Consider the following 42741-nt stretch of genomic DNA (forward strand, 5'->3'; position numbering starts at 1 on the left):
TTTCTATCTATTGCGGGCGTTAGAAGTTTGAGAGGGGCTGACCTTAGTACGAGAGGACCGGGTTGGGTAAACCTCTGGTGTATCAGTTGTGACGTCAGTTGCACTGCTGAGTAGCTACGTTTATAAGAGATAAGTGCTGAAAGCATCTAAGCACGAAACTCGCCTCAAGATGAGACTTCAATAAGGGTGGTTAAAGATGATGACCTTGATAGGTTGCAGGTGTAAAGCCAGAAATGGCAAAGCTGAGCAATACTAATTACCCGAATGTTTCTTGTTTTTCTTCTTGATTTTGCTTTTACAGTAGTCAATTACTTTTTCAAAGTATTAGATAACTAATAAATAATATAATGCTTTATTAGAAATTAAAAATAAAGGTGACGAAAGCGCTGGTGTGCACCTCTTCCCATTCCGAACAGAGCAGTTAAGCCCAGCAGCGCCGATGGTACTTCGGTAATACGCGGGAGAGTAGGTAGTTGCCATCTTTTATTTTTTTGTGCTGTGCAGTATTTATTAGCTGCATAGCACTTTTTTTATATATACACTTGGAAATTAATTGATAAAATGTTTATCTCCAGGATGTTTTACCGCTGCTGTATAACCCCCATAATAGCTAAGACTTTTATAGCATCATAGTTTTTTTCTTATTACACGTGCATCCCTTTTTTGCTTGTATCCGTCGGTATATTCAAGCGCTTTGTTTATTCACAAAAGTTTTATACTATAAATTATAGATATCGTGGTTACTACTAATACTTACTATAATAGCGCACTATTTGTTGTGCTCGAAAAGATTCATTAAAGCGGTAAATCAATGCGTTGGTAGGAAAACCAATCAAAGAGTAATGTTTATATAAATTAACAATCATATAATTATGTATAAAAAACATATACAACGCATTTTATTTTCCAAATTAATCACCCGATTACATTTGCTCTTATTTTTAGTATGTATCATTAGTTGTGCCAAATTGACCAGTAGATATAGTATGAATGGGCATCAAATAAATGAAACAGTAAGTTTTGAAGATCTTGTCGCATTAATACTAAATCCAAACGGTACAGCGCTTTCTTTTAAGGAAAATCCATTATTAATAGAAAGTGATCAAGGGCGTACTATGCTTCATTACGCTGCAAAAAATGGCCACCTAGGAGTAGTTGAACTTTTACTAGGGGTTCCAGGTATTGAGGTTAATGTAAAAGCTAATAACGCAATTACACCCCTTCATTGGGCTGCACAAAAGGGGCATATAAAAATAGTTGAATCATTACTAGGGGTTCCAGGTATTGAGGTTAATACAGAAAATAAGCACCATTATAGCCCTCTCGATTGGGCACTATTATTCGATCATGTAGACGTAGTTAAAAAGTTACTAAATCAGCCTGGTATTTTAGTCAATGGACGAGGTCATTATCATAATACCCCATTTTATTTGGCAGTACAAAAGCGTAATATGGAATTAATTAATCTTTTATGTAACCATCCAGATTTTGATGTAAATCGACAAGATGAAAACGGGTTTACGCCATCTCGTTGGGCAGCAAAAGAAGGTTATATAGAGGTAGTTAACCTCTTGCTCGGCATTAGAGGTTGACATACATAATAAAGAGTAGTGGTGGCGGTACTTTGCTTCATATGGTAGCACATAAAGGTTATATAAAGCTCCTTAACACCTTACTGACGATTCAAGGTATTCGTCTCAATGAAAAAGATGATTATGGCCGTACCCCGTTTCACTCGGCAGTAATGAGCGGGAAAATAGATGTAGTTAAAGTCTTACAGAACACTAAAGGTACGGGTCTCAATGATCAAGATGATAAAGGTCGTACAGCGCTTCATTGGGCAGCAATAGATGGTGATATAGAAATAGTTAAAGCCTTAGTGGATATTAGAGGCATTCGTGTTAATGAACAAGATCACAATGGTCTTACTCCGCTTGATTGGGCAAAAAACAGGGCCATACAGAAGTGATTAATATGTTGCGTATTTAAAGTACTCGTGCCTTTGTAAAAAATTATAATCCCTTGACTCCGTTTCATTAGGCAAAGTACATAATTTTATAGCAATCTTTACCTTTTTGCTGTAGTATTTTGGTATATGGCTCAATGTAAAAAATAGATATAGCAAGATAGGTATTCGTTCAGGGACTTGTTAATGTTGTCTCTCAAGAAGCTTGATGTTTTATCACTCAAACAAAAAATACTCTTTTATTACTTTTATTATTAGTTGTTCTACATATACGCACAAACAGGTTTATCTAAATGGGTCGCTCTAAATGGGTCGCTAAACCTAAAAGTAGATATAATTGTCTCAACCCTTATGTGGACTTGAAGGGATTCGAACCCCTAACCGCTGCATCCGTAGTGCAGTGCTCTATCCAGTTGAGCTACAAGTCCATCTTGCTAGCTGCTATGCAAATTTAATAAACAAAAATTTATTTCAAAGTAATGTTTTGACATATTTAAAAAAAAAAGTACCTTTGTTAGGTAATATTTATACACTATAATGTCATTAATTTACATGAAAAAAAAATTTCTTCCTTGGTTATTTCTTCTTGTTGCTTTACATTTTCCCTATGCAGCTTCTGCAGGTAATGCAGCCCTTACGCCTATAGATACTGAAAATTGTCAGCCAGAGGCCTCTGTGAGTGATGCAACCTCTACTGCTATAAATACTGAAGTCTCTCAACCAAATACTTCTGAAAGTGATTCAATTTTTACGCCTATAGATAGTGAAATCTCTCAACCAGCTACCTCTTCAGGTGACCCAGCTGTTGCTTCTATAGATACTGAGGTCGATCAATCAGATACCTATCTGTCACTAGTAGAAAATTATTTTAGCTTTCTATACGAACCCTTAAAAATGGATTACTTATATGATGTGAACTCCAAAAATTCGTTAAAATTTCCCTCTGTGAAAAAGATAGACTGGTCTGCTTTTTTCCGTAACAATGGCGCGTTTCTCTATGGTATTCGTATCAACCAATCTCGTTTTGCTTTGTGTGTAGGGCTTGGTTGGAGTAGTTTGTATTATTCTTTTATTGGTGAAAAACATGGCGGTGATACAATCTATAAAGAGCTGAAAAGAGTTTCAGATTCTGATGCAAGCTTTCAGGATCTACCTAATATTCCAGGTAGAAAAGTCTTCTGTTCTACTCTTAATATCCCCTTCTTTGATGTTTTGCTTAGGCTTCGATTCAATAGTGTCTTGGAAGCGCCTAAAGAAGGGTTTCATGGTTGGTTGGGTCTTAAGTTTGGTCTGCGTCAGCGTGCTGCTATGAAGTATTATTATGAAGAATATAATGATTCAGGTGCTTCTTTGGTTACAAATGGTAATTTTAACCTTCTGCCATATGCTTGTGTTCTCCAAGCTGGAATGGGATATCATCGCTTTGGTTTCACAGGAGGAATTCATTTGACTCCTCTCTTCCAGAAGAATAAAGGTCCTGATGGTTCTGATTCGCGTAGGCTTTTTTCTCTTGGTATTTATGTAGATCTAATGTAACGTATAGATCCGTACTGTATACCTACTTGCTTTTACTGTTAAAAAATTTATAGATTCTTTTATCTCTTTTTTTTGTAACGAAAAAATATTTTTTGTAGATTTGGTTGATCTATTTATTTGGTATACTATATACTGATTTTGTGCTTATTTGTTTGGGGGAGATGCCAGAGCGGCCAATTGGGGCGGACTGTAAATCCGTTGCGTAAGCTTCGAAGGTTCGAATCCTTCTCTCCCCACTAGTTGGCAGTAACCGTATGTAAAGCGGGAGTAGCTCAGTTGGTAGAGCGGCAGCCTTCCAAGCTTCAGGTCGCGAGTTCGATCCTCGTCTCCCGCTCTTTTTACTATAGGGCCGGTGTAGCTCAGTGGTAGAGTGCTTCCTTGGTAAGGAAGAGGTCACGGGTTCAAATCCCGTCATTGGCTCCATGTTAGAATAGATCTGAGGAAGTTGATTGTAGCGTAGATCCAAAAAATTGTATTGGATAAGTTATTTATTTTATTGAAAATCTTAAAAAGTTATAAGCTATGGCAAAAGAAACATTTAAACGATCAAAGCCACATGTCAATATTGGTACAATTGGCCACGTTGACCATGGCAAAACGACATTAACAGCTGCTATTACTACTGTTTTGGCTAAAGCCGGGTTGGCAGAAAAAAAAGAGTTTTCAGCTATTGATGCTGCTCCAGAAGAAAAAGAACGGGGTATTACCATTAATACTGCGCACGTCGAATACCAAACGCAAAACAGGCATTATGCCCATGTAGATTGTCCAGGTCACCGGGATTATGTTAAAAATATGATTACCGGTGCGGCTCAGATGGATGGTGCAATTCTTCTCGTGGCGGCCACGGATGGTGCCATGCCTCAAACTAGGGAGCATATCCTTTTGGCTAGCCAGATTGGCGTGCCTGGTATCGTGGTTTTTTTAAATAAAGTAGATCTAGTAGATGATCCTGAAATGATCGAGTTAGTAGAACTTGAAATTAGGGAGCTTTTGAATGCCTATAATTTTGATGGAGACAATGCACCTATTATTCGTGGTTCTGCTTTAGGTGCTTTGAATGGCGAGTCAGTGTGGGAAACAAAAGTTGAAGAGCTGATGGCTGCAGTAGACAGTTATATTCCACTCCCTGTACGGTTAGTAGATAAAGATTTTTTAATGCCTGTAGAAGGGGTATGTACAATTACAGGTCGCGGAACAGTTGTAACTGGTAGAATTGAAAAAGGTGTGATTACCACCGGTAGTACGGTTGATATTATTGGTATGGGGGCTGAAAAATTGACTTCTACGGTTACAGGTGTTGAAATGTTTCGAAAAAACTTAGATAGAGGCGAGGCAGGTGATAATGTAGGTCTCTTGTTGCGTGGTATTGATAAAACCTCTATTCAACGTGGTATGGTCGTCTGTAAACCGGGGAGTGTTAAACCGCATAGTAAGTTTAAAGCTGAAGTTTATGTTTTAACCAAACAAGAAGGGGGGCGTCATACTCCATTCTTTAACAAATATAGACCACAGTGCTACTTTAGAACAACAGATGTGACAGGTGAAGTAAAACTTCCCGAGGGTGTGGAAATGGTTATGCCAGGTGATAATGTCAATTTAGAAATTACGCTTATCCATAGTATTGCTATGGAAGTAGGATTGCGTTTTGCCATTCGTGAAGGAGGAAGAACAGTTGGTGCTGGAAGGGTTACTGAAATTCTTGATTGTTAGTTTCGTAGAGTTGGCTTGCATGGTATAGTTAAGGGGCTAGTTAAATAAATAAAGCAGCTACTAGACTATTGAACTATCTTATTTAAGATAAAAAACTTTCTATGCAAGTTCATAACTCTCTATTTTTCAATGGTTTGTAAAACATGCGTTTCGGTTCGATCAGTTTGCTTATAAAATAGAGCTTATGCTAAGCAGTATAATCTTTACCTAATTGTTAAGTGTTAATACAATAAATACGGGTGTAGCTCAACTGGTAGAGTGGTGGTCTCCAAAACCATAGGCTGGGAGTTCGAGTCTCTCCACCCGTGCATAAAATAATATGTCAAAAGCAAAGCTATTTATATACAATCTAGTACAAGAAGTAAGGTATAAAATTACTTGGCCTTCTTACCATGGGCTGCAAAGTAGTTCCCTGCTTGTACTGCTGGTTTCTTATATGTTTGCGCTTCTTATTGGGCTTATGGATTGGTCTTTGAAAAAAGCTTTTGTTTGGTTTTATAATGCTTTTTAAAAAATGGACGAGTTGAATGAATGCATTACATTGGTATGTGCTTAAAGTAGTCACTAAGCAAGAAGAAAAAATAAAAGCCAATCTACAAGTAGAGCTTGTAAAAAGTAATTTACAGCATATTGTTGGCGAAATGTTAATACCTTACGAAAAAGTATATGAAGTTCGTTCGGGGAAAAAGCATGTAAAAAACAGGAACTTATTTCCTGGTTATATATTTTTACAGGCAGATCTTACAAATGGCTTGTTGGTACAGTTATTAAAAAGTATAACAGGTGCTTTGGGGTTTTTAGGTGTGAAAGGGTGGCGTGGTGCTCCTGTTCCATTGAGTCAAACAGAGGTAAATAGAATTATAGGTAAAACCAATAGTTTTGAATCTAGTGATTTAAAATTAAATGCTATTTTTGCTTTAGGGGAAGTTGTTGAAATTATAGATGGACCTTTTGCAAGTTTTTCTGGAAAAGTTCAAGAGATTTTTGAAGAAAAGAAAACACTTAATGTAGTGGTTAAAATTTTTGATGAGCGCAGTACACCTGTAGAGTTAAGTTATACGCAGGTTAAAAAGCTTTTCTAATGCTTTGTAAATATGCCTGTAAAGCATTTGTAAAATTTATATAATATGTCTAAGCCAGTTTTAGGTTATGTAAAGTTAAGGGTTAAGGGAGGTTCCGCCAATCCTTCTCCACCAGTAGGTCCTGCATTAGGTAGTAAGGGCATCAATATTATGGAATTTTGTAAGCAGTTTAATGCTAGAACAAAAGATCAGCAAGGAGAAATTGTACCTGTAATCATTACAGTTTATCAAGATAAATCTTTTGACTTCATCATTAAAACATCCCCTACTGTTGTTGCCATTATGAAGCTTGTAGAAATTGCAAAAGGTTCTCCTGAGTCGAATAGGCGTAAAGTGGCCAGTATTAGTTGGGAGCAGATTCAACAAATTGCAGTAGAAAAGCTTCGCGATTTAAACACCTTAGATATACATGCAGCGATGCGTATGGTAGCTGGAACAGCGAGAAGTATGGGTGTTACGGTACAAGGTATTGCCCCTTGGGTTAAATAAAAGAGATAAAAATGGCGATTCAAAAAAAGAATAAGCATAGTGCAACAGATAATGCTAAGGAAGCCTATACTCTAACCGAGGCTGTTCAGTTTGTGCAAAAAAGTACTTCTACAAAGTTTGACGCTTCCATGGATGTTGCAGTTCGTTTGGGTGTAGATCCTAAAAAGTCTGACCAAATGGTAAGGGGAACAGTCTCTTTACCACATGGAACAGGTAAGTCTTGTAGAATCTTAGTACTCTGTACAGCTGATAAAGAACAAGAAGCCAAGCAAGCTGGTGCAGATTACGTAGGGTTAGACGACTTTATTGAAAAAATAGCAGCTGGGTGGACAGATATAGATGTCATTATCACGATGCCAACCGTTATGGTTAAATTGGGTAGATTGGGTAAAGTGTTAGGGCCTCGTGGCCTTATGCCTAATCCTAAGGTAGGTACTGTCACCATGGATGTGGCTAAAATGGTTAAAGAGGTAAAGGGTGGAAAGTTAAGCTTTAAGGTAGATAAATATGGTATTGTACATAGTAGTGTAGGTCGTGTATCTTTTCCCCAGGAAAAAATAGTAGAAAATGTGATGGAGCTGTTAAAAGCGATTGTTAAATTAAAGCCTGCCTCTTCAAAAGGGCTTTACGTAAATAGTATTAGTCTTTCTAGCACGATGAGTAGAGGCGTTTTTGTAGATAGGAGCATTGCCCTTGGGCTTTAGAAAAATGAAACGAGAAGAAAAATTACAAGTTATAGAAGGTCTAGTAGAAAAGTTTTCTGCTTTCGACTGCTTTTATGTAGTAGACGCTATGGGGCTTACTGTAGAGCAAGTAAATAAATTTAGAAAAAGTTGTGCAGAACAAAATATAGTCTATCAGGTAGCTAAAAATACCCTAATACAAAAAGCCCTAGAGCAATCCGAAAAATGTATCCCTCATGCGGCTGCTTTTTCAAGCGTATTAAAAGGATTTTCAGGTATTTTATTTAGCCGTGACAGTGGCCGTGCGCCTGGAAAAATATTAAAAGATTTTTTGGAAACGGAAAAGTTAAACTTACCTGTTTTGAAAGCTGCTTCTATTTATGGTGATGTATTTATTGGGGCAGAACACTTGGATAGGTTAACAACCTTAAAATCAAAAGAAGAGATTTTGGGAGATATTATCACGCTTTTGAAAGCCCCTATTTTAAATGTCCTGGCTGCAATGCAATCTGGCGAAAAACGTTTGATGGGAATGATGGAAACTTTTTTGAAAGCATCAACTTAATAAAAAAGTCTCTTTTTTATATTTATCTAAATTTTATAAACCTTTACAAATTATGATCGACTTAAACGATTTAGCAAAAACGCTTGTTAACTTAACGGTTAAGCAGGTAAGTGATTTGGCTGATATTTTGAAGCATGAACATGGCATTGAACCAGTTGCTGCAGCTCCTATGATGATGGCTGCTGCAGCTCCAGTTTCTGTTGAAAACGTACCAGAAAAAACTACATTTGATGTTATTTTAAAATCAGGTGGTGCAGCTAAGTTAGCAGTTGTAAAACTGGTAAAAGAAATAACAGGTTTAACATTGAAAGAAGCCAAAGAGTTTGTAGATGGTGTACCGGATACGATGAAACAAGGTCTTCCTAAGGAAGAAGCAGAGACTATTAAAAGGAAATTAGAAGAAGCTGGTGCAGAGGTTGAGTTGAAATAGTCAATGGGCGCTTATATGATTATATAATATAATTTTTGCTGCGTTAAAGGTTACCTATTTAGGTCTGAGTGCATATCTATTTGTAATGTACTCCCCTTTAGCGCTTGCTTTGCTTCATGTTAATGTAGCTAAAACCGCATTCTAGTTTTGCTTTCTATAAGTTATAAACATGTAGCACCTTCGTAAAGAAAACACAATCTAGTAAACAAAATTGCCATATGCCTTCTGTTGATGCTCCCGCAAACTACACTGATTTGCTTGAAATCCAGTTGCAATCTTTTAGAGACTTTTTTCAACTCGGTATTAGTCCAGAAAATAGAATAAGTGAAGGCCTTTATAAGGTTTTTATGGAGCATTTTCCCATTGAAGATTCTAAGCGAAACTATATTCTAGAGTTTATTGACTACAATTTAGAACTTCCCCAATATACGCCTCGGGAGTGTATTGAACGGGGTTTGACCTATGATGTACCTTTGAAAGCAAAATTACGCTTGTTGCAAAATGACGAACATACTGGGAAATATGAAGGCGTTGAACAAGAGGTTTTTTTAGGTAATATACCTTATATGACCGATCAAGGTTCTTTTATTTTAAGTGGTGTAGAGCGTGTGGTGGTTTCTCAAGTGCATAAGTCTTCTGGTATTTTCTTTTTTCAAAATAAACACATTAGTGGTTCGAATGTTTACGCTGCTAAGGTAGTTCCTGCTAAGGGTGTTTGGATTGAATTTTCTGTTGATATTAATTCAGTCATGTATATCTATTTAGATAGGAAAAAGAAAATACCAATTACTACTATGTTGCGTGCTATTGGATATAGTAGTGATAAAGATATTTTAGCCATATTTGGTCTTGCCGATGAAGTAGAAGCAAGTGGTGCAGTATTGGAAAAATATATAGGCTGTAAATTAGCGGCTCGGGTTTTAAAAAGTACGGTAGAGCATTTTGTAGATGAAGAAACTGGCGAAGAATATGTTTCTACCAAACATGAAGTTCTTGTAGAGCGCAATACAGTATTAGATGAAGCAGCTATAGAAGTTATTTTATCTTCTGGTGTTCCCTCTGTTATTTTGCATCATTCAGAAGGAGCTCCTGCAGACTACCATCTTATATACAACACCTTTGGAAAAGATAGTACCAATGATACTAAGGAAGCAATAGAGCAAATTTACCGCCAGTTGCGTAATGCAGAGGCGCCTGATGAGCAGACGGCCCGTGAAACGGTAGAAAGCCTTTTTTTCAGTAGTAAGCGCTATACATTGGGTGAAGTAGGTCGTTATCGAATCAATAAAAAATTAAATCTGGATGTTCCAGTAGAGTCTTCTGTTTTGACCCAAGAAGATATTATACAAATTATTCATTATCTCATCAAGGTAGTCAATGGTAAAGCAGAAGTAGATGATATTGATCATTTAAGTAATCGCCGGGTACGTTCTGTTGGGGAGCAACTTTTTACCCAATTTGGTGTAGGGCTTTCTCGTTTGGCTAGAACCATTCGTGAACGCATTAACATTAGAGACAATGAGCTATTTAAACCTGCAGACTTAATTAATGCACGTACCCTTTCTTCAGTTATTAGTTCTTTCTTTGGCATCAATCCACTTTCTCAGTTAATTGATCAAGTCAACCCATTGGCAGAAATTACCCATAAGCGTCGCGTATCCGCATTAGGACCTGGCGGGCTTTCTAGAGATCGTGCTGGTTTTGAGGTTCGTGACGTCCATTATTCTCATTATGGTAGGTTGTGTACCATTGAGACACCGGAAGGTATGAATATTGGTTTGATTTCTTCACTTTGCATGTATGCACGTGTCAATAATATGGGCTTTATCGAAACACCTTATAGGCGGGTAGAGCATGGTAAAGTTGACCTTAGTGGTGCCATTTGTTACCTTAGTGCTGCAGAAGAAGAGCATGCTAATTTTGCTCCAGCTAATGTACAGTTAGATGCAAATGGTCTCATCTTAGATAACCGAGTCAAAGTCCGAAATGGAGATGAGTATCCTTTGGTAAAACCAGAACAGGTTAATTATATGGATATTTCCAGCAGTCAGATTGCTTCGGTTGCTGCTTCTTTGATTCCCTTTTTGGAGCACAATGATGCCAGTCGTGCCTTGATGGGATCTAACATGCAGCGTCAGGCTGTTCCTTTGGTAAGGCCAGATGTGCCTATTGTTTGTACAGGTGTAGAAAAAAGAGTTGCTAAAGAGTTTAGGGGGTTACCTACTGCAGAAGGTAGTGGTTTGGTTACTTATGTAGATGGTAGGAAAGTTGTGGTTCGGTATGATCGTTCTGAAGAAGAAGCACTTGTTGCCTTTGATGAAGCCTCTGTAACCTATTCCATGGATAAATTTAGAGGTACCAATCGCAGTACTTGTATTAACCTATCGCCTATTGTTTCTAAAGGCAGTCGTGTAGAAAAAGGCCAGGTGCTTTGTGAAGGGTATGCTACTAAAAATGCAGAGTTGGCCTTAGGTAAAAATTTAAAAGTAGCTTTCTTATCTTGGAAAGGATATACCTTTGAAGATGGTATTGTAATTTCTGAACGTATTGTACGGGATGGTGTTTTTACTTCTATTCATATCAAGGAATTTATTCTGGAAGTCAAGGATACAAAATTTGGTGCAGAAGAGTTGACCAATGAAATTCCAAATGTTAGTGAAGAAGCCATTGCCAAGTTAGGTATTGATGGTATTGTTAAAGTAGGTACAGAAGTTAAAGAAGGTGATATTTTAATTGGTAAAATTACCCCAAAGGGAGAGATAGATGTTACACCAGAAGCAAGGCTTTTGAAGGCTATTTTTGGTGATAAAGCAGGCGATGTAAAGAATACTTCTTTAAAGGTGCCATCTGGTATGGAAGGTATTGTAATCGATACTAAAATATTTTCTAGTCCTGAAAGAAATAAAGAAAGTAAGCAAAAAGTTAAAAAAGAGCTAGAATTATTAAAAAAAGCACATGCTAAGAATTTATTAAAATTGCGTGATATAGCTATTCAAAAGTTATCTTTGGTTTTAGATGGAGTGGTTACCAATGGTATTTATCACCAATTTGGTGATGAAATTATTCCAGAAGGTACGAAGCTTACAACTCCACTCATTGCTGAAAAGCTCTTTCCTCCTAAAAATATTTACCGTGATGAATCGCTTTATAACATTCCAGCAGAAGCCAATTTAGTTGGAGACCTTGTACTTAGTAATTGGACCCCTGATCCATCTAAAAATAATCTAGTGCAGCGTATTTTAGGCAACTATATTAAAAAATGTACCACTTCTATTGTACGTTTTAAGCGTGAAAGGTTTACACTAGAAGCAGGAGATGGGTTACCCAAAGGGGTTGTAAAAGTAGCTAAAGTCTATATTGCGGAAAAAAGAAAGCTTAAGGTGGGTGATAAAATGTCTGGAAGGCATGGTAATAAAGGTATTGTTTGTAAGATTGTACCCCAAGAAGATATGCCATTCTTAGCAGATGGTACACCAGTAGATGTTGTATTGAGTCCACTCGGATTGCCTTCTCGTATGAATTTAGGCCAGTTATATGAAACTGTCCTAGGATGGGCTGGTGAGCAATTGGGTAAACGGTATCTCAATCCTATTTTTGAGGGTATGACTTTAGATCAGATTTCCAATGAGTTGCACCAAGCTGGCTTACCTGCTTTTGGTAAAACAACCGTTTATGATGGAGGAACGGGTATGCCATTTAATCAAAGCGTTACAGTTGGCGTAGTTTATTTGCTCAAGCTTGCTCATTTGGTAGATGATAAAATGCATGCCCGTTCTACCGGTCCTTATTCTTTAATTACGCAGCAACCATTAGGTGGTAAAGCCCAATTTGGTGGACAACGATTTGGTGAAATGGAAGTATGGGCATTGGAAGCCTATGGAGCTGCTTATACATTACAAGAAATGCTCAATACCAAATCAGATGATGTGGTTGGTAGATCTAAAGCTTATGAAGCAATCGTTAAAGGTAATAATATTCCAAAGCCTAATTTATCAGAATCCTTTAATGTGTTGATGCATGAATTAAGGGGACTAGGTCTTGAAATTACGCTTGTATAGCAAATAGTCAGTTTGACATTCCATATTTCACGTCGCTTACCAAGTTTAACCGTATGAAGTTTAAAAGAAATAGGGCACAATCCACTCAATTTTCTGGTATCATTGCCAGTCTTTCTTCTCCAGAAGTGATTTTATCTCGTTCTTCAGGAGAAGTCACTCTGCCAGAAACCATTAATTATAGAACCCATAAGCCTGAAACCAAAGGATTGTTTTGTGAGCGTATATTTGGTCCTGTAAAAGATTGGGAATGTCATTGTGGTAAGTACAAAGGCATTCGTTATAAAGGTATTGTATGTGATAGATGTGGTGTTGAGATTACAGAAAAAAAACAACGTAGAGAACGCGTTGGCCATATCGAGTTGGTTGTTCCAGTGACCCATATTTGGTACTTTAGGGTGCTCCCTAGTAAAATTAGTTATTTGCTCGGTATACCTACTAAAAAAGTTGAGCAAATTGTATACTATGAGCGTTATGTGGTCATTCAACCTGGTATTAAGAAAGAAGATGGCATAGCCCCTATGGATCTGCTATCTGAAGATGAGTATTTAGCTATTTTAGATGAATTGCCTCCAGATAATCCATTATTGAGCCATTCAGATCCTAATAAATTTATCGCCCTTATTGGTTCAGAAGCTATTGAGTCTATTCTAAAAAATATTGATTTAGAAAAACTTTCAATTGATTTACGTGAGCAGTTGCTGACTGATGCTTCTCAACAACGCCGTTTGGAGATTGTCAAAAGACTAAAAATTGTAGAAGGATTTAGAGATGTCCATAAAAAAGTAGAAAACCGGCCAGAATGGATGGTGATGCGTATATTGCCTGTTATTCCCCCTGAGTTACGTCCTCTTTTCTCACTTGGTGGTGGTAAATTTGCTACTTCTGATTTAAATGACCTTTATAGAAGAGTTATTATTAGAAACAATAGACTCAAGAGATTATTAGATATTAAGGCACCACAGATCATCATACGCAATGAAATGCGTATGCTGCAAGAAGCTGTAGATTCTTTATTTGATAATTCTCGTAAAGTAAATTCTGTTGCTTCAGAGGGCATTCGACCATTAAAATCCCTTTCAGATATGTTGAAAGGAAAGCAGGGCCGTTTTAGGCAGAATTTGCTTGGCAAGCGTGTAGATTATTCTGGTCGGTCTGTTATTGTGGTAGGGCCTGAGTTACAGTTGCATGAGTGCGGGTTACCTAAAGAAATGGCAGTGGAACTATTTATGCCTTTTATCATACGTAGGCTGATAGAGCGTGGTGTAGCAGAAACTGTAAAAGTAGCTAAAAGATTAATAGAAGAAAAAGCCCCTGTTATCTGGGATGTATTAGAGAATGTATTGAAAGGTCATCCTGTACTACTCAACCGAGCACCAACCTTGCACCGATTGGGTATACAAGCCTTTCAGCCTAAATTGATTGAAGGCAAAGCCATTCAATTGCATCCTTTGGTATGTACTGCCTTCAATGCTGACTTTGATGGGGATCAAATGGCCGTTCATATTCCCCTTGGTCAAGAAGCCATTGCAGAAGCTTCATTGCTTATGTTGGCATCCTATAATGTGTTGAATCCCTCAAACGGTATTCCTATTACTATTCCATCGCGTGATATGATTTTGGGATTGCATTATCTAACCAAAGGAAGGCGTAGTACTCCAGAAAATCTAGTATTAGGAGAGGGAATGTCTTTTTATGCACCTGAGGAAGTATTGATTGCATTGGCCCATGAAAAAGTCTCTAAGCATGCTTATATCAAGCTTCGTTTGCCTGTCATCCAGTCAGATGGAGTTTATACATCAATAGAGACTACGGTTGGTAGGGTAGTATTCAATGAGTATTGTCCAGATGGGATGGAATTTGTTAATGAAACGTTGAATGTAAGAAACATGCAGCGTATTGTAACAGATATGTACAGTAAGTTTGGTACAGTCGTTACTGTTGAGTTCTTAGATAATATTAAAGCTTTAGGATTTAATAGTGCATTTCACGCAGGAATGACCATTGGGTTAGATGATGTAAAGATACCAGCTAACAAGCATGAATTAATTGACCAAGCTACTGCAGAGGTGGAGTCAATTTGGGGTAATTATATGTTGGGTTTGATAACCGATAATGAAAGATACAATCAGGTTATTGATGTTTGGACTAGAACCAATACCCGTATTACCAATCAACTCATGGAACAGCTGGAGCGTGATCAGGAGACCTTTAACTCTGTTTACATGATGATGATTTCTGGTGCAAGGGGATCTCGTGAACAGGTGCGTCAGTTGGGTGGTATGAAAGGATTAATTGGCAGACCTCAAAAAAGTACACAAGGATCGGTAGGAGAAATTATTGAACATCCTATTATTTCTAATTTCCAAGAAGGATTGAATGTGATTGAGTATTTTATTGCTACCCATGGTGCTAGAAAAGGGTTGGCTGATACAGCTTTAAAAACAGCAGATGCTGGATATCTCACTAGAAGGTTGGTAGATGTAGCGCAAGATTTAACCGTTATTGAAGAAGATTGTGGCTCTCTTAAGGGTATTACTGTAACTGCTGTAAAAGTTGAAAATAAAGTAGTTGAATCCCTTGCAGAACGTATTCTAGGGCGTGTGGTGGTAGAAGATGTGTTGGATCCACAAACAGGTGTCTTGTTAATTGCACGTGGCAATGGAATTGATGAGCAAATTGCTGCCAGCATAGAGAAAGCGGGCTTAGAAGAGGTGTTTGTACGTTCTGTTTTAACCTGTGATTTATCACAAGGTGTTTGTGTAAAATGTTATGGACGAAACTTAGCCACCGGTAATATGGTATCTGTTGGTGAAGCAGTTGGGGTGATTGCTGCCCAATCTATTGGACAGCCTGGTACACAGCTTACTATGAGAACCTTCCATGTTGGAGGTACTGCCTCTAATGTTACCGTTGATGCTAAAGTTAAAGCAAAATATGCAGGTATAGTAAATTTTGAAGACTTGATGGTTACAAGTTATGTAGATGCAAATGGACAGGCAGTAGAAGTTGTTATGAGCCGTTCTGCTGAATTACAAATTTTAGATGCAGATACAAGAAAAGTATTAACCAGTACCCATTTGCCATATGGTGCCCATCTTAAGGTAGCAAGTGATCAAATGGTAAGTTACGATCAAGAACTCTACCATTGGGATCCTTACAATGTTGTATTGTTGGCTACTCAGAATGGGGTAGTCAGTTTCCTAGGTCTTAAAGAAGGCGTTACCTATCAAGAAGAATTTGATGAGCAAACTGGTCGTAAAGCAAAGGTAATGATTGAGTCCAGGGATAAGACCAAACATCCAAGTATCATCTTATCTGATGATGCTGGTGTAACGATTGCCTCCTACACCCTTCCTGTTAAAGCACAGCTGGTGGTAGAAGCAGGTGATAAGATACGTAAAGGAGCAATATTGGCTAGGGTCCCTCGTATTATTAATCAATCTAGAGATATTACAGGTGGGTTGCCTCGTGTGGTAGAGCTTTTTGAAGCTAGAAAACCTGCCAATACTGCTTTTATCACTGAATTAAGTGGTGTCGTAACCTATGGAGGCATTAAAAGAGGCAATAGAGAAGTTTTTATTGAATCCAAAGAAGGTATCCAGGTTAAGTATATGATACCGTTGTCTAAGCATATCTTGGTTCAAGATAACGATTATGTTAAAGTAGGAGAGGTAATCACAGATGGTGCCGTAGCTGCTGCTGACCTTTTGGTTACAAAAGGTCCATTGGTTACCCAAGAATATATCATGAATGAGTTGCAAAGCGTATACCGTTTACAGGGTGAAAAAATTAACAATAAGCATATTGAAATTATTATTAAGCAGATGATGCGTAAGGTAGAAGTATTGGATCCAGGAGATACTATGCTGTTGCATGGACAAATTATTGATAAAGTTAAATTTTTTGAAGAGAATGATAGAATCCGTGATAAAGTTATTGTGCTCACACTTGGTGATTCTAAATTATTCAAGCAGGGACAATTTGTTTCCGCTAGCAGATTGTTACAAGAGAATGATAAACTTACTCAGCAAGGGCTGGTTCCTGTTGAAGCTAGGCCAGCAGAATTGGCTGTTGCCCAGCCAAAGTTGCAGGGTATTACACAAATTTCCTTGGCTACTGAAAGTTTCTTATCTGCAGCTTCTTTCCAAGAAACAGCTAAAGTATTGAGCGATGCGGGTATTAGTGCCAAGTATGATAAATTAAAAGGATTGAAAGAGAATATTATTGTAGGTCATCTGATTCCTGCTGGAACAGGTATGCGTACTTATGAACGATTGGTTGTAAATGCTAAAAGTGAGTATGATGCTTTGGTCTCTGCTAAATCTAGTGTAACGGCAGGTTAGATCTCAAGTAATCTATAAGACGTTCTTATACATCAATGGTTATTCCCCACATCAAAAACGCATATCGGTATACTGAGCCAGTAACTCGACACTTGACTAAAATTACCAGGTAATAAGGTAGTGGCAATGCCAGTTGCTAGTCATCAATTCATATGAACTTGTGACCAAAGGTACTAAGCAATTTATATATAAGTTCATAGTAGTGAGACCGTTGCAATAGAAAACTATAATTTACTAAAAATAAGAAAATAGCTATATAATTGTTTTTTTGTATCCTATACAAGACATAAAAATCCAGCATTTTACTGAAAGTATATGCAATAATGGCTAAAATATTATTTGTGGTTTTCTATTGCAAGGGCCTTGTAGTGGTTATGTGTATCTATAGAATTGTATAAATTCTAAGATTAACTCTAAACCATTATAAATTATTTTTATATTGATTAACAAATAATTATATATTATTTCAGAGCTAATTCATTAAAGATTGTAATACTTCTTGATTAAATTTTTAAGAATTGCAACTGTTTCTATATCAGGTTCACCTGAATAGTTACTAGGTCTAAAGTGCATTTGAAATGATGTTAATGCATTGCGTGTATCATTATCTAATGTACCCGTAATGTTAATGAAGTAACCATAAGTGTTTAAGTCCTTTTGAAGTTGTTCGATATCTATATTAGTTTGTTGTGTTAAATCAAGTTCCGATGCATCATAAAAAGCACCTACACCATTTTCATAAAGTTTTTTCCAAGGAAACAAAGGGCCTGGGTCTTGCTTTCTTCCAGGAGCTATATCAGCATGACCTACTACATTAGTAGGGTTAATAGTATAGTCTTTCACAATTTGTTTGGCCAACAATATAATAGTTTCTATTTGATAATCAGGAAACGGTTCCCAAATACGTTTACCGTTTTCGTCTTTATAACCTAAGTTTACTATTTCTATACCTATAGCAGTATCATTTAGATTAGTACGTTTTCTCCATTCACTAACACCTGCATGCCAAGATCGTTTGTGATCAGGTACTAAATTAAAAACTTTCCTTTGGCCATCTAGAGCTGTTTTTGGAACTAAGTAATGGGCACTAACACGTCTAGACTGTGATGCATCTGTTAAGACGCTTAAGGACTCTTCCAAATCTAATGCGGTATAATGCATCACTAAAGTTGATATACGCTGATTACAATTCGGAGAAGGATGGCTATAATCGATTGTTATAGATTCATTTGAAGACGTAGGGCTATTATATTCTATATTCATATTCGTATTCATATTTTAGGGTTAGGCATAATTGTCAAAATAATATAGAGTTCTTTTAGTTCCAACAATATAGTAAGCCTAAAAGTTAGGAAATTTTTTCTTTTCTTTTCTTTTTTCTCCATATAGTCGACTGAAAAATTAGGACTGAAAAATTAGGACTGAAAAAAGTAGATTTGTTTCTCTATGGTATGTTTTCATTAATATCATATGAATCAATCAAATGGGAAGCAATAAGATTAGAAGTTGTTTAGTGCTGTTAGTCAGTACTACAAAAGCATCTAGTCAGGATGGTGCCCATTTACCTATATTATTGGATAAAGTATTTCTAAAAGCAGGCAGCAGGCTCTATGGAGATAAAGGCTATAGCGAGTTGCCTAACGAGGCTTTATTAAAGAAAAAAACTTAAAATCAGCTATTCAAAAAAATAGCTACTAAAAATCATCTGTTATCACCTACTGCTAAACGTTTCAATAAATTAGTATCTAAGACACGATATAAAGTAGAACGTCTCTTTGGTAGTGTTAAAAATTGGTTCCGTAGGTCACGATCTATATCTAGGACTGGATGAAACCCATACGCAACATGTTATCGAAGCTATAGCCTATAATTATATAGGGTCCAAATATCATATTAAAAGCTGTTTAGAGGGGACGGTCTATCTAAAATAGAAAATTAAATTAATAATCAATAAATAATGAAATTTGTGCATCTTTAACCTAAAAACTAAAAAAATAAAACTAAAAACTTAATACAAATCATAGTAATCATCTATAGAAACGGTCTTGTAATGTTATTTATTTTTATTAGATTGGATGCTTAGTGCTGCAGGATTTTTTATATAAATTTGGTTTTTTTATGCTAATTAAGAAATTATTATATATTATTTTAGAGTTGACTATTTAGAGTCATTATCTTTACGAATCAGACATTAAAAATAAATGCGATAGGATCTAAAAAATTCGTACATTTGATTGTAGTTTTGAAAAACCATTGCACTATTTCCTATTTCAGTCAATAAACGTAATGCAATTATTTTCAAAATTTTTACCAGCTAACATAAATAAAAACAAATCTCAACATGCTTAATCTAAAAAAATTTTTTAAAAAAGAGGTCAAAAAAGAGGTAAAAGCCCCAGAATACAAAGCTTGTTTCTATAGATTATCTGAACAAAGTGGCAAACATAGTTATGATTATCACAAAGAATTGGATCATTACCTAGATAGGTTCAGAGAGCGAAACAATCGAGCAGCTACTTTGTATATCGCACCTCAAGGTAAAGGTTATGACTTACTTGAACCAGGATTAACTGTGGGTGAGGCCCTTGATAAAGGTATACTTTCTCAAAAAAAGGTTTTAGATAAAGCTATCTATGGATCAAATCTATCAATAAGCCTTGAGCAAATGTTTGATACTGGAGGCAGTAGCTATGTAGGTACTAGTGCTATACAACAAACATTGGCGCAATCCATGTCAAGTATGTCAACCCAAGATGCACTTGTTCGGTATTTGCCATCTAAAGCCAAAGGTAATGAAGATACTATATACCTTATGTCTTCCCAAAATAGTATATGCGCTGAAGATATGCATAGAAGGGCCAATAGTTTGTAATACCAACACTAGAAGTCACGATTTGACCTTACAGACCATATCCATTAGCTTCTAATTTAAACCAAGGAAATCGTGTGCATCGCGCAAAGCATTATGTTTAATGGCAGTTTTACCATTATGAACGCCTTGCTAAGATGTAATAATTACAATATAATCGTCTCCTTATTAAGGATCTTTTTGGGCTATACAAGCCACCCAATGGTTCACGTATCCAATATTGAATGCGTTGCGCATTATATGGGCCGATTAAAAAAACAAAGCACTATTTACAGATTATATGTATGATTTTGGGAAATATATGAAAAAGAACAAAGCTATTTCCTTCTGTTACTACCCCCTTTCTCGTCTAGTCGATCAATATCCTGTACCAGATATTTAATGATCAAGGTAGTCGATATACAATACATCATCACACCACATTATTAAACCAATCCATTCCATAAAATGCCTATCCATGAAGTAGGCAGGAGTATGTCTAACCTTGTAGCGCAAAATTAGCAGATAAAATATAATATTACTTTAATGAATGATTTTAAGCATAGTGCACCACTAAAAGAATGGGTGGATTGCTACATTGTTGTGTATAACCATCAAATATTTTATGGTAACCTTAACGATCAAAAAACCGATAAGGGACCCTCTGTTAAATATATAAAAAATATAAACTAGTACATAGGGAAAATATAAAAGTTAATAAAATTTATTTGAATCAATTCGTTCACTATAAAAATATGGCATTAGATAGATTAGTAAATAGAGAAAATTGTAAAAAATTTTTTCAAGCAATCGTTGAGAAAAATATAGAAGATTTACACTCCTGGCTCCAGTCTGGAGTTGATGTAAATTGTAGATCTACAAGTTTTGAAATTTTTCACCAAACCGCTATAGATTTAGCTTGGGAGAATGGATGGTATGACGGTATGCTGGAGTTGTTAAAATTCGGTTCACGATTTCCTGAAAATTTTGCATTAAACGATCTAACGGATGAGTCTGAAAGCTTTAAGATGTTAAAAAACATTGTAAACGGTAGAGAGTCCTTACATAAAGCTATTAGACAAGGAAATTTGGAAAAAGTAAATAGCTGTTTGACCAGCCTAAACGAGCTTGGGGAAAATACAACTTGCTCAAAATTTATAAGCCCTTCAAATCAATCTGCGTTAGAGACTGCAGTGCAACATCCAAATCTAGCTATTATAGCTGATTTACTTGGTTTTCCATCATCGTTACCGGAGGGTAATGTTACCTTGACCCCTGAACAGCATATGTTATTGCAGCCAGTTAATATAGAAAACAATAGTTTGTTGGCACTGGCTGCTCAGTGTGGTCAGCAGGAGGTAGTGAATTTTTTACTTCGATGTGGTGTTGATGTAAACGATGAAAACAAGAACGGTAAAAAAGTAATAGATTTAGCGTGGGAAAATAATTATTACAACATAGTCTTATCACTATTGAAAGCAGATTCAGGTTTTCCTGTTGACTTTGAAGAAGAAAGACTTTCTGATACTGAATCAGATGAAAAAAATCTAAAATCCTTTGTTAAAAACAGAGATGATTTTCATAAATGCATTGCAAGGGGTCAAATTAGTGATGTTGAAGAATATGTTAAGCAACATCCCTCTCGTCTCTATTTAAATAGTAAAAATCAATCAGCTCTTAAGACAGCTATTATAAATAACAAATATGATACCTATGGATTGCTCCATTCAATCGAGGCTAGATTTATAAATAAAGAAGAGGCAGAATGTATTAGTAGCTTAAATGAAGGACAAAAGGATGATTTAAAAAAAGCAATGGTTGCTTATTATCCTTTGGATAAAGACGCACATATAAATTTTTTAATTTCAAAATCAAGATCCAAAACACCCATTAAGGAATTTGAAACAACAGTTAAGGGTTTGTATACTCAGCTAAGTGAAATTCAAGAAGTTGCAGCTATGCTCAAGGTTCTTTTCTATGCAGACTATCTAGTCGGCCCTGAAATATTATTTTTGAATAAATTTATTGAATGGATATTTCTTTATAATATATATGGTTTATCAGGCGCTCTATTTTTCTTACCCAAGATATAGGTATAACTGGTTTTGGATTAAGAATTTTAATTATATAGGTTTTAATTTATTTGACTGTGAGGGTATTAAGAATAATTTTCTTGTAATCAGTCGTAGGTTATGAGCAATAGCACATAAAATAACGTTAAGTTTATCTCCTAAAATACCTTTCAAATAGTTAACGGATAATTTACCATCGGCTTTCATATGACCGATATGCGGTTCAATAGAAGATCTTCTTTTTATAGCTTTTTTTAGAGCAGGGGTTATACCCCTTTTAGAACCACTTATAAATATATCACATTCATTAACAGGAATATTATGACCTCTATAGGCTTTATCTACGAAAGCATATTTTACCTTGGTACCAGATAATTGCTCGGCTTGTAATAAACTCTTCTCTAAAGTATGGCCATCATAAGCATTAGGATGTATCGCTTCTGTAGAAACAATTAAACCTTTTTTATGGGTCAATGTAAATTGTACTTTACAACCATACTCATAAGGATTTCTAGACTTACCTTTACTCACACAGTAGACCGAGGGTTCATGGATACTATAAACTTTATCTTTACTATTTTTTGATTGATTTATAAGTTTTTTACTTATAGATAGTAGGCGCGTAAATTGGTTGCGTATTAGATCATCACAGGATGCTATAGAACGTTCTACATCTCTTATTACCCGACCAAGATAGGTTTTTAATGTTTTAACGCCCTTGGATAAACGTTTATACTGTTTGGCATGAGCATACCTATCAACTTTACGTTTAATAGATAGACCTAACCGCTGATAAGTTTGACGCAGTTTAATACCTGTTTTCTTGGCTATACTGACCAGTTTTTCTCTGGCTTTATTAAGCAAAGAAGAGTCAGTTGGGTAACGGATATTTTTCTCCATTACAGTAGTATCAGCTATAACTTTTTCAAGTTCTTTTCGGGTCACTACTTTTTTTTTTAGCGATAAGTCTATAGTCATAGATAAGATTTTATTGAGACCTTCTTGACCTAATCTATGGCGCCAACGGGTCAATGAACTGGGGTTACAAGGCACCTTAAACTGAAAATAATCATATCCACAAAAGTATTGCCAATAAGGGTTTTCTACCCATCTAACCACTACTTGTTCATCAGAAATATTATACATATGACTGATAATGAGAAGACCTATAATTAAACGAATAGGCAAAGGAGGTTGACCAGGTCCATAGCTAAAACCGCGGTCTAAATCTGATGCTAAGGAGTGCCAAGGAATCGAATCAGATAACTGGAATAAAGGATGTTTCGGGTTAAGAAAACTAGATAAGCGTTGCTCAAACAAACGCTCAAGGCTATTATTTATTTTCTTAGATTTCATCCTTATTTTGCAAGCTTTTTATACAAAACAACTCTAAAACTGGTTATTAACCAATACAAATTTAACCATTTATTTGCTGATTAACAAATAATTATACAGTATTTCAGGACCGACTAATTAGGTCAGTGCTTTGTAAGTTGGATGTTACGAATTATTCCGAGTAAATCTTCTTAACCTCAATTCTGGATTATAGTTATTGTAAACCAGTTGTATATATATTAGCTATAGCCGGTTTTTTCTCTTTTAGTGCATAAGCTGTAATACCAGCTATTAAATTGACAATAAAATTAGGTATACTTCTATGTCTGGAATGTTCTATCTGGCTAATATTTTTAAGCTGATCGATAGTGGTTTCAATGATGGATCGCTTTCTTAGCATTAATTTATCCCATAGAGGCATAAAAGCGTTTTTTATGTTTTTTCTGATTTGTGTAATCAGTTCTATTCCTTTTTCCATCAGATTATCAAATAATTCTTTGATCAGGTGAGTAGGCCAAGGCATTTCAGCCTTAGCCTCTCGCAGAACCGTACATGAACCTCTCAGCTCATACGGCTCCCATTATCTAAACCGTGAAAACATGTCCTAATTGCCAATGAAAGAATAAATCACGTTTTGCTATCACTATCCTAGCTAAGTATCGCTTTGCTATGCCAATTCTCTAAAAATTTATGATGCCAATTTTGAATCGTTTTACCACTTACTCCATACTTTGAAGATAATTGAACGTCAATTCTTCTTTAAGTAAAGCTAACACTATTTTACTCTTTTCTGATGAACTAAACTTTCTAATCTTATTTCTTCCCATTTGATCTATTCATTTTAAATTAATGAAAAAATACCACTGGGAAACAAAGCTGGTTTTTTTCAGTCCACTATATTTTTTTAGACAGACGCGATACAACCATAGTTTCTATAGTTTAAGGTGGGGGATACTGGCTAGATAGGCCTCGTTGGGAAGCATAGACGGTCGGATTATTGCAGAAGGGATTTTTTTTACTAAAGTAAGATAGACAAAATAGGCCTCTAACCTATCGCCAAAAAAGCCTAACTGAACGGTATAATGGGGTTGTCTGTAGTGAAGCTTAGGAGGGTAAGCAAAAGTAGCCACTGATTCTTGTGCCTTTAACGCTGCTATTCTACTACTACCTGTATAGAGCTGTATGGTATAACCCTTTAACCAATTAAGTTGCGCATAAGCTAGCTTTCGCTCTGTCAAACGCTGCATCAAACAACTGGTTTGGTCCAATGGACATATCAATGGAAGAGCAGGCTCTTTTTTTATTGCTTTAGGGCTTTTAAGGTATTCTATTCTGTATGGAGCAAGATTCTCGTCATAGATTCCCTTTTTTAATTGTTTCCAGTTAGATGAAGAGGCAGCTTTTGATTCCATATACCCTATGAGGCCACTTAAAAGAATCGATACGAAGCACTTTATAGTCATATTAGTTGAAACGTGGTTACATCAGTCGAAAAATAAAAATAAAGTAGCAACAGACCAAATGCGCCAGATACATCCCTTTGCATTACAGTAGCAAATTCAATCCTTTTTTATAAATTTAGGAAACGATGTAGATCCTGCATGGCTATATACAAAATAATTATACACCATGTAAAATAGTTTCAAGCATTAGACATCTGTTTATAACTTTACTTCCAGTTTGTAATATTATTATATATGGCTCTGTTGCTTAGAACTATTCGTGTTCTTTCCAAGTTTGTGCATAAACCTGCAGGTATTTAATTTTTTTGTAAGATCTTTTTGAAGATCTAGTAAACCCAATAGGCAAAAGATGCTTGCATTATATCTTTAAATTTTGATTAAAAAGCAATGTCCCATACTGGAAAAGTTATTCAAATCATAGGTCCTGTAATAGACGTCCGCTTTAGTGAAGAAGCTCAGTTGCCTAGCATATTAAATGCATTGTATGTTAAAACCCTTTCTGGAAAATTAGTTGTCCTAGAATGTCAACAACACTTGGGTGAGCATTGTGTACGCGCCATTGCTATGCAAGAAACAGAAGGATTAACGCGAGGGCTAGAGGTAATGGATACAGGAGCTCCTATTCAAGTACCCGTAGGGAATGGGGTACGTGGCCGTCTTTTTAATGTTATAGGAAACGCTATAGATGGTATGTCGCAACCCGTAACCGATCAAAAATTGCCGATTCATAGACCAGTCCCACCTTTTGACCAACTTTCTTCCACAACAGAAATGCTCTATACCGGTATCAAGGTAATTGATTTGCTTGCACCTTATGTGAAGGGGGGTAAGATTGGGTTGTTTGGTGGTGCAGGTGTAGGTAAAACAGTTTTGATTATGGAGCTGATTGACAACATTGCTAAATCTTATAATGGACTTTCCGTATTTGCTGGTGTAGGTGAACGAACCCGTGAAGGCAATGATCTTTTACGGGAAATGATTGAAGCAGGTGTGATCAATTATGGAAAAGCATTTACGGAAGCCATGGCACAAGGCGATTGGGATTTAAGTAAGGTAGATCATGAAGCATTGAAAACATCTCAGGCTGCACTGGTATTTGGACAGATGAATGAATCTCCCGGTGCAAGGGCCCGCGTAGCACTGACTGGACTTTCTATTGCAGAGTATTTTCGTGATCATGGTGAGGCAGGGAAAGATATTCTCTTTTTTATTGACAATATTTTTCGTTTCACACAAGCCGGTGCAGAAATTTCTGCATTACTAGGGCGTATACCTTCTGCTGTAGGGTATCAACCTACCTTGGCCACAGAAATGGGTGCCATGCAAGAGCGCATTACTTCTGTTAAGCATGGCTCTATTACATCTGTTCAAGCAGTCTATGTTCCAGCTGATGATTTAACAGATCCTGCTCCTGCTACTACTTTCACCCATCTGGATACCACTACGGTCCTTTCCAGAAGAATAGCAGCACTGGGTATTTATCCGGCTGTAGATCCTTTGGCCTCTTCTTCTAGGGCATTAAACCCTGAAGTATTAGGCGATTTGCATTACGATACGGCTCAAAAAGTAAAAAGAACGCTCCAACGTTATAAAGAACTACAAGATATTATAGCCATTTTAGGTATGGACGAGCTTTCAGAAGAAGATATATGCACGGTTTACCGTGCTAGAAAAGTAGAACGATTTTTATCTCAGCCTTTTCATGTAGCAGAGCGATTTACAGGGATCCAAGGAGAACGTGTACCTATAGAAGATACCATTAAAGGATTTAATATGATTATTGATGGAGCCGTAGACCATCTACCAGAAATGGCTTTTAACTTAGTCGGGAATATTGAACAAGCCATTGCCAAAGGAGAAAAGCTGCTAAGTAGCGCACGTAAAGGGACACAATAGTGCCATTTAGTTGAAAGCAGATCCAGAAACGATCTATATCTTTAATCAATAATAAGGGTATGTCGTATAGCTAATGGCCAAAAATATTTAAAAGTCTATTTTTTTAGTTAAATTTACCAACCAAAAGTATTTTACTTGAATAAATAGAACTACTGCCACCTAGTTGGTAGTAGTGTGTAGAAGTAGGGAATATGTAATATTTCTTTTGTATGGATATCATTAAACCTTAAAATTATACTGTGATGAATTATAGATTTTTATTTGCATGGGTACTAATGGCCTCCATGTATACCAGCGTAAAGGCAAATCCACCTAAAGAGGGTGACCAATCCAAAGTCGTACCATCTGGTTTAAAGATTGGGTATGTAGATGTGGCTTATATATTCGGCCAACTACCAGAGGCTATAAAAAATGGTGAAGAATTTCAAACTTTCCAGGAGCAATTGAAAAATCAGATTCAGTTGAAAGGGAGCGAGTTAGAAAGAAAGATTTCCGATTACCAAAAGCAGGTAGATACGTTTACGGAAGTTCAGCAAAAACAGAAACAGGCAGAGCTCAATGCATTGCACCAAAGTTTTCGTGCTCTTGAGCAGCAAATGCCTGCTGAAATAGAAAAAAAATATAAGGCAGTTATACAACCTATCCATCACAAAATAAAACAGGTCATTGATAAAATTGCAAAAGAACAGAGTTATGCTTTTGTATTGGCTAAAGATACAGAGGCAGGTCCTATAGTACTTTTTGCGCAGCCTGCACTTGATCTTTCTGGGCTTGTATTGGAACAACTTAAAGCAATGGCGCCTAAAGAGATGGAGCCACCTGTAGTAGGTCCGAAGGCACAAACGCCTGCTCAGCCATCTACCCGTTCGGCTAAAACAGTCAAGAAAAAATAAGCAGAAGCCCCCTTCTTGTCTGTTCTATGTAGTCAGTAAAGAGGGGGGGCTATACAGCTTTAATGGTTGTGATTAGTCTGTAACCTAGGTTACTATCATTTTTTATAGATTCATTTTGAGGCTATCGTATCTGATTAGATTTTTTGCTTATGGCTTACTGTTGATCCTGGTTTATTGGATACTGCGCAGTTGTAGTGCTGAAAAAAACACAAAAAGTTCCCCAAAAGATTCTTTTGTTGCTTGTGTGGGTAAGCAATATTTGTATCCATCGGATCTTGCATCCATTGATCTTTTGCATACTGATGTGGCAGATGGAGATTTTTTTATCAAAAAATATGTAGAAGAATGGGCATGTAAGCAGCTCCTTATTGCGCAAGCAGATTACGCATCTATGCAGCCTTCTATAGATGTGAAGTTAAATGACTATAAAAATGACCTATTGGCTTACCATTTTTTAGAAATACTTATTCAACCTGAATGGAATCCATATGTATCATTAGAAGAAGTGGCAGATTACTATCAAAAATACAAACAACGTGACTTTATGCTGCCTCATGATATCGTAAAAGGTCTTTTTTTAGTGCTTCCCTCAAAAGCTGCTTCTATTAATGCTGTAAGATCACTCATATTATCAAATAAAGCAGCAGATCAAGCAAAATTGCAAGCTTATTGCAAATCTTATGGCCATACCGCTATCTTAGAAACAAATAAATGGTTGCCTTGGGAAGCAGTCTTGGCTAAAACTGGCTATCGTCCAGTTGGAGATGCAACTAGATTGTTAAAAACCAATAAATTTATTCATGTGGCTGGCCGAAAGCATACCTATTTTTTAAAAATAGATCAGTATAAACTAGCACAAGACATTGCGCCGTTAGAAGCAGTTGAAGATCGCATTAGGGCCATTATATTACACAAAAGGAAATTAGATCTGATAAATAAAATTAAATGTAAACTCCTAGAAGATGCTAAAAAAAATAATACCTGTGTTATTCAGATTAACTAAAATTGTAGTATGCTCCCTTGCCATAAGTATTTGTGTTGGATTACCTATTACTAGTGCAAGCGATAAATTGTTGTTGGATAAAATAATTGCTACTGTAAATCAAGAGATAATTTTGTATTCTGATTTAGAAACAATATGTAAGGAATACTATCCAGAAATAGAAGTAGTAGATGAATCTAAAAAAATAAAGCTATTACGGGAGCTGGTTGTAGGAAAAATGCTTTTATCAAAAGCTATATCAGACGATCGGAAAATTCCCGAAGCATACCTTGAAGGAGAATGTAATGCTAGAATAGCCAGTTTGATACAGCAGTTTGGCTCTGAAGAAAAGCTTCTGCAGGTTATGGGTAAATCTAAATCTATCTACCATTTTAGGAAATGGCTAAAAAAGCAATTAAAGGAACAATATTTGATTATGGTAGCCTCTCGCCATCTTACCGATGATGTAGTGGCTACACCAGCAGAAGTAAAAGCTTATTTTAATGCATTGCCTCCAGATAATCTTCCTTACTATCCTACTTCTGGTGAGGTATATGAGCTCGTTGTCTATCCTAAAGCAGTTAAGCCAACCGAGCAAGAAGTTAAATTAGCTGAGATTGAATTAAATAAAATTAGAGCACAAATAGTTTCAGGTACATTAAAATTTGAAGCAGCTGTACAACAATATGCAGAAGACAAGAAAATAGCCGTTCAGGCAAATTTGATTACGCATAACCAACAAGGTGAGCCATTAACAGGCATACGCATTCCTTTTAAGTCTTTGCATCCAGACGTCTATTTTGTAATTGAGCACCTTAGTGTAGGGGAAGTTAGCCAACCTCAGAAGTATATTGATACATCAGGTAGATCAGCGTGGCGGTTATACTATCTCAAGCAAAAGGTAGAAGCACATCCCATCAATCTTATTCAGGATTATGAACAGATCCATGATCACTTACTTGAACAGAAAAAAAAAGCAGTGTTTGACAAATGGATGCAAAGGGCTAAATCAGAATTTATTATAAGCTTTGCTCCAGAATATCGTGCAGTAGAGCAATTGCTTTAATAGGCTATGAAATATTAGAAAGGCTTATTAATTAGATATTTTTGTACAAAAATAATGCTTCAGGTCTGACTAATTATCAAAAACCGATGTAGGTCTATACTTGCTCATTTAAAAAATGCAAGCTAGAAAATAAAAAAATAGGAACCAAAATTTATAAAGGTTTGTTCTAATTTTGCAGTCCACTATCCCGTTTTTATCGCTAGTTAGGATTCTACTATTGCTATGGTTGCAATACTTACTTGTTCGGCACCTGCTGCTAAAAGTGTATGCGTGCAAGAGGCTAATGTAGCTCCTGTAGTGAGAATGTCATCTACCAATAGAATATGTTTGTCTATGAGTAGATCCGGTTGCTTTGCTTTAAACGCACCTTGAAGATTGATGATCCGTTCACTTTTGTTTTTGGTTGTTTGGGATAGCGTATAGCGTGTTCGTTCTATACATCCTTCATATAAAGGTATGTGTAATCCATCAGACAGCCCTTTGGCAAAAAAATCACTTTGGTTGTAGCCTCGTTCCTTAAATCTTTTGGGATGTAATGGAACGGCTACAATAGCATTGATACTATTGATCATAGGCGTTTCATCTAAGATATTACCATAGTGTTGTCCTAATATATAGCCAATTTTTGGTTGGTTTTTATACTTCATTGCAAAGAGTGCCTGCTCGAGATGACTTTTCTTTCTTAGTCTATAGAGTGTAAATCCATAGGTTATCGAGGCTTTACCTATAAAATGATGGGTAATAACATTGTCTATTAATTTATGGGAATCTGTTTCTGGAAATCCGTTAAAACAAACCGTACAGATCAAAGTTTCTCCCTGTACCAGTCTATCATTGCATCCTACACATATGGGAGGAAAAAGTAAATCTAATAATCCGGCTATAAATGCTTGCATAGTATAGAAAGTATAAGCTTATATCACTTCATCGCATTCATTTTGTACTTTTGTTTGTAGTCCAATAAGTGGCGTAGAAAAGAACTACCCTTTATGGACATTGCCCATTCTGAATGTAATAAATTTTAAGTCTATTTTTTATGCTCGATAGAACCATTCCACCACCGTTTAAAGAAATTGATCCTATCTGTTTTCCATGGCCAGAAAGCCATTTACTTCAAAATAAAGTTCCCCTCTATGTCTTAAACATGGGCACTCAACCCATTGTAGAGTTAGAGCTGATTTTTAAATCTGGTAGTTGCTATGCATTAAAACCCGGTGCTGCCTATTTTACAACTGCCATGTTGTTAGAGGGAACCACAACGAAAAGCAGCCAAGAGATTGCCCATATCATTGACTATTATGGTGCAACCATTGGTACGCGTGTACAGAAAGATTTTTGTATCCTCTCGCTTTCCACACTTCTTAAGCATCTTAATCCCCTGCTAGACTTATTGGTAGAGATGCTATTAACCCCTAGTTTCCCTGAAAAATCACTTCAACGGTTAAAGCATCTTAAAGTACAAGCCATTCAAATAGCGGATAAAAAGAACCATCAAGTAGCCTATAAGCGATTTTGTACGGCGCTCTTCACAGCAGCACATCCCTATGGTAGACAGCTAACCTTACAAGATGTAGATCAAATTCAACGGACAGATTTACACCACCATTATAAAGAGCTCTTTTTTTCGGATTGTACTGCTTTTGTCAGTGGACAAGTTACGCCATCAGCCTTAGCATCTATTAAACAGTCCCTATCCTATTTACCCTATCAAAAAAGTTTAGAAGTAGCCTCCGTCCCATCTCATCATCTTCCTGAAAAAGTCCATGTAGTAGATGGACAACATCTTCAGTCTGCTATTGTAATTGGTAAAAAGTTATTGGTTAAAAAGGAAGCAGATTTTTTACCAATGATGGTGGTTAATACCCTTTTAGGTGGGTATTTTGGGGCTCGGTTGGTACAAAATATTCGGGAAGACAAAGGCTATACGTATTCCATTCACTCCAGTATGGTTGCGTTGTTACACGCTGGCTATTTGGCCATTACCACAGAAGTAGCCGAAGCGGTCACAGAAGAAACCATTCAGGAAATTTATAAAGAGATTGCAATATTGCAGGATGAACAAGTTTCCGAAGCAGCTTTGCAAAATGTTAAAAATTACTTATTAGGCCATTTTTTGACCATGATTAACGATCCTTTTTCGATCATGGAAAAATTTCAAGGAGCCTATCTCTATGGCTTAGATCAAGATTATTATACTACATTTTACCATCATGTACGCAATATAACCCCGTTAGAAGTTAGAAACTTAGCACAAAAATACTTATCTTTGGATTCCTTTATAGAGGTGGTTGTGCGGTAATGCACTCCCCTTTTTAATAAAAGCGTTATCATGTGTTGGTTCAATCGCCTTCTATTTGTGTTTTACACAATAAAAAAGTATATTTGAACCTATTAGTTATTTTTCTTACCGTCCTCAAATTTTTTTGTTGGTTCAACTTTTTCTTTAAAAAGCGTGGATTATATTAGTTATAAGACAAAATATGCAAACAAGCAGGGTGTCAATAAACAATGGGTTGTTGTTGATGCCTCCTCTCAGCCGTTAGGTAGATTGGCTAGTCAGGTTGCTTACCTTATTCGTGGTAAACATAAGCCTAGCTTTACCCCCCATGTAGATGGGGGCGATCATGTAATTGTTTTAAATGCCGAAAAAGTAGCCTTATCAGGTAATAAGTGGATAAAAAAAAGCTATACCACTTATTCAGGCTATCCCGGTGGATTAAAGCATGCTACGCCTCAAGAAGTTCAAGCTTCCAATCCCAAGCGTATAATAGAACATGCGGTAAAAGGAATGTTGCCTAAAAATAGATTAGGAAGAAAGTTGCTGCATAATTTACATGTTTGTGTATCATCTATTCATCCCTATGCGGCTCAGCAACCAACTGCGATTACTCTAAAATATTAATCATTAACGGATGGAAACAGTCAATGCAGTAGGTCGAAGAAAGACCGCCGTAGCCAGGGTGTATCTTGTTAAAGGGACAGGTGCTATTACCATTAATCATAAGTCGCTTAAAGATTATTTCCCAGTAGAAGAAATTAGCTTAATGGTTCATCAACCTTTCGAAAAGTTAGATATAATAGGCCAGTATAATTTAAAAATTAATGTTACCGGTGGGGGGATGCGTGGCCAAGCTGAAGCCATTCGCTTGGGTATTGCTAGGGCGCTTTGCAAATTAGACTTAGAAAGCAATAGGCCTATACTAAAGAAAGAAGGTTTTCTAACTAGGGATGCTAGGGTCGTAGAGCGTAAGAAATATGGTCATAAAAAGTCTAGAAAGAGATTCCAGTTTACCAAACGTTAACCCTACAGTTATTATTTGTTATTACCCATAATGATGGAATTAGAATTTAAAGCACTACTTGATGCCGGTGTTCATTTTGGTCATTTGACTAGAAAATGGCACCCTAAGATGGCCCCCTTTATTTTTATGAAACAAAATGGCATACATATTATCGACCTAAATAAGACGATAGACTGTATGCAGAAAGCTTCTTTGCAACTAAATGCAATGGCGCAAGCTGGGAAAAAAATTCTCTTTGTCGCTACTAAAAAGCAAATTAAATCTTTTGTAGAGCAAACTGCAAAAGATTTAGGTATGCCCTATGTTACAGAACGATGGCTTGGTGGCACGCTGACTAATTTTCTAAATACGAGAAGGTTATTGAGGCGTATGCTTACCATAGAGAAAAATATGCATACATTGGCCTACAAAAGCTTGGCCAAAAAAGAAAGATTGGTTATTGCGCGAGAGCAAGAAAAGCTTAGTAGAATATTGCAGGGCTTGGTCAATGTTACTAGGTTGCCCTCTGCATTGTTTGTAATTGATATCAAGGAAGAACATATTGCTGTTAGGGAAGCTAGAAAATTAGGTATTCCAGTTTTTGCGCTTGTAGATACCAATACAAATCCAGATATAGTTGATTTCCCTATTCCTGGTAATGATGATGCATGCCGTTCTGTCGATATAGTCGTGCGTTATCTTGCTGGTGCAATTAAAGAAGGCGTAGAATCCTATAAAAAAGAAAAAGCAGAAACCATCTCTCAACAAGAAGAAGCAATTGGTCATTCAGCTAATAAAGTAGTTTCTGAAAGAGGTATAAAAGTAGTACAAGGTGTGGTAATCAAGAAAAAAGGTTCTCCCCGGTCTAAGTTTTCTACTCCTGCAGCTAAAGGGAAAGTAATACAGGCTACTGCTTCCCTTAAAGACCAGTCAGTGAACAAAAAAGAAGCAAGACCTACTGCCCCCCTTAAAGATCAGTCAGTTGACAAAAGAGAAGTAAAATCTACTGAATCCCTTAAAGATCAACCCGACAAGTAAAAATAACTATTACCTCATTTGAATATTTTATAACATATATGGTCGTTACCGCACAGGATGTAGCTGCACTAAGGCAAAAAACAGGTGCAGGAATGATGGATTGTAAAAAAGCCCTGATAGAAGCAAAAGGTGATTTTGCACAAGCAATTGATTTTCTTAGAAAAAAAGGTCAAAAAATATTTGCAGATCGTGCTACACATCATACAAGTGAAGGGGCTGTTTTTGCTGCTGCAAGTTTGGATCATAAAATGTCGTTTTTATTGGTACTGAACTGTGAAACAGATTTTGTAGCTAAAAATGAATTGTTTTTGCAGTTGGGTAAATCTATTTTAGAAGCTGCAATAGCACACAAGCCTATCTCTATGAAAGCCTTACAAGCTTTACCATTGGGCAACCAAACGGTCCAAGAAGCTGTTGTGGCATCTACTGGTACTATTGGTGAGAAAATTACTATTTCTAGTTATGAAACCTTGACAGCTGAAACAACCGTTCCCTATATCCATACTGGAAATCGTTTAGCAGTTTTGGTGGGATTAAAAGGTGCACAAGGTGAACAAGTGCGCACTGCAGGTAGAGATGTAGCCATGCAAATAGCTGCCATGGCACCCGTAGCGCTTGATAAAAATCAAGTTGACCCGGCTATACTAGCAAAGGAATCAGCTATTATCCATGAACAAGTTATAAATGAAGGGCATAAAGATCATAAAGCAGAAAAAATAACACAAGGCAGGTTACATAAGTTTTTTCAAGAAAATACACTGTTGCAGCAGCCATTTGTGAAAAATGCTAAATTGACCGTTGCGGAATACCTTCAAACCGTTGCACCATCTTTAACCGTTACGGCATTCAAGCGCATTGCCGTTGGTCCATAATATCCTCTTTTATATCTAAAACGAGCTTTTTTTTCCTATGCTTGTATGTGCGGTTTTATACTTTTCTATTTTTATAAGCCATATATACATGGCTATGGGTCATGCTCTATTGCTTCTTTTGAATCCACTAAATAGTGTAGCGTGTGGATGCTCCAAATTATATAATTTTTTTAATGAATGTAAAGTTTACCTAGATTAAATGAGTAAAAAAGGGCGTGTATTAGTGGCTATGAGTGGTGGCATAGACAGTTCTGTAGCGGCTGTAATGTTGCATGAGCAAGGATACGAGGTAGTAGGCATTACCATGAAAACATGGAATTATGCAACTAGTGGTGGTAAAAAAAAAGAGACCGGCTGTTGTAGTTTAGACGCCATAAATGATGCCAGGAATGTAGCGGTTGAATTGGGATTCCCTCATATTGTTTTAGATATAAGAGAGGCATTTGGTAGCTATGTAATTGACCATTTTAAAGCTGAATATTTGGCTGGTAGAACCCCCAATCCATGCGTATTGTGCAATACCCATATTAAATGGGACGCCCTTTTGCAGCGTGCCAATAAGTTAAATTGTGATTACTTGGCAACCGGTCATTATGCAAAAGTGCGCGCATCGGGAGGTCGTTATATTATTTCTAAGGGATTAGATGCTAAGAAAGACCAATCATATGCCCTATGGGGTGTTTCGCAAGAAAGTCTAAGTAGGACTTTACTTCCATTGGGTGGATATACAAAATCTTTTATTCGCGCATTTGCTGCTGAACGTGGTTTTACCGACTTGGTTCATAAGTCTGAATCATACGAAATATGCTTTATTCCCGATAATGATTATCGTGGATTCTTAAAACGACAGCTTCCTGGATTAGAAGAACGCGTTAAAGGTGGTACATTTATATTGGAAGATGGTACCGTGGTCGGTCACCATGAAGGATATCCTTTTTATACCATTGGTCAGCGGAAAGGATTAAACATTGCTTTAGGCTATCCAGTATATGTAACAGCTATACACAAGGAGACGAATCAAATAGTGTTGGGTACCTTTGATCAGTTGCTTCGAGATGGTATGTATGTACACCAACTCAATTTATCTAAATATATAGATGTGAAAGGTAAGAAGTTGGATACCTTTACTAAAGTTCGGTACAATGATCCTGGCACCCCTGCTGTGATTGAGCAGGTAGGTGATCAGATGCATGTATTTTTTGGTACCGGTGTACATGCCGTTACACCAGGCCAAGCTGCTGTTTTTTATGAAGAAGAAGATGTAATAGGAGGGGGATGGATTTTATCTGCTTTTCAAAAAAATAGGCCAATTCGATCATATACGCAACAGATAGAATGAAGCTTATCCATGTAGCGGCTTTGAAGGTTCATTGATTTGTAGTTGGCCAGGCTTTTGATAATATATTTCTTTTGCATCTAGCATTGCTCTTATAATATATAAAAGTTCTTTTTCTTTATTATAATCAACTGTTTCTATTATCTTTTTAAGGTCCTGTTTACCATTTCTAATGGCATCTATAACGTAATGGCGGCCTTCTAGCATCACTGTATGGTTTATAGCTTCGGTGCTCTTTTTTTTACAAATATCGCATTGGTTGCAAGTTGTTTCGGCTTCATCAAAATAATCTAATAATGTAGCCAAGCGGCACCATCGATCGTTGGTAACATATTGTATAACAGCTTCTATTTGTTGATAAGCTATTTTGTTTTTTTGCTCAATTTTATGAATAGGCAATGGTAATTCAGCAGCAAGGTAACGTGGTGTTAAGAAAGTAATTTGTGGACTGGCTGTTTGTGGAAGATATTCTAGAACTTTAAGTCGATGCAAGGCATGTAATTGATCTGCTACTTTGTATTCCGTAACCTGGATAAGCTGCGCTATTTTTTTTTCAATAATTTTACAATATGGTGTAAAAAGTGTACCACCGTAGAGCCTTAAAAGCGCTTTGATGCATAAGTCATAAACTGGATGACGCAGTTGAAACGCATACAATGTTTCCCTAGATAGCAAAAAACAGATCCTAGAAGGTTGGTAATAGGCTTCATTAAGTTGTATAAAACCCTCTGACTCTAATGCTTTGATGCCATAGTAGGCTTCTTTTGCGTATAGACCAGTTGTTTGTTTAAAATCTTCTAAATCAAAATCGTAGGTAACGAAAGCATGAGAGCCTACTGCGATTTTATAGTAATTAACCAGATGTTGGTAAACTTTTCTAACCTGATCAATAGTAGGGTAACTTTCCTTCCACTTTTGTTTTAAATGTGCAATATCTTGTTCATCATACCAAAGAATAGCGTAGGCTGTAGCGTTATTTCGACCTGCTCTTCCTGCTTCTTGGCAATAAGCTTCTAAGGAAGCAGGTAGATCTAAATGCATTACTAAGGAAACGTCTGCTTTATCAATTCCCATACCAAAAGCAGCTGTAGCCACTATGGTTCGTACTTTATTTTCGCTCCATAAAGCTTGTTTTGTAGCTCGATCAGCCGTCGTTAAACCAGCATGGTAAAATGCGCTCGTAATACCATTTTTTTGCAAAAAAGTAGCAATGGTTTCTGTTTTTTTACGTGTATTTACATAAATAATAGCTGGTCCAGTATTTTTTTGTAAGGCCTTGAGCAGTTGTATTTCTTTTTGATCTGTTTTGCGTACCCAGTAGACCAGATTGGGCCTATGAAAAGCTTGAGCAAAAAGAAGTGGATCGTTTAGTTGCAAACAATCTTGAATATCCTGTTTAACCCTTTTAGTGGCAGTAGCTGTAAAGGCTACTGTATTGACCTTTGGAATCGTTTCCTTAAAGTGGGCAATTTCTAAATAAGAGGGTCTAAAATCATATCCCCATTGTGAAATACAGTGGGCCTCATCTACTACTAAAGTGGTAATAGCCATAGTAGCCGCACGCAGTTTAAAGAGGTCAGTCTGCAAGCGTTCTGGGGATACATACAGTAATTTAACCGTACCATATACACAATTATCTAGCCTGCGTTCTATTTCTAAACTAGACATGCCTGAAAAAATAGCTTCTGCATGAATACCTTTTTGCGCAAGTTGTGTTACTTGGTCTTTCATAAGCGCAATAAGTGGCGTAACCACTAAGGTTAAGCCTTTTTTGCACAAGGCTGGTAATTGAAAACAAAGCGATTTTCCACTTCCAGTAGGTAAAAAAACCAATAGGTCTTTGCCATCTAAAATACCTTTAATGACTGCTTCTTGGAAGGGTCTAAACGAAGCATAGCCCCAATGTTTTTTTAATAAATCATAAATTTTATCCATGGATGGATGGGAGCTTTATACTGTTTTGAAAGCAGGTGACTAAAGAATAAAGCAGATGGCAATGGGAAATATTTGTATAGATTGAAATGTCACCTGCTGACATACCATGCAACCCTTACAATGCGCAAAAAATATACCAATAACACACTATAGATAAATCTGTTAATATAGGTTATGTATATTGGTGTAAAAATTATCTATAATTTTAAGATAGGTGCTTAGTAATTTGATGTCATCTGTGTTTTTTAATTCTAGTTGGTATAAAATATCATTTAATTTTTTAATACCATCAGGTAATGTTTCTAGTAAATCTTTATAGCTTAAACTATAGGGATCATTTGCCAATTGATCAAGCAGCTCTAAGCTTTTTGCAATAGCTTTTTTGTTTTTTTGATAGGTATATGACTTAACCTCATTTAGTAGCTTATTGGTCTTTTTGTCTTGCTTAATCGATTCCCATAGTTCTTGACCCGTTTTATGCCCGTCTTTTTTCCATTTTAGCAGATAACATTTAAGCTTTTTTAGCTTATTATGCAGCATGTAATTCTTTTCTGGCTTATTGCGTATAAAATATAGACACTCTTGGTATGCTAGTATGGTCTTAGTAAGCTTAATGGTTTCTGGGTTATCATATTTTTCTGCTATACAAGTTTTAAATGCTTGCATTAGCGTAGTATTAGCTTGTAGCTTTTTCATTGCATTGCTTAACGCTTTTTCATTTTCTTTTGTAGGCGCTTTGAACAGTTTTCCAAGACAATCATAGTAGCTTTCCAGAAGGGTAGTATTCATTTTGTGGTCTTGTTGTAGCTTTTTTATTATTTTTTCTTCTATCTCTTCCTTAAAAAATGTGTTCCAAAGCGCATCTGGTTTTTCTTCTGCATCAGTTGTGCACCATTTCTCCGTTCTATCTTCTAAATCTTTTCTAAAATCACTAATCTCATCAGGTGATGCTGGCATAGAAATTGTTTTTTCGAATGATTCTATTTTACTTAGCTTAAAGTGGTTCTGCGTATAGTACCCTTCTTCTTCTTGACTCATGTATTGATTGTTACAGGTAGATCCATAGAAAAGAAGCAGTGCAAGCGTATGACTAGGATATTTTCTTAAATTCATTTTTTTAAAATACATTATAGCTGTTTGAAAGGATTGACTATATTAACCTATAGTATAGCGCCCATTGAGGACTTGGCCAAGATAGTTTTTTATCTCTTTTTTTCCTACTGCTAGCTTTTTATTTTTATGAATAGCTTGATTCCCTGTTAACCTGTTTGCTATTTTGTTTGGTCAACTGCTTTTTTTGTTGTAAAATTATACATTTAACCAACAAGTTATTTTTCTAATTAGCCTAATATTTTGATGGATATGGTGGTAATACGATATGTAAAGAAGTTTTTTTTCTGTTGCCTAGCCAGTACTTTTTTAATTGGTTTACATGCTAAAGCTGCTGGTACAGTGGCCCCCCCTTTTCTCCTAGGCGAACGATTAGAGTATCAAGTTTCTTACAGTTTTATCCCTGCGGGTACCGCTACTATGTATGTAGATGAGCAGTTGCATAACCTAAATGGACACCTTTGCTATAAGATTCAAGTAAAGGGTGTCTCTAATCCTGCATTGGCTGTTTTAGGTTATAAGTTGTTGGATACATGGGAAAGTTATTTAGAGGCTGATCTCTCCAATCTATTGCGGCCACATAGATGTGTCACCCATCTGCAAGAAAATGGCTATGTAAGACAAGAGCAAATTGATTTTGATTACGCATCCAATCAAGCTAGGGTAGAAGTGGCTGAAAGTAGCCACAATATGGAATCTGAAGTTACCTATCATCCCCTCTCTAGTGTTCAAAACATCAAAGACTTAATCAGTGGCTATTATGCGTTGCGTTCTATCGATTCCACAAAACTAAAACCAGGTGATAAGCTTATGGTCAGTGTTTTGTATGATCAACAAATCTATAAAGATGTTGAGGTTCTATTTCTTGGAAGAAAAAAGATTGAAACTAAGTTGGGCAAAACATCCGCATTGGTGTTTGCACCCTTGGTGCCTGTTGAGGATAGTATATTTTCTGGAGAGCGCCCAGTAGAAGCATATATTTCAGACGATGTCAACAAAGTTCCTCTAAAATTAAAAGTTAATCTAGCAGTAGGTTCGGTAGAAATAGCACTCACGGACTGCAAAGGTCTTAAAGAACAGATTCATTTTCAAAAACCTTAATTTTTATTTTTATAATTTTGTCTTTCTATGCCCCATTTTGCCTATTCTTTTAGCCTACTTCAGTTGCTATTTGCATCAAAAAAAGTTACTACTATCGAAGTAGTTGATCAGCTCTTGCAGCATATTGAAACACAAAAAAACTTAAATGCCTTTGTAAATGTTTATGATCAGGAGATCAGAGAAAATGCTGTTTTAGTTAATCAAAAAATAGAACAAAATAAAGGAGGTCCTTTGGCAGGGATGGTGGTAGGATTAAAAGATATGATTGCTTACAAAGATCATCCATTGCAGGCTGGTAGTAAAATTTTGACCAATTATATTGCGCCATTTCATGCAACCGTTACAGAGCGGCTTTTGGCAGCTGACGCATTGATTATCGGCCATCAAAATTGTGATGAATTTGGTATGGGCTCTTCTTCAGAAAATGGTTATTTTGGTACCGTACTAAATCCTTTAGATCAAACAAGAGTTGCCGGTGGTTCTTCAGGTGGCTCTGCAGCAGCGGTAAAGGCAAAAATGTGCCATGTTTCGATTGGAACGGATACAGGTGGGTCGGTTAGACAACCTGCTGCATTTTGTGGCCTTGTAGGTCTGAAACCTTCTTATGGTAGAATTTCTAGACATGGTCTAGTTGCCTATGCTTCTTCCTTTGATACAGCTGGTATTTTAGCCCATACAGTAGAAGATTGTGCAAGTGTGCTGGAGGTAATAGCTGGACCTGACGCATTTGATAGTACGGCATCGGCTAAAGAAGTGCCCTGTTATACTAATGGATTGCATCATTCAGCCCGTTATAAAGTAGCCTGTTTAGAAGAAACACTTAGCCATGGAGGGTTACAACCAGAAATTAAAGATCATACATTACATGGGCTAGAACTGTTGAAAAAAGCGGGACACCAAATAGACAATGTCCATTTTGAATTGCTCAAATATGCCCTGCCAACCTATTATATATTGGTCAATGCAGAAGCAAGTACGAACCTTGCTCGTTTTGATGGTATTCGTTACGGCTACCGAAGTAGTGATGCTACAACATTGGAAGAGGTCTATATTAAAACTAGAACAAAGGGTTTTGCTAAGGAGGTAAAAAAGCGCATTATGCTCGGATCATTTGTGCTCAGTGCATCGCAATGTGAAACACACTACATTAAAGCACTAAAAGTACGTAACATGATTAAAAAAGCCATGCAAGACATCTTGAGCCAGTATGATTTTATCATACTGCCTACTACTACCACTACTGCTTTTAAGGTAAATAGCTTTGTCAGTGATCCTTTATCCATGTATTGGAGCGATCTCTATACGGTATTGGCATCAGTAGCTGGCCTACCAGCTATTTCTTTACCAAATGGAGTAGATCAAAAAGATTTGCCCATTGGTATCCAAGTGATTGGTAATTATTTTGAAGAAGCCAAGCTACTTACCTTTGCAAGCCACTTTGAATCTATTGTAAAATAGGTATAAAACCTATTCTGTACAGTTGCTGTAAAAAGTAAAATTTTAAATAAATGGTATTGTATGCAAGTTCAAATTGTTAACCACTCACACCATCCATTGCCTGCTTATGCTACATTAGGGGCTAGCGGAATGGATTTGCGTGCTTTTATTGATCTTCCCATTACATTGGCTCCTGGACAAAGGAAGCTGATTTCTACCGGTATTTCTATTGCTTTACCACAAGGCTATGAAGCGCAAATAAGGCCACGTAGCGGCTTGGCATTGCACCATGGTATTACAGTCTTAAATAGTCCCGGAACAATTGATGAAGACTATAGAGGCGAAATAAAAATATTGCTTATGAATTGCGCTGATCAACCCTTTGTTGTACAAGATGGGGATAGAATTGCTCAGTTAGTGGTGGCCAAATATGAATCGATTCGTTGGACCGTGGTACCGATGCTAAACCAAACCGATAGGGGATCCGGGGGCCATGGCAGCACCGGTAGAAACTAGTCTCCATCAGATCCTTTTTGCATGATTTCATCTAATAGGTCAGTTATAGTCCTATAATCATTAGCAGTTACTAAGCTAGACCGATACGCTTTTATCCCAGTCATACCCCGGAAATAATTGGCATAGTGGCGCCTCATTTCTAATATGCCTGTTCGCTCTCCCTTCCACGCTATAGCATGGGTCAAATGTTTTTTTACAGTTTCAATCCGTTCTACTAGGGTGGGAGGAGGGAGGAGGTTACCTGTTGCATGATAATGTTTGATTTCTCTAAAAATCCAAGGATAGCCAATGCTGGCACGCCCAATCATAATACCATCTACCCCATATTTATCTTTATAAGCAACCGCTTTAGTAGGACTGTCAATATCCCCGTTTCCAAAAATAGGAATATGAATGGTCGGATCTGCTTTTACGGCTCCAATATAGCTCCAGTCTGCTAAGCCTTTATACATTTGTTGTCGGGTCCTGCCATGAATGGTTACAGCCTGTACGCCAACATCTTGAAGACGTTGCACTACTTCTAAAATTTTAATCGATTGATGGTCCCATCCTAATCGCGTTTTGACCGTAACAGGAATGGAGACTTGTTTAACGATTTCTGCAGCCATCGCCTGCATTTTAGGAAGATCTAAGAGAATACCAGCACCTGCTCCTTTACACGCTACTTGCTTAACAGGACAACCATAGTTGATGTC

33 protein-coding genes, 5 tRNA genes, 2 rRNA genes and 3 pseudogenes are annotated in these 42741 nt (G+C 36.7%); 34 read left to right on the plus strand and 9 right to left on the minus strand.

The window, feature by feature from the left end:
* From ACRRVB_RS01705 to ACRRVB_RS01720, 4 genes are all read left to right on the plus strand, one after another.
* Window positions 1–277: ribosomal RNA gene (locus ACRRVB_RS01705) — 23S ribosomal RNA — on the plus strand; the annotation flags it as partial.
* 93 nt (window positions 278–370) lie between these two features.
* Window positions 371–482, plus strand: a 5S ribosomal RNA gene (gene rrf / locus ACRRVB_RS01710).
* Between the two features lie 390 nt (window positions 483–872).
* Entirely contained in the window at window positions 873–1592 is a 720-nt protein-coding gene (locus tag ACRRVB_RS01715) for an ankyrin repeat domain-containing protein (RefSeq protein WP_432466268.1), read from the plus strand.
* Window positions 1589–1969 carry an ankyrin repeat domain-containing protein gene (locus ACRRVB_RS01720; RefSeq protein ID WP_432466269.1) on the plus strand — a complete coding sequence of 127 codons (381 nt, stop codon included), beginning with the start codon at window positions 1589–1591 and terminating at the stop codon, window positions 1967–1969. The genes ACRRVB_RS01715 and ACRRVB_RS01720 overlap by 4 nt, the downstream gene beginning before the upstream one ends.
* 351 nt (window positions 1970–2320) lie before the next feature.
* Here the strand turns inward: ACRRVB_RS01720 and ACRRVB_RS01725 are convergent.
* Window positions 2321–2394 (minus strand) — tRNA-Arg (locus ACRRVB_RS01725).
* A gap of 124 nt (window positions 2395–2518) precedes the next feature.
* On the opposite strand from ACRRVB_RS01725, the gene ACRRVB_RS01730 reads away from it, so the two are divergent.
* From ACRRVB_RS01730 to rpoC, 14 genes are all read left to right on the plus strand, one after another.
* Window positions 2519–3502: a hypothetical protein gene (locus tag ACRRVB_RS01730; RefSeq protein ID WP_432466270.1), complete on the plus strand. Its 984-nt coding sequence runs from the start codon at window positions 2519–2521 to the stop codon at window positions 3500–3502.
* 155 nt (window positions 3503–3657) lie between these two features.
* Window positions 3658–3738, plus strand: a tRNA-Tyr gene (locus ACRRVB_RS01735).
* Between the two features lie 25 nt (window positions 3739–3763).
* Window positions 3764–3836: transfer RNA gene (locus tag ACRRVB_RS01740), tRNA-Gly, on the plus strand.
* A 14-nt stretch (window positions 3837–3850) separates the two neighbouring features.
* A tRNA-Thr gene (locus tag ACRRVB_RS01745) sits at window positions 3851–3925 on the plus strand.
* Between the two features lie 99 nt (window positions 3926–4024).
* Window positions 4025–5215, plus strand: coding sequence for an elongation factor Tu (gene tuf, locus ACRRVB_RS01750; protein WP_432466271.1), 1191 nt, complete (start codon window positions 4025–4027; stop codon window positions 5213–5215).
* 235 nt (window positions 5216–5450) lie between these two features.
* Window positions 5451–5523, plus strand: a tRNA-Trp gene (locus tag ACRRVB_RS01755).
* 11 nt (window positions 5524–5534) lie between these two features.
* Entirely contained in the window at window positions 5535–5726 is a 192-nt protein-coding gene (secE, locus tag ACRRVB_RS01760; protein ID WP_432466272.1) for a preprotein translocase subunit SecE, read from the plus strand.
* Between the two features lie 16 nt (window positions 5727–5742).
* Entirely contained in the window at window positions 5743–6297 is a 555-nt protein-coding gene (nusG, locus tag ACRRVB_RS01765; protein WP_432466273.1) for a transcription termination/antitermination protein NusG, read from the plus strand.
* 45 nt (window positions 6298–6342) lie between these two features.
* Complete coding sequence (rplK, locus tag ACRRVB_RS01770; RefSeq protein WP_432466274.1) at window positions 6343–6786, plus strand: 50S ribosomal protein L11; 444 nt, start codon at window positions 6343–6345, stop codon at window positions 6784–6786.
* A gap of 11 nt (window positions 6787–6797) precedes the next feature.
* Entirely contained in the window at window positions 6798–7490 is a 693-nt protein-coding gene (gene rplA, locus ACRRVB_RS01775) for a 50S ribosomal protein L1 (protein WP_432466275.1), read from the plus strand.
* A 4-nt stretch (window positions 7491–7494) separates the two neighbouring features.
* On the plus strand, window positions 7495–8034 hold the full coding sequence (gene rplJ / locus ACRRVB_RS01780) for a 50S ribosomal protein L10 (protein WP_432466276.1): 540 nt from the start codon (window positions 7495–7497) through the stop codon (window positions 8032–8034).
* Between the two features lie 52 nt (window positions 8035–8086).
* Window positions 8087–8464: a 50S ribosomal protein L7/L12 gene (gene rplL / locus ACRRVB_RS01785; protein ID WP_432466277.1), complete on the plus strand. Its 378-nt coding sequence runs from the start codon at window positions 8087–8089 to the stop codon at window positions 8462–8464.
* 218 nt (window positions 8465–8682) lie between these two features.
* Window positions 8683–12522 (plus strand): DNA-directed RNA polymerase subunit beta, encoded by a 3840-nt coding sequence (gene rpoB / locus ACRRVB_RS01790; RefSeq protein ID WP_432466278.1) that lies wholly within the window; start codon window positions 8683–8685, stop codon window positions 12520–12522.
* Window positions 12523–12575: 53 nt separating this feature from the next.
* Complete coding sequence (gene rpoC / locus ACRRVB_RS01795; protein ID WP_432466279.1) at window positions 12576–16865, plus strand: DNA-directed RNA polymerase subunit beta'; 4290 nt, start codon at window positions 12576–12578, stop codon at window positions 16863–16865.
* 480 nt (window positions 16866–17345) lie between these two features.
* Here rpoC and ACRRVB_RS01800 read toward each other — a convergent pair whose 3' ends face one another.
* Window positions 17346–18128 (minus strand): N-acetylmuramoyl-L-alanine amidase, encoded by a 783-nt coding sequence (locus ACRRVB_RS01800; protein WP_432466280.1) that lies wholly within the window; start codon window positions 18126–18128, stop codon window positions 17346–17348.
* 247 nt (window positions 18129–18375) lie between these two features.
* Between ACRRVB_RS01800 and ACRRVB_RS01805 the strand changes: the two are divergent.
* The 3 genes and pseudogenes from ACRRVB_RS01805 to ACRRVB_RS01815 form a co-directional block, all read left to right on the plus strand.
* A pseudogene (locus tag ACRRVB_RS01805) lies at window positions 18376–18773 on the plus strand (transposase); the annotation flags it as partial.
* 433 nt (window positions 18774–19206) lie between these two features.
* The gene (locus ACRRVB_RS01810) at window positions 19207–19737 is read left to right on the plus strand and encodes a hypothetical protein (protein ID WP_432466281.1); all 531 of its coding nucleotides are present in this window, start codon (window positions 19207–19209) and stop codon (window positions 19735–19737) included.
* Window positions 19738–20468: 731 nt separating this feature from the next.
* Window positions 20469–21806, plus strand: coding sequence for an ankyrin repeat domain-containing protein (locus tag ACRRVB_RS01815; RefSeq protein ID WP_432466282.1), 1338 nt, complete (start codon window positions 20469–20471; stop codon window positions 21804–21806).
* Here ACRRVB_RS01815 and ACRRVB_RS01820 read toward each other — a convergent pair.
* From ACRRVB_RS01820 to ACRRVB_RS01830, 3 genes and pseudogenes are all read right to left on the minus strand, one after another.
* Window positions 21736–23141, minus strand: a pseudogene (locus ACRRVB_RS01820) (IS5 family transposase). The gene ACRRVB_RS01815 and the pseudogene ACRRVB_RS01820 overlap by 71 nt on opposite strands.
* A gap of 193 nt (window positions 23142–23334) precedes the next feature.
* Window positions 23335–23628: pseudogene (locus ACRRVB_RS01825) on the minus strand (transposase); the annotation flags it as partial.
* A 424-nt stretch (window positions 23629–24052) separates the two neighbouring features.
* Complete coding sequence (locus tag ACRRVB_RS01830) at window positions 24053–24583, minus strand: SPOR domain-containing protein (RefSeq protein WP_432466283.1); 531 nt, start codon at window positions 24581–24583, stop codon at window positions 24053–24055.
* A 387-nt stretch (window positions 24584–24970) separates the two neighbouring features.
* Between ACRRVB_RS01830 and atpD the strand changes: the two genes are divergently transcribed.
* The 4 genes from atpD to ACRRVB_RS01850 all read left to right on the plus strand — a co-directional run bounded on the left by atpD (window position 24971) and on the right by ACRRVB_RS01850 (window position 29420).
* Window positions 24971–26479: a F0F1 ATP synthase subunit beta gene (gene atpD, locus ACRRVB_RS01835; protein ID WP_432466284.1), complete on the plus strand. Its 1509-nt coding sequence runs from the start codon at window positions 24971–24973 to the stop codon at window positions 26477–26479.
* A gap of 242 nt (window positions 26480–26721) precedes the next feature.
* Window positions 26722–27372, plus strand: coding sequence for an OmpH/Skp family outer membrane protein (locus ACRRVB_RS01840; protein WP_432466300.1), 651 nt, complete (start codon window positions 26722–26724; stop codon window positions 27370–27372).
* 259 nt (window positions 27373–27631) lie between these two features.
* The gene (locus tag ACRRVB_RS01845; protein WP_432466285.1) at window positions 27632–28375 is read left to right on the plus strand and encodes a hypothetical protein; all 744 of its coding nucleotides are present in this window, start codon (window positions 27632–27634) and stop codon (window positions 28373–28375) included.
* Window positions 28356–29420: a hypothetical protein gene (locus ACRRVB_RS01850; protein WP_432466286.1), complete on the plus strand. Its 1065-nt coding sequence runs from the start codon at window positions 28356–28358 to the stop codon at window positions 29418–29420. Before ACRRVB_RS01845 ends, ACRRVB_RS01850 begins: the two co-directional genes overlap by 20 nt.
* A gap of 203 nt (window positions 29421–29623) precedes the next feature.
* Here ACRRVB_RS01850 and ACRRVB_RS01855 read toward each other — a convergent pair whose 3' ends face one another.
* On the minus strand, window positions 29624–30316 hold the full coding sequence (locus ACRRVB_RS01855) for a ComF family protein (RefSeq protein WP_432466287.1): 693 nt from the start codon (window positions 30314–30316) through the stop codon (window positions 29624–29626).
* A 140-nt stretch (window positions 30317–30456) separates the two neighbouring features.
* Between ACRRVB_RS01855 and ACRRVB_RS01860 the strand changes: the two genes are divergently transcribed.
* The 6 genes from ACRRVB_RS01860 to mnmA all read left to right on the plus strand — a co-directional run bounded on the left by ACRRVB_RS01860 (window position 30457) and on the right by mnmA (window position 35950).
* Window positions 30457–31719 carry a M16 family metallopeptidase gene (locus tag ACRRVB_RS01860; RefSeq protein ID WP_432466288.1) on the plus strand — a complete coding sequence of 421 codons (1263 nt, stop codon included), beginning with the start codon at window positions 30457–30459 and terminating at the stop codon, window positions 31717–31719.
* Between the two features lie 153 nt (window positions 31720–31872).
* Complete coding sequence (rplM, locus tag ACRRVB_RS01865; protein WP_432466289.1) at window positions 31873–32322, plus strand: 50S ribosomal protein L13; 450 nt, start codon at window positions 31873–31875, stop codon at window positions 32320–32322.
* Between the two features lie 10 nt (window positions 32323–32332).
* Entirely contained in the window at window positions 32333–32722 is a 390-nt protein-coding gene (rpsI, locus tag ACRRVB_RS01870) for a 30S ribosomal protein S9 (RefSeq protein WP_432466290.1), read from the plus strand.
* A gap of 33 nt (window positions 32723–32755) precedes the next feature.
* Window positions 32756–33739: a 30S ribosomal protein S2 gene (rpsB, locus tag ACRRVB_RS01875; protein WP_432466291.1), complete on the plus strand. Its 984-nt coding sequence runs from the start codon at window positions 32756–32758 to the stop codon at window positions 33737–33739.
* 38 nt (window positions 33740–33777) lie between these two features.
* On the plus strand, window positions 33778–34611 hold the full coding sequence (tsf, locus tag ACRRVB_RS01880; RefSeq protein ID WP_432466292.1) for a translation elongation factor Ts: 834 nt from the start codon (window positions 33778–33780) through the stop codon (window positions 34609–34611).
* 199 nt (window positions 34612–34810) lie between these two features.
* Entirely contained in the window at window positions 34811–35950 is a 1140-nt protein-coding gene (gene mnmA, locus ACRRVB_RS01885; protein ID WP_432466293.1) for a tRNA 2-thiouridine(34) synthase MnmA, read from the plus strand.
* Window positions 35951–35953: 3 nt separating this feature from the next.
* On the opposite strand, the gene ACRRVB_RS01890 is transcribed toward mnmA, so the two are convergent.
* Together ACRRVB_RS01890 and ACRRVB_RS01895 are read right to left on the minus strand one after the other, a co-directional pair.
* Window positions 35954–37882 carry a RecQ family ATP-dependent DNA helicase gene (locus tag ACRRVB_RS01890; RefSeq protein ID WP_432466294.1) on the minus strand — a complete coding sequence of 643 codons (1929 nt, stop codon included), beginning with the start codon at window positions 37880–37882 and terminating at the stop codon, window positions 35954–35956.
* A 162-nt stretch (window positions 37883–38044) separates the two neighbouring features.
* Window positions 38045–38995: a hypothetical protein gene (locus tag ACRRVB_RS01895; protein ID WP_432466295.1), complete on the minus strand. Its 951-nt coding sequence runs from the start codon at window positions 38993–38995 to the stop codon at window positions 38045–38047.
* A 249-nt stretch (window positions 38996–39244) separates the two neighbouring features.
* On the opposite strand from ACRRVB_RS01895, the gene ACRRVB_RS01900 reads away from it, so the two are divergent.
* The 3 genes from ACRRVB_RS01900 to dut are packed head-to-tail and all read left to right on the plus strand — an operon-like array spanning window position 39245 to window position 42046.
* Window positions 39245–40093 (plus strand): DUF3108 domain-containing protein, encoded by an 849-nt coding sequence (locus tag ACRRVB_RS01900; protein WP_432466296.1) that lies wholly within the window; start codon window positions 39245–39247, stop codon window positions 40091–40093.
* A gap of 27 nt (window positions 40094–40120) precedes the next feature.
* Window positions 40121–41551: an Asp-tRNA(Asn)/Glu-tRNA(Gln) amidotransferase subunit GatA gene (gatA, locus tag ACRRVB_RS01905; protein ID WP_432466297.1), complete on the plus strand. Its 1431-nt coding sequence runs from the start codon at window positions 40121–40123 to the stop codon at window positions 41549–41551.
* 60 nt (window positions 41552–41611) lie between these two features.
* The gene (gene dut / locus ACRRVB_RS01910) at window positions 41612–42046 is read left to right on the plus strand and encodes a dUTP diphosphatase (protein WP_432466298.1); all 435 of its coding nucleotides are present in this window, start codon (window positions 41612–41614) and stop codon (window positions 42044–42046) included.
* Here the strand turns inward: dut and ACRRVB_RS01915 are convergent.
* Window positions 42043–42741, minus strand: a 699-nt coding sequence (locus tag ACRRVB_RS01915) for a tRNA dihydrouridine synthase (RefSeq protein ID WP_432466299.1), incomplete at its 5' end; no start/stop codon positions are given. The two genes, dut and ACRRVB_RS01915, sit on opposite strands and share 4 nt — an antisense overlap.

It is taken from the genome of Candidatus Cardinium hertigii, from assembly GCF_050864855.1.
Taxonomy (GTDB): Bacteria; Bacteroidota; Bacteroidia; order Cytophagales; family Amoebophilaceae; genus Cardinium; species Cardinium hertigii_C.

What these genes read in the sequence shown, in the direction of transcription:
- ACRRVB_RS01715 (WP_432466268.1), top strand. Translation starts at nt 873, where the DNA reads ATGTATAAAAAACATATACAACGCATTTTATTTTCCAAATTAATCACC.
- ACRRVB_RS01730 (WP_432466270.1), top strand. Translation starts at nt 2,519, where the DNA reads ATGAAAAAAAAATTTCTTCCTTGGTTATTTCTTCTTGTTGCTTTACAT.
- tuf (WP_432466271.1), top strand. Translation starts at nt 4,025, where the DNA reads ATGGCAAAAGAAACATTTAAACGATCAAAGCCACATGTCAATATTGGT.
- secE (WP_432466272.1), top strand. Translation starts at nt 5,535, where the DNA reads ATGTCAAAAGCAAAGCTATTTATATACAATCTAGTACAAGAAGTAAGG.
- nusG (WP_432466273.1), top strand. Translation starts at nt 5,743, where the DNA reads ATGAATGCATTACATTGGTATGTGCTTAAAGTAGTCACTAAGCAAGAA.
- rplK (WP_432466274.1), top strand. Translation starts at nt 6,343, where the DNA reads ATGTCTAAGCCAGTTTTAGGTTATGTAAAGTTAAGGGTTAAGGGAGGT.
- rplA (WP_432466275.1), top strand. Translation starts at nt 6,798, where the DNA reads ATGGCGATTCAAAAAAAGAATAAGCATAGTGCAACAGATAATGCTAAG.
- rplJ (WP_432466276.1), top strand. Translation starts at nt 7,495, where the DNA reads ATGAAACGAGAAGAAAAATTACAAGTTATAGAAGGTCTAGTAGAAAAG.
- rplL (WP_432466277.1), top strand. Translation starts at nt 8,087, where the DNA reads ATGATCGACTTAAACGATTTAGCAAAAACGCTTGTTAACTTAACGGTT.
- rpoB (WP_432466278.1), top strand. Translation starts at nt 8,683, where the DNA reads ATGCCTTCTGTTGATGCTCCCGCAAACTACACTGATTTGCTTGAAATC.
- rpoC (WP_432466279.1), top strand. Translation starts at nt 12,576, where the DNA reads ATGAAGTTTAAAAGAAATAGGGCACAATCCACTCAATTTTCTGGTATC.
- ACRRVB_RS01800 (WP_432466280.1), bottom strand. Translation starts at nt 18,128, where the DNA reads ATGAATATAGAATATAATAGCCCTACGTCTTCAAATGAATCTATAACA.
- ACRRVB_RS01810 (WP_432466281.1), top strand. Translation starts at nt 19,207, where the DNA reads ATGCTTAATCTAAAAAAATTTTTTAAAAAAGAGGTCAAAAAAGAGGTA.
- ACRRVB_RS01815 (WP_432466282.1), top strand. Translation starts at nt 20,469, where the DNA reads ATGGCATTAGATAGATTAGTAAATAGAGAAAATTGTAAAAAATTTTTT.
- ACRRVB_RS01830 (WP_432466283.1), bottom strand. Translation starts at nt 24,583, where the DNA reads ATGACTATAAAGTGCTTCGTATCGATTCTTTTAAGTGGCCTCATAGGG.
- atpD (WP_432466284.1), top strand. Translation starts at nt 24,971, where the DNA reads ATGTCCCATACTGGAAAAGTTATTCAAATCATAGGTCCTGTAATAGAC.
- ACRRVB_RS01840 (WP_432466300.1), top strand. Translation starts at nt 26,722, where the DNA reads ATGAATTATAGATTTTTATTTGCATGGGTACTAATGGCCTCCATGTAT.
- ACRRVB_RS01855 (WP_432466287.1), bottom strand. Translation starts at nt 30,316, where the DNA reads ATGCAAGCATTTATAGCCGGATTATTAGATTTACTTTTTCCTCCCATA.
- ACRRVB_RS01860 (WP_432466288.1), top strand. Translation starts at nt 30,457, where the DNA reads ATGCTCGATAGAACCATTCCACCACCGTTTAAAGAAATTGATCCTATC.
- rpsI (WP_432466290.1), top strand. Translation starts at nt 32,333, where the DNA reads ATGGAAACAGTCAATGCAGTAGGTCGAAGAAAGACCGCCGTAGCCAGG.
- rpsB (WP_432466291.1), top strand. Translation starts at nt 32,756, where the DNA reads ATGGAATTAGAATTTAAAGCACTACTTGATGCCGGTGTTCATTTTGGT.
- tsf (WP_432466292.1), top strand. Translation starts at nt 33,778, where the DNA reads ATGGTCGTTACCGCACAGGATGTAGCTGCACTAAGGCAAAAAACAGGT.
- mnmA (WP_432466293.1), top strand. Translation starts at nt 34,811, where the DNA reads ATGAGTAAAAAAGGGCGTGTATTAGTGGCTATGAGTGGTGGCATAGAC.
- ACRRVB_RS01890 (WP_432466294.1), bottom strand. Translation starts at nt 37,882, where the DNA reads ATGGATAAAATTTATGATTTATTAAAAAAACATTGGGGCTATGCTTCG.
- ACRRVB_RS01895 (WP_432466295.1), bottom strand. Translation starts at nt 38,995, where the DNA reads ATGAATTTAAGAAAATATCCTAGTCATACGCTTGCACTGCTTCTTTTC.
- ACRRVB_RS01900 (WP_432466296.1), top strand. Translation starts at nt 39,245, where the DNA reads ATGGTGGTAATACGATATGTAAAGAAGTTTTTTTTCTGTTGCCTAGCC.
- gatA (WP_432466297.1), top strand. Translation starts at nt 40,121, where the DNA reads ATGCCCCATTTTGCCTATTCTTTTAGCCTACTTCAGTTGCTATTTGCA.
- dut (WP_432466298.1), top strand. Translation starts at nt 41,612, where the DNA reads ATGCAAGTTCAAATTGTTAACCACTCACACCATCCATTGCCTGCTTAT.